At 59.9% G+C, this 56,609-nt stretch carries 60 protein-coding genes (2 of these 60 cut by a window edge); 10 read left to right on the plus strand and 50 right to left on the minus strand.

Features of this window, described 5'->3' with window-relative positions; all coding sequences use genetic code 11:
* From AC1DVF_RS09445 to AC1DVF_RS09455, 3 genes are all read right to left on the minus strand, one after another.
* Positions 1-392: the 5' portion of a PAAR domain-containing protein gene (locus tag AC1DVF_RS09445; RefSeq protein ID WP_093435374.1), read on the minus strand. It extends 103 nt beyond the left edge of the window; the window shows 392 of its 495 coding nt (coding positions 1-392); it begins with the start codon at positions 390-392; its stop codon lies off the left edge, out of view.
* Positions 389-1,051, minus strand: coding sequence for a hypothetical protein (locus AC1DVF_RS09450; protein WP_477782368.1), 663 nt, complete (start codon positions 1,049-1,051; stop codon positions 389-391). The genes AC1DVF_RS09445 and AC1DVF_RS09450 overlap by 4 nt, the downstream gene beginning before the upstream one ends.
* Before the next feature lie 159 nt (positions 1,052-1,210).
* Positions 1,211-1,690, minus strand: coding sequence for a GNAT family N-acetyltransferase (locus tag AC1DVF_RS09455; RefSeq protein WP_093435380.1), 480 nt, complete (start codon positions 1,688-1,690; stop codon positions 1,211-1,213).
* Between the two features lie 228 nt (positions 1,691-1,918).
* Between AC1DVF_RS09455 and AC1DVF_RS09460 the strand changes: the two genes are divergently transcribed.
* From AC1DVF_RS09460 to AC1DVF_RS09480, 5 genes are all read left to right on the plus strand, one after another.
* Entirely contained in the window at positions 1,919-2,572 is a 654-nt protein-coding gene (locus tag AC1DVF_RS09460; RefSeq protein ID WP_477782369.1) for an HD domain-containing protein, read from the plus strand.
* Between the two features lie 109 nt (positions 2,573-2,681).
* Entirely contained in the window at positions 2,682-3,878 is a 1,197-nt protein-coding gene (locus AC1DVF_RS09465) for an MFS transporter (protein WP_477782370.1), read from the plus strand.
* A gap of 82 nt (positions 3,879-3,960) precedes the next feature.
* Positions 3,961-4,302 (plus strand): hypothetical protein, encoded by a 342-nt coding sequence (locus AC1DVF_RS09470; RefSeq protein WP_008085503.1) that lies wholly within the window; start codon positions 3,961-3,963, stop codon positions 4,300-4,302.
* A 44-nt stretch (positions 4,303-4,346) separates the two neighbouring features.
* Positions 4,347-4,604, plus strand: a complete 258-nt coding sequence (locus AC1DVF_RS09475) for a hypothetical protein (protein WP_016986009.1) — start codon at positions 4,347-4,349, stop codon at positions 4,602-4,604.
* A gap of 63 nt (positions 4,605-4,667) precedes the next feature.
* Positions 4,668-5,048, plus strand: coding sequence for a Rho termination factor N-terminal domain-containing protein (locus AC1DVF_RS09480; protein ID WP_460129774.1), 381 nt, complete (start codon positions 4,668-4,670; stop codon positions 5,046-5,048).
* Positions 5,049-5,155: 107 nt separating this feature from the next.
* Here AC1DVF_RS09480 and AC1DVF_RS09485 read toward each other — a convergent pair whose 3' ends face one another.
* From AC1DVF_RS09485 to AC1DVF_RS09615, 27 genes are all read right to left on the minus strand, one after another.
* The gene (locus AC1DVF_RS09485) at positions 5,156-6,085 is read right to left on the minus strand and encodes a PfkB family carbohydrate kinase (RefSeq protein WP_460129777.1); all 930 of its coding nucleotides are present in this window, start codon (positions 6,083-6,085) and stop codon (positions 5,156-5,158) included.
* Positions 6,078-7,544 (minus strand): purine-cytosine permease family protein, encoded by a 1,467-nt coding sequence (locus AC1DVF_RS09490; RefSeq protein ID WP_093435390.1) that lies wholly within the window; start codon positions 7,542-7,544, stop codon positions 6,078-6,080. The genes AC1DVF_RS09485 and AC1DVF_RS09490 overlap by 8 nt, the downstream gene beginning before the upstream one ends.
* A 203-nt stretch (positions 7,545-7,747) precedes the next feature.
* Positions 7,748-8,746, minus strand: coding sequence for an ADP-ribosylglycohydrolase family protein (locus tag AC1DVF_RS09495; RefSeq protein WP_477782371.1), 999 nt, complete (start codon positions 8,744-8,746; stop codon positions 7,748-7,750).
* Entirely contained in the window at positions 8,743-9,456 is a 714-nt protein-coding gene (locus AC1DVF_RS09500) for a GntR family transcriptional regulator (RefSeq protein WP_477782372.1), read from the minus strand. The genes AC1DVF_RS09495 and AC1DVF_RS09500 overlap by 4 nt, the downstream gene beginning before the upstream one ends.
* Positions 9,457-9,715: 259 nt before the next feature.
* Complete coding sequence (araH, locus tag AC1DVF_RS09505; protein WP_026000669.1) at positions 9,716-10,684, minus strand: L-arabinose ABC transporter permease AraH; 969 nt, start codon at positions 10,682-10,684, stop codon at positions 9,716-9,718.
* A 12-nt stretch (positions 10,685-10,696) separates the two neighbouring features.
* Positions 10,697-12,244 carry an L-arabinose ABC transporter ATP-binding protein AraG gene (gene araG / locus AC1DVF_RS09510; RefSeq protein WP_477782373.1) on the minus strand — a complete coding sequence of 516 codons (1,548 nt, stop codon included), beginning with the start codon at positions 12,242-12,244 and terminating at the stop codon, positions 10,697-10,699.
* A 53-nt stretch (positions 12,245-12,297) separates the two neighbouring features.
* Positions 12,298-13,302, minus strand: a complete 1,005-nt coding sequence (locus AC1DVF_RS09515; protein ID WP_477782374.1) for a substrate-binding domain-containing protein — start codon at positions 13,300-13,302, stop codon at positions 12,298-12,300.
* Between the two features lie 135 nt (positions 13,303-13,437).
* Entirely contained in the window at positions 13,438-14,256 is an 819-nt protein-coding gene (locus tag AC1DVF_RS09520; RefSeq protein ID WP_186620478.1) for an SDR family oxidoreductase, read from the minus strand.
* Between the two features lie 270 nt (positions 14,257-14,526).
* A complete protein-coding gene (locus AC1DVF_RS09525) occupies positions 14,527-15,402 on the minus strand; it encodes an SMP-30/gluconolactonase/LRE family protein (protein WP_093435403.1) in 876 nt (291 codons plus the stop codon).
* A 131-nt stretch (positions 15,403-15,533) separates the two neighbouring features.
* Positions 15,534-16,250 carry a FadR/GntR family transcriptional regulator gene (locus AC1DVF_RS09530; RefSeq protein ID WP_093435405.1) on the minus strand — a complete coding sequence of 239 codons (717 nt, stop codon included), beginning with the start codon at positions 16,248-16,250 and terminating at the stop codon, positions 15,534-15,536.
* Between the two features lie 201 nt (positions 16,251-16,451).
* Positions 16,452-17,012, minus strand: a complete 561-nt coding sequence (locus tag AC1DVF_RS09535) for a DUF1285 domain-containing protein (RefSeq protein WP_477782375.1) — start codon at positions 17,010-17,012, stop codon at positions 16,452-16,454.
* Between the two features lie 15 nt (positions 17,013-17,027).
* Entirely contained in the window at positions 17,028-17,633 is a 606-nt protein-coding gene (locus tag AC1DVF_RS09540) for a DUF4823 domain-containing protein (RefSeq protein ID WP_093435410.1), read from the minus strand.
* Between the two features lie 171 nt (positions 17,634-17,804).
* Complete coding sequence (locus AC1DVF_RS09545; RefSeq protein WP_477782376.1) at positions 17,805-18,773, minus strand: GTP 3',8-cyclase MoaA; 969 nt, start codon at positions 18,771-18,773, stop codon at positions 17,805-17,807.
* A gap of 137 nt (positions 18,774-18,910) precedes the next feature.
* Positions 18,911-19,549 carry a TetR/AcrR family transcriptional regulator gene (locus AC1DVF_RS09550; protein WP_007908276.1) on the minus strand — a complete coding sequence of 213 codons (639 nt, stop codon included), beginning with the start codon at positions 19,547-19,549 and terminating at the stop codon, positions 18,911-18,913.
* Positions 19,550-19,900: 351 nt separating this feature from the next.
* A complete protein-coding gene (locus tag AC1DVF_RS09555; protein WP_460129788.1) occupies positions 19,901-20,692 on the minus strand; it encodes a TatD family hydrolase in 792 nt (263 codons plus the stop codon).
* 14 nt (positions 20,693-20,706) lie between these two features.
* Positions 20,707-21,063, minus strand: a complete 357-nt coding sequence (locus AC1DVF_RS09560; protein WP_093435417.1) for a PilZ domain-containing protein — start codon at positions 21,061-21,063, stop codon at positions 20,707-20,709.
* Positions 21,064-21,105: 42 nt separating this feature from the next.
* Positions 21,106-22,089 carry a DNA polymerase III subunit delta' gene (locus AC1DVF_RS09565; RefSeq protein ID WP_095048608.1) on the minus strand — a complete coding sequence of 328 codons (984 nt, stop codon included), beginning with the start codon at positions 22,087-22,089 and terminating at the stop codon, positions 21,106-21,108.
* Positions 22,082-22,714: a dTMP kinase gene (gene tmk, locus AC1DVF_RS09570; RefSeq protein WP_095048609.1), complete on the minus strand. Its 633-nt coding sequence runs from the start codon at positions 22,712-22,714 to the stop codon at positions 22,082-22,084. Before tmk ends, AC1DVF_RS09565 begins: the two co-directional genes overlap by 8 nt.
* Positions 22,715-22,733: 19 nt before the next feature.
* A complete protein-coding gene (gene mltG, locus AC1DVF_RS09575; protein ID WP_477782377.1) occupies positions 22,734-23,909 on the minus strand; it encodes an endolytic transglycosylase MltG in 1,176 nt (391 codons plus the stop codon).
* Between the two features lie 3 nt (positions 23,910-23,912).
* On the minus strand, positions 23,913-24,728 hold the full coding sequence (gene pabC / locus AC1DVF_RS09580; RefSeq protein ID WP_099756907.1) for an aminodeoxychorismate lyase: 816 nt from the start codon (positions 24,726-24,728) through the stop codon (positions 23,913-23,915).
* On the minus strand, positions 24,728-25,972 hold the full coding sequence (gene fabF, locus AC1DVF_RS09585; RefSeq protein ID WP_093435430.1) for a beta-ketoacyl-ACP synthase II: 1,245 nt from the start codon (positions 25,970-25,972) through the stop codon (positions 24,728-24,730). Before fabF ends, pabC begins: the two co-directional genes overlap by 1 nt.
* A gap of 108 nt (positions 25,973-26,080) precedes the next feature.
* Entirely contained in the window at positions 26,081-26,317 is a 237-nt protein-coding gene (acpP, locus tag AC1DVF_RS09590) for an acyl carrier protein (protein ID WP_003175607.1), read from the minus strand.
* 196 nt (positions 26,318-26,513) lie between these two features.
* Entirely contained in the window at positions 26,514-27,257 is a 744-nt protein-coding gene (fabG, locus tag AC1DVF_RS09595) for a 3-oxoacyl-ACP reductase FabG (protein WP_034155354.1), read from the minus strand.
* 16 nt (positions 27,258-27,273) lie between these two features.
* Complete coding sequence (fabD, locus tag AC1DVF_RS09600) at positions 27,274-28,212, minus strand: ACP S-malonyltransferase (RefSeq protein ID WP_477782378.1); 939 nt, start codon at positions 28,210-28,212, stop codon at positions 27,274-27,276.
* A gap of 122 nt (positions 28,213-28,334) precedes the next feature.
* On the minus strand, positions 28,335-29,345 hold the full coding sequence (gene plsX / locus AC1DVF_RS09605) for a phosphate acyltransferase PlsX (RefSeq protein ID WP_093435433.1): 1,011 nt from the start codon (positions 29,343-29,345) through the stop codon (positions 28,335-28,337).
* A 4-nt stretch (positions 29,346-29,349) separates the two neighbouring features.
* Positions 29,350-29,532 (minus strand): 50S ribosomal protein L32, encoded by a 183-nt coding sequence (gene rpmF, locus AC1DVF_RS09610; RefSeq protein WP_003179396.1) that lies wholly within the window; start codon positions 29,530-29,532, stop codon positions 29,350-29,352.
* A 13-nt stretch (positions 29,533-29,545) separates the two neighbouring features.
* Positions 29,546-30,073: a YceD family protein gene (locus tag AC1DVF_RS09615; RefSeq protein ID WP_038364482.1), complete on the minus strand. Its 528-nt coding sequence runs from the start codon at positions 30,071-30,073 to the stop codon at positions 29,546-29,548.
* Positions 30,074-30,178: 105 nt separating this feature from the next.
* Between AC1DVF_RS09615 and AC1DVF_RS09620 the strand changes: the two genes are divergently transcribed.
* Positions 30,179-30,757, plus strand: a complete 579-nt coding sequence (locus AC1DVF_RS09620) for a Maf family protein (protein WP_460129791.1) — start codon at positions 30,179-30,181, stop codon at positions 30,755-30,757.
* Positions 30,758-30,805: 48 nt separating this feature from the next.
* On the opposite strand, the gene AC1DVF_RS09625 is transcribed toward AC1DVF_RS09620, so the two are convergent.
* From AC1DVF_RS09625 to rluC, 3 genes are read right to left on the minus strand one after another with little or no spacing between them, the layout of a single operon-like run.
* The gene (locus AC1DVF_RS09625) at positions 30,806-31,795 is read right to left on the minus strand and encodes a S49 family peptidase (protein ID WP_095048615.1); all 990 of its coding nucleotides are present in this window, start codon (positions 31,793-31,795) and stop codon (positions 30,806-30,808) included.
* 24 nt (positions 31,796-31,819) lie between these two features.
* The gene (locus AC1DVF_RS09630; protein WP_099756910.1) at positions 31,820-32,482 is read right to left on the minus strand and encodes an HAD-IA family hydrolase; all 663 of its coding nucleotides are present in this window, start codon (positions 32,480-32,482) and stop codon (positions 31,820-31,822) included.
* Complete coding sequence (gene rluC / locus AC1DVF_RS09635; protein WP_034155359.1) at positions 32,469-33,428, minus strand: 23S rRNA pseudouridine(955/2504/2580) synthase RluC; 960 nt, start codon at positions 33,426-33,428, stop codon at positions 32,469-32,471. The genes AC1DVF_RS09630 and rluC overlap by 14 nt, the downstream gene beginning before the upstream one ends.
* A 699-nt stretch (positions 33,429-34,127) precedes the next feature.
* On the opposite strand from rluC, the gene rne reads away from it, so the two are divergent.
* Positions 34,128-37,367: a ribonuclease E gene (gene rne, locus AC1DVF_RS09640; protein ID WP_460091902.1), complete on the plus strand. Its 3,240-nt coding sequence runs from the start codon at positions 34,128-34,130 to the stop codon at positions 37,365-37,367.
* A gap of 267 nt (positions 37,368-37,634) precedes the next feature.
* On the opposite strand, the gene AC1DVF_RS09645 is transcribed toward rne, so the two are convergent.
* From AC1DVF_RS09645 to AC1DVF_RS09700, 12 genes are all read right to left on the minus strand, one after another.
* Positions 37,635-38,231 carry a nucleotidyltransferase family protein gene (locus AC1DVF_RS09645; protein WP_116256271.1) on the minus strand — a complete coding sequence of 199 codons (597 nt, stop codon included), beginning with the start codon at positions 38,229-38,231 and terminating at the stop codon, positions 37,635-37,637.
* On the minus strand, positions 38,228-39,208 hold the full coding sequence (locus AC1DVF_RS09650; RefSeq protein ID WP_477782379.1) for an XdhC family protein: 981 nt from the start codon (positions 39,206-39,208) through the stop codon (positions 38,228-38,230). The genes AC1DVF_RS09645 and AC1DVF_RS09650 overlap by 4 nt, the downstream gene beginning before the upstream one ends.
* Entirely contained in the window at positions 39,208-41,529 is a 2,322-nt protein-coding gene (locus AC1DVF_RS09655; RefSeq protein WP_477782380.1) for a xanthine dehydrogenase family protein molybdopterin-binding subunit, read from the minus strand. Before AC1DVF_RS09655 ends, AC1DVF_RS09650 begins: the two co-directional genes overlap by 1 nt.
* The gene (locus AC1DVF_RS09660) at positions 41,526-41,996 is read right to left on the minus strand and encodes a (2Fe-2S)-binding protein (RefSeq protein ID WP_186620455.1); all 471 of its coding nucleotides are present in this window, start codon (positions 41,994-41,996) and stop codon (positions 41,526-41,528) included. Before AC1DVF_RS09660 ends, AC1DVF_RS09655 begins: the two co-directional genes overlap by 4 nt.
* A gap of 245 nt (positions 41,997-42,241) precedes the next feature.
* Entirely contained in the window at positions 42,242-43,261 is a 1,020-nt protein-coding gene (gene murB, locus AC1DVF_RS09665) for a UDP-N-acetylmuramate dehydrogenase (protein WP_186620453.1), read from the minus strand.
* Positions 43,258-43,722, minus strand: a complete 465-nt coding sequence (locus AC1DVF_RS09670; protein ID WP_016986041.1) for a low molecular weight protein-tyrosine-phosphatase — start codon at positions 43,720-43,722, stop codon at positions 43,258-43,260. The genes murB and AC1DVF_RS09670 overlap by 4 nt, the downstream gene beginning before the upstream one ends.
* A complete protein-coding gene (gene kdsB, locus AC1DVF_RS09675) occupies positions 43,722-44,486 on the minus strand; it encodes a 3-deoxy-manno-octulosonate cytidylyltransferase (RefSeq protein WP_093435457.1) in 765 nt (254 codons plus the stop codon). Before kdsB ends, AC1DVF_RS09670 begins: the two co-directional genes overlap by 1 nt.
* The gene (locus AC1DVF_RS09680) at positions 44,483-44,668 is read right to left on the minus strand and encodes a Trm112 family protein (RefSeq protein ID WP_003174668.1); all 186 of its coding nucleotides are present in this window, start codon (positions 44,666-44,668) and stop codon (positions 44,483-44,485) included. The genes kdsB and AC1DVF_RS09680 overlap by 4 nt, the downstream gene beginning before the upstream one ends.
* Before the next feature lie 21 nt (positions 44,669-44,689).
* On the minus strand, positions 44,690-45,700 hold the full coding sequence (gene lpxK, locus AC1DVF_RS09685; RefSeq protein WP_477782381.1) for a tetraacyldisaccharide 4'-kinase: 1,011 nt from the start codon (positions 45,698-45,700) through the stop codon (positions 44,690-44,692).
* Positions 45,700-46,128, minus strand: coding sequence for an ExbD/TolR family protein (locus tag AC1DVF_RS09690; protein WP_257355889.1), 429 nt, complete (start codon positions 46,126-46,128; stop codon positions 45,700-45,702). Before AC1DVF_RS09690 ends, lpxK begins: the two co-directional genes overlap by 1 nt.
* The gene (locus tag AC1DVF_RS09695) at positions 46,125-46,760 is read right to left on the minus strand and encodes a MotA/TolQ/ExbB proton channel family protein (protein ID WP_042560451.1); all 636 of its coding nucleotides are present in this window, start codon (positions 46,758-46,760) and stop codon (positions 46,125-46,127) included. The genes AC1DVF_RS09690 and AC1DVF_RS09695 overlap by 4 nt, the downstream gene beginning before the upstream one ends.
* Positions 46,761-46,861: 101 nt before the next feature.
* The gene (locus tag AC1DVF_RS09700; RefSeq protein WP_477782382.1) at positions 46,862-49,096 is read right to left on the minus strand and encodes a DNA internalization-related competence protein ComEC/Rec2; all 2,235 of its coding nucleotides are present in this window, start codon (positions 49,094-49,096) and stop codon (positions 46,862-46,864) included.
* Between the two features lie 136 nt (positions 49,097-49,232).
* Between AC1DVF_RS09700 and AC1DVF_RS09705 the strand changes: the two genes are divergently transcribed.
* Positions 49,233-49,751, plus strand: coding sequence for a DUF2062 domain-containing protein (locus AC1DVF_RS09705; protein WP_477782383.1), 519 nt, complete (start codon positions 49,233-49,235; stop codon positions 49,749-49,751).
* Positions 49,752-49,898: 147 nt separating this feature from the next.
* Here the strand turns inward: AC1DVF_RS09705 and AC1DVF_RS09710 are convergent, their stop codons facing one another.
* The 4 genes from AC1DVF_RS09710 to AC1DVF_RS09725 all read right to left on the minus strand — a co-directional run bounded on the left by AC1DVF_RS09710 (position 49,899) and on the right by AC1DVF_RS09725 (position 53,067).
* Entirely contained in the window at positions 49,899-50,678 is a 780-nt protein-coding gene (locus AC1DVF_RS09710; RefSeq protein ID WP_008087860.1) for an ABC transporter permease, read from the minus strand.
* Positions 50,675-51,607, minus strand: a complete 933-nt coding sequence (locus tag AC1DVF_RS09715) for an ABC transporter ATP-binding protein (RefSeq protein ID WP_093435472.1) — start codon at positions 51,605-51,607, stop codon at positions 50,675-50,677. The genes AC1DVF_RS09710 and AC1DVF_RS09715 overlap by 4 nt, the downstream gene beginning before the upstream one ends.
* 133 nt (positions 51,608-51,740) lie before the next feature.
* Positions 51,741-52,364 carry a glutathione S-transferase family protein gene (locus AC1DVF_RS09720; RefSeq protein WP_093435475.1) on the minus strand — a complete coding sequence of 208 codons (624 nt, stop codon included), beginning with the start codon at positions 52,362-52,364 and terminating at the stop codon, positions 51,741-51,743.
* Between the two features lie 43 nt (positions 52,365-52,407).
* Positions 52,408-53,067 (minus strand): transglutaminase-like domain-containing protein, encoded by a 660-nt coding sequence (locus AC1DVF_RS09725; RefSeq protein ID WP_093435478.1) that lies wholly within the window; start codon positions 53,065-53,067, stop codon positions 52,408-52,410.
* Positions 53,068-53,315: 248 nt separating this feature from the next.
* Here AC1DVF_RS09725 and AC1DVF_RS09730 point away from each other — a divergent pair, with 248 nt between their 5' ends.
* Together AC1DVF_RS09730 and AC1DVF_RS09735 are read left to right on the plus strand one after the other, a co-directional pair.
* Positions 53,316-55,763: an acyl-CoA dehydrogenase gene (locus tag AC1DVF_RS09730; protein ID WP_477782384.1), complete on the plus strand. Its 2,448-nt coding sequence runs from the start codon at positions 53,316-53,318 to the stop codon at positions 55,761-55,763.
* Positions 55,764-55,837: 74 nt separating this feature from the next.
* The gene (locus AC1DVF_RS09735; RefSeq protein ID WP_093435483.1) at positions 55,838-56,245 is read left to right on the plus strand and encodes a PA2817 family protein; all 408 of its coding nucleotides are present in this window, start codon (positions 55,838-55,840) and stop codon (positions 56,243-56,245) included.
* A 108-nt stretch (positions 56,246-56,353) separates the two neighbouring features.
* Here AC1DVF_RS09735 and AC1DVF_RS09740 read toward each other — a convergent pair whose 3' ends face one another.
* Positions 56,354-56,609: the 3' portion of a LysR family transcriptional regulator gene (locus AC1DVF_RS09740; protein WP_477782385.1), read on the minus strand. It continues 743 nt past the right edge of the window; 256 of the gene's 999 nt are visible here — the last part of the coding sequence; its start codon lies off the right edge, out of view; the stop codon is at positions 56,354-56,356.

The following is a 56,609-nucleotide window of genomic DNA, read 5'->3' on the forward strand; positions in this document are numbered from 1 at the left end:
TGAATCACATAGGGATGATCGGGCACCGGCTCGCCAGTTGCTTCATTCACCACTTGCAACCTGTCCGTAAAATGCACCGGCATCGGCAACAGCCCACTAAACGCTGCCCCTCCGCCACTCTGGCCGATAATCACCGTCCCCGAGCCACCCACCACGACATTGCCGTGGCCTCCGGTACTGTCGAGCGTGGCGGCATTCAAGCCGTTGATAAAAACGGTGCCGGAAACGGCTCCGGTAATCGGACTGCCACACGCCGATTTATCGGTCATGCGCGCGGCGGCGAGGCCGTCGAAGAAGACGTTCGGCGAGCCGGAGGCAATCGGGTTGGTGCCATGCCCTGGCAATGGGCAGGCGGTCGGGTCGGTGACGCGTGCAGCGGGTTTACCACTCAATTCAAAGCTCCTTGCTTCAGGGGTTCCGGGTGCGGCTGATGAATATCGATGTCGGTCGCGGCGAAGCGCCAGCGGTTGTCGACGGGGTCGAACAGGGCGTGGCAATGTTCACGGCTGTCGGGGGGTGTAGCGAATTGCAGATGCTGCCAGGCTTCGTCTACCTGCCATGCCAGTTCGGCCGGCGAGGCGTCGTCGAGTTCGTTGAGCCAGGCGTTGTAGTTGCGCAGGTGATTACGCTCGTAAGTCGATTGCAGCAGTTCGGCCATTTGTGCGCCGAGGTCGAGATGATGCTGGGCCGTCCACTGGCCGATCTCGGAATAGACGTACCAGCCCATCGGCATCAACCCGCCGTCCTTGAGCAGCGAATGCCCGGCAGGGGCGACGAAACCACAGCAAATGTGCAGCATCAGCCAGCCTTGATGGGCGTCGATAAACGCCGTCGGATCGAAGGTGCGCAGCGGTATCACGCGGTACTCGGCGAGCCCGGCGCTGCGGGTCATCAACTCGGCATCAAGGCGTGACACGAACGCGCGAATCGCGCTGCCGCCCGTGCGGTTTGTCATGCAGAGAATGTCGACCGGTTGCCGCTTGGGGTTGTCGCTTGAGCCTGAGTTTTTCACCAGGCCATACAGACGCATTGTCGCCCGTAGTCCGCTCATCGCTGGTCACTCATTGACGCAGCGATGGCTCCACGGGCGTGGAGAAATTGTGCCAGAGGCATTGCAGGTGTCGTCCGTGAGCGCGCAAAAATGGCGCGTAGAATGCCGGACTAGAGCGTTGGCGACAATCGAATTAGCACCGCAATGCCATCATTGTGATCAGCCCTCGGCAAACTCACGCAGGACCTGGCCATCCATGCGGTAGCGCACCCACTCTTCCTGGGGTTGTGCGCCGAGGGATTTGTAGAATTCGATGGCCGGCGTGTTCCAGTCGAGCACGCTCCATTCGAAGCGGCCGCAGTCGTTATCGCAGGCGATTTTCGCCAAGTGACGCAACAAGGTTTTGCCAGCACCGCCGCCGCGTTGTTCGGGGGTGATGTAGAGGTCTTCGAGGTACAGGCAGTTGCTGCCGAGCCAGGTCGAATAGCTGAAGAAGAACACCGCGAAACCGATTGGCAAACCATCGCGTAGGCAGATCAGGCCGTGGGCGGTGGCGCCTTCGCTGAACAGGCTGCGTTCGATGTCGGCAACGCTGGCGATGACTTCGTGACGGGCCTTTTCGAAATCGGCGAGTTCAGTGATGAAGGCGAGGATTTGCGGGGCATCGCTGGGGGTCGCCGGGCGGATTTCGATCGTCATGGACGGGCCTTGTCGGAAAAAGGAAAACGCCATACTAAGGTGGTGAGCGGCGCTCGTCACATGGCAAAACACACACTACCCTGCGCAATGTTGCAAACACTGCAGTTCCCTGTGGGAGTGAGCCTGCTCGCGAAAGCATTCTGTCATTCAACAATGCAAGTGACTGTAAGGACGCCTTCGCGAGCAAGCTCGCTCCCACAGGGACTTCGACAATCTGAAAGGATGCTCATGAACCCAGCGTTTTTTACCCCCGTAGAGGCACTCGCAGTAGCCCTGTTGCCCCACGCCCTCGAGCCATCAGACGACGGCGCTCACGACCTCGCTCACCTGCAGCGGGTCTGGCATAACGTGCGTACGCTGCAAGCAGAAGAAGGCGGCGATCTTGAGGTGTTGTTGGCCGCCGTGCTCTTGCACGACTGCGTCGCCGTCGAGAAGAACTCGCCACTGCGTTCGCAGGCTTCGCGGCTGGCGGCAGATAAAGCTTCGTCAGTGCTTGCCGATCTGAACTGGTCCGAAGAAAAAATCGCCGCCGTCGCCCACGCCATCAAAGCCCACAGTTTCTCCGCCAACATCACCCCGCTCACCCTCGAAGCGAAAATCGTCCAGGACGCCGATCGGCTCGACTCACTCGGCATGCTCGGCGTCGCCCGCACTTTCTACATCGCGGGGCGCATGGGTTCGGCGCTCTACGACCCGCAGGATCCCGAAGCGAAACAACGCGATTACGATGACACGCGTTTTTGCCTCGATCATTTCCAGACCAAACTGCTGCACCTCGCCGACGGTTTCCAGACCACCGCCGGCCAGCGTCTTGCGCAGGTCCGTCATCTGCGCCTGAAGGGATTCATGGAGCAGTTCAAGGAAGAGATCGGCCTCGCTTGAGCATTACTCCGGCGTGCAGTGATCCTGACTTCGCCAAGCTCAGACCTAAGCCGCCTGCCTGACGTGTTAAACAGATGACGCTGAATTTTTCCGCTTAAGGATTCACTTCATGTCGCAAGTAACACCCAAGGTTTCAGGCAAGTTGTTCGGCCTGTTCTGCCTCGCCAGTTATCTGCTGTCGCTGTCTTACGGCTCGACGTTTTTATTGTCACTGTTGATCAGTTCTCGCGGCGGCAATGAGCACGATGCCGGCAGCGTGATTTCGGCGGCGATGCTCAGTACGTTTGTCGCAGTGCTGGTGTCCGGGCATCTGTCGGACTGGCTCGGTGCGGCGCGTTCGATTGCCCTGTTTGGTCTGTTGCTGGTAGCAGCGAGTCTGGGCTTTGCGCTGACGCCAGGGTTTGGTCATCTGTTATTGGTTTTCGGTTTGCTGCTGGGTTTGGGCTGGGGCGTTTTCTATACCTTGGGGCCGATCATCGTCGCCAGTCTGGTGACCCCGGCGCAGCGCGCCAAGTACTTCGCGCTGCTGTCGGGCAGCATGATGACCGGGATCGGAAGCGGCCCTTTACTCGGACGGGCAGCGAGTGCGCTGGGCTTGCCAGTGACCTCGGCGTTTTATCTGGCGGCGCTGGCAAGCCTGATCGGGGTGCTGCTGTTCTGGCAGCTGGGTGCTCGTTTGAAAAGCACGCAGACCCCGACAGCGGCAAAAATCAGCTGGCAAGCGACCACTCAAGTGCTCGGCTCGCGTGCGCTGTTTCCGATCATCATGGTTGGTCTCGGCGGTTGCGTATTCGTTGGATTGTCGAGCTTTCAGACCAGCTATGCCGCCGCCCGCTCGCTGGATTATTCGTTATTTTTTCTCGGCTTCATGAGCGCGGCAATCAGCAGTCGGATGTTGATCGCCGGATATGTCGTCAAGCGTGATCCTTTGCGCGCGTCGTGCCTGCTGTCGGGGCTGATGCTGGGTTCGATTGTGCTGTTCGCGTTCGGTGTGCACAGCGGATTCAGCTATCTGTTAGCGGCGCTGACGCTCGGCGTCGGTTATGGCCTGACCTATTCGGTGATCAACGGCCTGGCGGCCAACGAAGCACCGGCCGGTACTACATCGCAGGCCTTGTTGCTGTTCAGTCTTTCGTACTTCATCGGCGTGTTTGGTTTCCCGCTATTGGCCGGGAAAACCATCGTTGAGCACGGCATGAGCACACTGCTTTTGACGGTCTTGATCGTCGCGTTGGCCAACTGGCTGATTACCCTTGGCCGCTTGCTCTGGCGGCGGATCAGTCTGAAAGCCGCGCAGGCAACCTAGACCGTTCGTCGCTGATCAGGCACCAATCCGATCACTGGGCAGACCAACAACAGGTAAGGATTCCAATCACTGGAGAAGCCCTATGATCCCGTCAAGGTTGACCGCTTTCGTATTCAGCGCCCTGCTCTGTCCTGCGGTTTTCGCCGCATCCGCCACCGCTGCGGGCACCGGCCCTACCGATCCGACTCCGCCACGCGCCCCCGCCATCAACAGTGCTCCCGGTATGAATACCGATGGCTCGGGAGTGCCCTTGATCAATCAGCCTCCCGCCACCGGCACCGACCCGCGCACTCAGGGCAGCGACCCGGGCCGGCAGGGCGGCATGAACACCCCCGACGCCCCCGCCACGCCAGACAATGCGGGCCCCGGCATCGGCTCGAAAACCACCACCGGTGGCTCCGGTTCCGAAGGCTCCGGTCAGTAGTTCGCCGACGCGAGCGTCCTGTTCAATCCAATGAAGAGGTAACCATGAACGTCGATAAAAACCTGGAAAAAGAAGTCCTCACCCGCCTGCTGCACGCCCATCCGAGTGGACTGGGCAAGGAGGTGCTGGACAATTACCGGGGCGAGAAGGTCGTGGCCAGCGCCCTCGCCGCTTTGCAGGATCGTGGACTGATTCACCACGGGCATGTGACCTGCAACGAGGCTGGCGAACATTCGTTGAACCTGCCGATCAAGCTCAGTGCGGCTGGCGTTGAAGCGGCGCGCAAGCTGGATCTGCAGTAGCCCTGAGGTCGCTCGCTGCCGATGCGGCGAGCGGTCGAACCTGCACACAAGAGGAGAAGTCCCATGCCTCGTGGAAGCAAAGACAAATACAGCGCTGAACAGAAGCGCAAAGCCGAGCACATCGAAGATAGCTATGAGAAAAAAGGCCTGTCGAAGGATGCGGCTGAGGCGCGCGCCTGGGCGACGGTCAACAAGCAATCGGGCGGCGGCGAAAAGGCTGGCGGTTCGGGACGCAAGAAACCGCCGAGTGCAAAGTCTGAAGATCGCAAAGAGTCATCGCGGCGTGCGGTGGCCAGTCGTAAAGGGCATTCGCGTAACAGCAAGGCGTCGAAGGATAAGCAGACAGTCGATAGCTTGATGAAAGAGGCTCGAGCGAAGCAGATTCCCGGACGATCATCGATGCGTAAGCAGGAGCTGATTGAGGCGTTGCGCAAGGCCAGCTGACATTGAGTGAGATTGACGGCCCCTTCGCGAGCAGGCTCGCTCCCACACTGGATCGATGTCGTTCACACTTCCCCTGTGGGAGCGAGCCTGCTCGCGAAAGCGGTGGATCATGCGCCGCCGGAATCAATGATAAACGCATCCACCTCTGCCGCTCCCGGCGAAGTCGCCGGCCCCCAGCGCGTCACCGCAATAGCCGCTGCCGCGTTCGCCCGCCGCGCCGCTTCATGCGCTGACAACCCCTGCGCCAATCCGGCAATGAACACCCCGGCATGGGCATCACCGGCGCCATTGCTGTCTACCGCTTTAACCGCAAACCCGGGCACATGCCGACACTCATCGCGCTGATGAATCCAGCAACCCTGCGGCCCGTCACGCACCACCATCAGCACCTCTTTGGGCAGGTACTCAGCGAGGCGATCCAGCGCTGCGCCAATGTCCTCAGCCCCGGTAAAGCGCAACGCCTCAACACTGTTGCTGGTCCACACATCGATTCGCGGCAGCAACGCCTGCATCAGCGGCGAGTCCGGCGATTCCACCAACGGGCCCGGATCGAACACCACGTTGATCGACTCCGGTAACGCCAATGTCCAGTCGAGCAACGCCTGCGCTTTGCCTTCGTGCAACAGGCTGTAGCCACTGAGATAAACGTAATCGCCCGCCTCGACCGCAACGCTGTTCAGATCCTCCGCCGTCACCTCACCTTCAGCGCCGATGTAGGAAATGAAACTGCGCTCCGCCGACGCATCGGTCAGCGCCACACACAACCCGGTGTCGCGCTGCGCAGGCTGGCGAATGCCGATGTGAATCCCCTCGGCATTCATCGCCTCACGCGCGAGATCACCGAAACGCCCAGTGCCATGGCGGCCGAGATAAACCACCGGCAGGCGATTGCGCACGGCCGCCGCCATCACATTGAAACCGCCGCCCGCTTCGAAACCCGCCGACTGCGCCAGCACGTCGCCGCCAACCTGCGGCAGCTTATCCACGGCCATGACCAGGTCGATGATGACCTGGCCGGTGTGCAACATCTTAGGCATGAGCATTCTCGGTTTGCGCGGCGCGACGGTCTTTCGCCCCGCCGAGGACAAAGTAAATGCCACCGGCCACCACGAACGTCACGATCCAGCCGAGGCCGTTGTGGCCCAGCCACGAGTCGGACAAAAAGCCTTTGAACCAGACGTTTTCAGCGGTAGTGCCAATGGTGGTGAAACTGAAGCCAAGGACGATGGCAATCGCCCACGCGCCAAACGCACGCCACTCGATACCGCCGTGATACCAGTAGGCACTGCTCGGGCTGACGTCGAGCAGGTCTTTCGGGCTGTAGTAATGACGGTGAATCAGGTCAACGACGAAGATCCCGACCCACGCGGTGATCGGCACCGCCAGCAGGGAAATAAAGGTAATGAACGGGCCGTAGAAACTGTCGGCGATCAGCATGAAGTAGATTGAGCCGGCGAAGATCGCGACGATATCGACCACCACCGCGTAGACGCGTTTGACCTTCAGGCCAAGGGTCAGCGTGGTCAGACCGGCGGAGTACACCGACAGATTGTTCGACAGCAACAAGCCACCGAACGCCGTGATCAGGTACGGCACGGCCATCCACGTTGGCAGCATGTCGCGGATTGCAACAATCGGGTCAGTCGCCGAGGCGAGGTCGTTGTTGCCCACCGACAGCAGACCGCCAAGAGTGATCAGCAGCACCAGCGGAATGCCCGCACCGAACGCGGCAGACGCCACCAGTCGCACAGCCTTGACGCTGCGATGCTGATAGCGCGACATGTCGGCGCCAGCGTTGGCCCAACCAATGCCGGTACCGGCGGCCATGGTGCCGATACCGATGATCATTGCACTCATCGGCGCGGGCGTGGCATTGAACACCGCGCTCCAGTCGATGGTCGCGCAGAGGAAACCGCCGACCAGAAGATTCAGCGCGCCGAACACGTAGGTCGCCCACTTCTGGATCACCAGCAAGGTCGCGTGGCCGAGGCCGGACACTGACAAAGTCAGCAGGACGAAAATCGCGATAAAGATCAACGTCAGTATCGGCGCACTTTTCGCTTCCACTGGCGAGCCGAACAGGATCGAGCACAGCGACAACAGCACAAATGCAGCGGTGGTGGTGTTGACCGTTTCCCAACCCAGGCGCGACATCAGCGAGACCAGCGTCGGGCCGATATTGCCGCGCACGCCGAAGATCGCTCGCGACAAGGTCAGGCTCGGTGCGCGGCCACGTCGACCGGCAATCGAGATGATCCCGACCACCGCGAACGAACCGGCAGCGCCGATGATTGCGACGATGATCGCCTGCCAGATCGCCAGCCCGCGAAACGCCACCAGCGTGGCGCCCAGCGGCAGACCGAGGATGGAAATGTTGGCGGCGAACCAGACCCAGAACAGTTGCAGCGGATGGCCGTTGCACTCGGCTTCCGGCACCGGTTCGATGCCGCGGGTTTCCAGTTGCCCGGCGCTCTGCCCGGCGTTTGATGAACTCATGAAGATGCTCCTGTTTGCCTTTTTTGTGGTTGTGGCAATGATGCAAAACGACAAGACATCGCGGCCGTCCTCGGCCTGTCTGCGCGATCCATTGCGGGTTAAAAATTCGAAATTCGCGGTGCGGCTTTCGCGAGCAGGCTCGCTCCCACAGGGATCACGCCGTACCTGTGGGAGCGAGCTTGCTCGCGAAGGCGTCAGCCCAATCAGCGCAAGGCCAACAGCCCCTGCACCAACGGCTCCAGCTCCAGATGATTGACGGCCTTCACCGTGTCGATCATCGGCACTGGCCAGCTCTCAAGACCCAGGCAGGCCCCGAGCATGGCGCCGAGAATCGCCGCGATGGTGTCAGTGTCACCGCCAAGACTGGCGGCCATGCACAACGCATCAAACGCGCTCATCTCGCCGACGGCCACTTGCTGCGCCAGGGCAAAGGAGACCACCACCGATTCCTGCGACGCCACCGAAGTACCGATCACGTCATAGAGCAGATCCGCCAGCAAAGCCTTGTCGCTATCGACACTGATGGTGCGCGCCCAACTGATGCGCGAGGCAATGCGCCCACCGGCCACCCAGTGCCCGTGGGCTTCTGCTTGCAGAGCAATTTGCTGACCGAGGTTCAACGCCTCGCCCAGGTCCATGCCATTGATGCCGGCAGATACCACCGCTGCCACCGCCGCCGCACTGGAAATCCCCAACGTAGTGTTGTGGGTGACCTGACAGGCCTGTACCACCGCTGCGATAAACCGCTGAGGATCGGCAACATCCGCCGCGATCCCTACCGGCGTAATGCGCATGGCCGCGCCGTTGGTGGTGCCGTAGCGTCCGGCCTCTTCCGGCGAATGGCCGGCGAGGATCATTTCGATGGCGCGCTTGGTCGACGGCCCGAGCAAGTCCTGCGAGCCCTTGGCCTGCATCTCGGCTTCCCACTCGATCAAGCGTTGCGCGAGGATCGCCGGTTCGATGCGGCCTTTGCCTTCGACCAGCAACTCACCGACCAGAATGGCTTGTTCAGTGTCGTCGGTGATCGAGCCTTTGGGCATGTTTGCGGCGATCGGTTGCAGTGGCCCGGCATCCTGCAGATCAGTGATCTGGCCGAAGCGGGTCTTGATGGTTTCGCGGTTCAGCGATTGCGTCGGCATGCCCAGTGCATCACCGAGGGCCAGGCCATAGAAAGCACCAAGGGCACGGTTGAGCGCGGTCATTTCGATTCTCCAAATTGCAGGTGCAAACGGAAATGCACCGGATCGAGCAGGCTTTCGACCAGCTCCATGAAACGGTTCTGGCGATCGTAGGTGGTACGCAACGCCTTGAGGAAAACGGTGCCGACCGGGCGCCCGAGCAATTCGGCGTCTTCGGCATTCAACGGCTCGGCGCCGATCCATTGATCGCCGCGCTCACCGATGTAGCCGTAGGCGGCCAGGGTGATGGTCAGGGAATTATCGATCAGGCCGACACGCGGCAGGCTTTCCAGGCCGCCGGTGGCCGGCATCAAAGAGCGTTCGAGGGAGACCAGTGTGCCTTCGTTAGAGCGGCGGCGACGGTCGAGGGTGATGAATTGGTCAGTGCCGAACCGCGAGAGCAGATCGGGCCGGGTCACGGCTTCCAGACGCAGCACTTCGGTGTTGATCAGCGCGCCGCTGTCGGCCAGCGCCTGCGCCCAGCCGCTGCGCTGGTCGAGTGCGACACCGTCGAAAGTGACGATGGAGCCGACGCCGCTTTGCGTGGCGATGTAATTGCGCCGTTTCAGTTCGGCCAGCGCTTCGCGCAGCGTGCCTCGGCTGACTTTGAATTCTTGAGCCAACTGATGTTCGCCGGGCAACAGAAAGCCGTCCTCCATGAGGCCGCTTTCGATGCGTCGGACGAGTTCGTCGACCACCCGTTGTTTCTTGTCAAATCGTACCTGTCTAATCATGTACAAATTGATACCCGAAACGGGTGCGGGCGGGCAAGGAATATTTGGGGAGAGTGACGAAAGGCGGGAGAATCAAAAGCCCCTCACCCTAGCCCTCTCCCGGAGGGAGAGGGAACTGATCGAGGTGTTTATTCCAATTACATCGACCTGAAATATCCAGTCGAACTCAGGTTTGAAAAGCTAAGAGATCTGCTCCCTTTCCCCTCTCCCTCTGGGAGAGGGCTGGGCGGGCGGCGTTCCGATGAGGGTAGCCTTTGACTCAGCGTTGCTTCAGACGGTCAATCACTACGGCCAGCAGCAGGATCGAACCCCGAATCACATACTGATAAAACGTATCAATATTCTTCAAGTTCATCGCATTCTCAATAATCGCCAAAATCAACACCCCGGCAATCACATGCCGAATCATGCCGATCCCACCGCTCAACGACACCCCGCCCAACACGCAGGCCGAGATCACCGTCAGCTCAAATCCCTGACCAATCATCGGCTGCCCCGAGGTCATCCGCGACGCCAGAATCACCCCCGCCAACGCACCGATCACACCATGCACGGCAAAGATAATGATCTTGGTCCGGTCAACGTTCACACCCGCCAACAATGCCGCTTCCTGATTGCCACCGATGGCCATGGTGTTGCGCCCGTAGGTGGTGTAATTCAACAGCCAACCAAAAAACAGAAAGCAAACAATGGTGATCAGAATCGGCACCGGCACGCCAAACAACTGGCCATTGCCGAAAACGAAGAACGATTCCTGCGACACGCCCACTGCTTTGCCGTTGGCAAAAATGTAAGCCAGACCGCGAACAATCTGCATGGTCGCCAACGTCGTGATCAACGCATTGACGCGCAACTTGGCAATCACGATCCCGTTGATCAACCCGACAATCAGGCCCATCACCAGCGCCGCGCTGACACCGAGAAACACGCTATTGGTGTCACGCATCACCACCGCCGCAACCACCCCGGCGCAGGCAATCACCGAGCCCACCGACAGGTCGAAATGCCCCGACGCCAGGCAGTACAACATCGTGCACGCGGCAATCCCGGTGGTGGAAATCGCCAAGCCCAGGCCACGCATGTTCAGCGGCGAAAGAAAGTTGTCGATCAGCAGCGTGCAGGCAACGAATATGCCCACAGCCGCCAGCAACATGACCCAGTCATCAAGGAAGCGTCGCATGTCCAGCGGCTTGCGCTCTTTCGGCAGGGTTTCATTTTGGGTTGTCATCATAGTCACCTCTCAGTTCGCCACGCCGTCAGCGCGGTGGCGCGGCAAAGCCAGTTGCAGCAGGTTGGATTCATTGGCCTGATCGCGGCCGATTTCGCCGCGCAGGGCGCCTTCGCAGAGCACCAGAATGCGGTCGGAAATACCCATCACTTCCATCAGATCGCTGGACACCACGATCACCGAAATGCCGTCGGCGGCGAGGTTATGGATGATCTGGTAAATCTCGGCTTTGGCACCGATGTCGATGCCGCGCGTCGGTTCGTCGAGCAGCAGGACCTTCATCGGCATCGACAGCCAGCGACCGAGAATGGCCTTCTGCTGATTGCCGCCGGAGAGGAATTTGATCTGCTGGCCGGCGTGCGGGGTTTTCACTTTCAGCGCTTTGATCTGTTTGTCGGCGTTGCCCTTTTCCCACAGACCACGAATCAGGCAACCGAGGCCGGAATGAGCGCCGCGTGCGCTGATGTTGATGTTTTCGGCGACGCTGGCCAGCGGGATGATGCCTTCCTTCTTGCGATCTTCCGGGCAGAGCAGAATGCCCGCAGCAATCGCGTCGCGCGGTGAGCGCAGTTTCAGTTCGTGACCGCGCAATTCGAGGCGTCCGGCGGTGTTGCGTTCCAGCCCGCTGAGCAGGCGAAACAGCTCGGTGCGCCCTGCCCCGACCAATCCGAACAGGCCAAGGATTTCACCTTTGTGCGCTTCGAAACTGATCGGCTCGCGCAGACCCGGGCCGAGCAAACCATCAACCTTCAGCGCGACGGCACCGCGTGGTCGATGGCGATAATCGTAGATGTCCTGAATGTCGCGACCGACCATGCAGGTCACCAGTTGATCGTGGGTCAACTGGCTCATGTCGTCGAAGGTGCGCACGTAGCGACCGTCCTTGAACACCGTCACGGCGTCACAGATGCGGAACACTTCTTCCATGCGGTGGGAAACGTAGAGCACGACTTTGCCCTCGTCACGCAGGCGTCCGATGATCGCCATCAAGCGGTCGATCTCACGGGCCGAAAGGCTGCTGGTCGGCTCGTCGAAAGCGATGACGTGGGCGCCGCGCGACAGCGCCTTGGCGATTTCCACCAGTTGCCGCTGGCCGAGGGACAAGCGCCCGACCTTGGTCTGCGGATCGATTTCGTCGGCCAGGCCTTTGAGGCAGTTCAACGCTTGCTGGCGTAAAGCACCGCGATTGATCAAACCGAAACTGGCCGGCAGATGGCCGAGGAACAGGTTTTCGGCGACGGTCATTTCCGGCACCAGATGCAACTCCTGGTGAATCACCGCGACGCCGCTGCCGATGCTGTCAGCGGTCGACTTGAACGCCATGGTCTGCTCGCCGATCTGCAACTCGCCGCTGCTCGGGATGTAAGCACCGCCGAGGATTTTCAGCAGGGTCGATTTGCCGGCGCCGTTCTCGCCCATCAAGGCGTGAACCTGGCCGGGATGGGCGACAAAGCTGATAGCGTCCAGCGCTTTCACCCCGGGAAAGGTTTTGCCGATCCCGTTGAAGCGCAGGCTGCCGCTGGCACCGTGTTGTTCTTGTGTTTGTACTTGCGCGTGCATAAAGCCACCTCTTCACACCGAAAAACGGCCCGGCTGCCCGGGCCGTCACTGCGTCAGTTCCACAGGCCGATTTTTTCCAGCTCTTGCTTGAAGTTCTCGCGGGTGATCAGGGTGACGTCGTCCATCGCGGTGTACTTCGGCGGTTCTTTGCCGGTGGTGACCCACTCGTACATCATCTCGGCAGTCTTGTAGCCTTCGATGTGCGGGCTTGGCAGCATCGAGCCGAAGAAGCCGCTGTTAGGCTTTTTCAGTTCGCCGATGGCGTCGGTGCCGTTGATGCCGATGCCGATCACGTTGGTCGCGGCAAAACCGGCGGCTTCGGTGGCGCGCACGCCGCCGAGCACGGTGTTGTCGTTCATACCGCCGATGATCAGGTTTTTTGCGCCGCTCGGCAGTTTCACCAGCGCCGAGTTGGTGGCGTCCATGCTGCCCGGTACGTCGAGGGTTTTCAGCGCAGCAAACAGAATGTGATCCTTCGGCATCCCGGCGTCCTCGAGGGATTTCACCGAGCCGTCGGTGCGCTTCTTGCCGGTGTCGAGTTCGTTGTAGGTGTTGACCACCGCGTAGGTGTCTTTCCAGTCCCAGTTGCGTTTCTTCGCTTCGGCGACCATCGCGTTGCCCTGCTTCTGGCCGACTTCGAACGCGGCCATGCCGAGGTATGGCACGTCTTCCATGAACTTGCCATTGGCGTCGACGAAACGGTCATCGACGGCAATCACTTTCAGGTCGTTGAGTTTGGCCTTGGCCATGATTGCCGGGCCGAGCGAGACGTCCGGCGGGCAAATCACGAAGCCCTTGGCACCGTTGGCAGCAAGACTGTCGATCGCCGAGAGGGTTTTCTCACCGTCCGGCACGGCAATCTTGATCAGTTCAAAGCCCTTGTCCTTGGCGGCTTTCTCGGCGAAGGCCCATTCGGTCTGGAACCACGGTTCTTCCGCCTGCTTGACCAGAAAACCGATTTTCACGGTGTCGGCAGCGAGCAGCGCACTGCTCAGGCTGAACGCGGTGACCGCCAGGGCGGTACTGCACAGGGTACGAATCCCGAAACGACGTTTCATAAGCTGACTCCTTGTTATTTTTTTGAGCAATGTTTGAAAAGCGTTAAAGCGTGTTCCTGCAATGCCTGTTGAAAATAGTCATATCGTATGATGATTGGATTTCACACGGATTTATCCGCGTGAAAGCCACTGTGCTCAGTCGTGGTACATCACCGAGCGACCACCATCGATGGTGATGCATGAAGCATTGATGAACGGCGCTTCATCACTGGCCAGAAACACCGCCGTCATCGCCACTTCGAGCGGCTGACCGATGCGTTTCGGCGGGTGCAGATCGAAGGCGCGCTGACGCTCGGCGTGCGGGTCGGCGAATCCGTTCCAGTAGTCGACGTTCAACTGCGTCTCGATATAGCCCGGGGCGATAGCGTTGACGCGGATGCCCTTCGCGGCGTACTCGATGCCGAGCGCGCGGGTCAGGCCGAGCAAACCGTGTTTGGCCACCGGGTACGGAAAGCAACCGGGAATGATGTGGCTGGAATGGGTCGAGGCGATATTGATGATGCTGCCGACGCCCTGCTCGATCATCTGCGGCAGCACTGCCTTGCAACCAAACCAGGCGCCGTCCAGATCAATGGCGAAGCAGCGACGCCAGTCTTCTTCGGTCATGGCCAGCGGATCACGGAACACGTTGACCCCGGCGCAGTTGACCAGCACATCGATGCGCCCGTGCAGCTCAACGGCGCGTTTGGCCATGGCATGCAGGTCGGGCTGATGCGAGACATCCGCCTTCAGCGCTTGCACGTCGTAACCTTGCTCACGCCAGTGCACGGCCACCGTTTCGACTTTTTCCGCCTGAATATCACTGATCACCAGTTTCGCTTGCTGCGAGGCGAACGCCGCAACAATGGCTTCGCCGATGCCTTGCGCGGCGCCGGTCAGCAGCACGACCTTGTTTTTCAGACGCTCGCCCTTCGGCGGTGCGGGCACCGGCGGCAGGGAAAGAGGTTCAGCCATGGATCAGGACTCCTGTTTCGCAAGCACAAAAAAACCGGGCATCTGCCGATGTCCGGTCTGGAAGGCGGTTGGAACGAAACAGGCAAGCGCACGCGACAGCTTGGGGCCGTTGCGAGACGCGGACTCCACACGGGAGTGCGATAGACATTCGCTGCATCACTTCACCTGTTTTGTTTTTTTAAGTGTGAGTGCGTGTTACTGCTGGAGCCGACTATAAACCCGACTGCCGAATAATCTCAATATATAATTTTGCATCCCATATTTTGGGATTTAACTGGCAAACCGTGTACAGAGTTTTCCTGCGACATCCACGCGCATCGACAGCACCGCGCCATCCAGCGGATGGTTGTGCGGACTCTTGGCGCTGGTGATGTACAGGGTTTTCAGGTCTTCACCGCCGAACACACAACTGGTCGGGCGGCTGACTGGCAGATCGATCCTGCGGTCGACCTTGCCGTCAGGCGTCAGGCGCAGCAGGCAGCTGCCGTCCCAGCGGGCATTCCACACGTAGCCTTCGGCATCCATTGCTGAACCGTCCGGGCCACCGTTCTGATCAGGGCCGTACCAGGGAGTGGCCACATCAAGGTTGCCGTCGGCGTGAATAAAATAGCGATACAGCGTGTCCTCGAGACTGTCACCGAACAGGACTGTGGTGCCGTCGTCGCTCCACAGCAGCGTGTTGGGAATGCCCAGGCCGCGCAGCAATGGCGTGACCCGTTTATCCGGATCAATGCGGAACAGGCCACCGCAGCGCTGGGTGATCGGCAGATCTTCGCCCTGCTCGCCGATGTTGTTTTGCATGGTGCCGAGCCACAGTCGCCCCTGAGCATCGCAACGCGCTTCGTTGGGGCGATTGCCCGGTTGCGGGTCGGCGACGCAGAACAGCGTCAGGCGTGGTTCTAGGCCCGGGGAATCGAGGTCGAGGCGATAGACGCCGCTGCTCAGGGTCACCAGTGCATCGCCGCTGGCGCAGGGGATGAAGGCGGAAACGTGTTCGGGCATCTGCCAGATCTGCACGTTCTGGCCGATCAGGCGCAGGGCCTGTTTGCCGGCGATGTCCACCCAGTACAACGCCTGCGTCGGTGCGTCCCAGAACGGGCCTTCACCGAGTCGGGCGCGGTGTTGGGTCAGGGCGGTCCACGGCATATAACGGTCTCCATTGTTCTTGTGATTTTCTGTAGGAGTGAGCCTGCTCGCGATGGCGTAGTGTCAGTGACTTCAATGCGGCTGATATACCGCTATCGCGAGCAGGCTCACTCCTACAGGGGATCTGGGTGTTAGCCGGCTTTTTTGTCGGCCATGACTTTCGGGTAGAAGCGTTTGATCGCCAGGTCCGCATTGTCGATCAGGGTCATGCACGCCCACACGCCCCGCGCGGAATCCCGGGCGGCGATGGCGTCGGCCATGTCCTTGTGGATCGGCAAGGTGCGGCGCAGTTCATCCGGATCGGCAGCAGACACTTCGAACGACACCGCCAGCAATGCGCCGAGGGCCGGAACCATTTGTTCAATGAATTGATTGTGGCTGGCCGCGAGGATGCATTCGTGGAAGAACTGGTCGGCGCGGTTGTAATCGGTGCCGCTGTCGACCGCGCGCTCGAGGGCGTTGTAAGCCAGTTGCACCGCTTCGATCTGGTCCAGCGTCGCCCGCTCACACGCCCAGCGCACGGCCATCGGTTCGATGGTACGGCGCAGGTCGAGCAAGTCATCGACGAAATTTTCCGGCAGGCCGTTGCGCGACAGCCAACCGACCACTTGCGGATCGAACAGGTTCCAGCGCCGCACCGGCAGCACGCGGGTGCCGACTTTCGGCCCGACTTCGAGCATGCCTTTGGCGACGAGGGTTTTGATTGCTTCGCGAATGACCGTGCGACTGACGCCGAGCTGTTCACCCAGATCGGCCTCAACCTTGATGGTCTGCCCCGGCTTGACCTGGCCAGCGGCAATCCAGCTGCCAAGCCAGTCAACGGTCGACGAATGAAAGCTGCTGGACATGAACACCTCAAAGCGGATCGCGATAGGTGAACACGCTAATCATCATATGATTAACAGTCAATCAGGATTTTTCAGGCAACCCACAAAACCAAATGTGGGAGCGAGCCTGCTCGCGAAGGCGGTAGGTCAGTCAATACCCAGGCTGACTGATACACCGCTTTCGCGAGCAAGCTCGCTCCCACAGTTCGGGATTTGTATTGCTCAGGGTTCCAGGCCGATGCGGAAGAACTCGCCGCCGCTCCACACACCGAGCCAGCACTGGCCATCGATCTCGCGACTGACCGCCAGCTCTACCAGTTGATAGAACACATTGCGGTGGATCAGCGCTTCAAGGTTGGTGCGCACATGCACGTAAGGCGCCGGCTCCTGGGTCACGGGATCAATCTCAACCCGGATCGGATGCGCCGGCCCGGCCTCGGTGGTTTCATCAACGTTAGTGGTAAAGCGCAACAGCTGCGCCTCCCCTTCGCCTTCAACCTCGACCGCAATCGCCACAAACGGCGCATCGTCGACCTTGATCCCGACCTTCTCGACCGGGGTAATCAGGAAATAATCATCGCCGTCGCGGCGCATGATCGTGGAGAACAATTTGACCATCGGCTTGCGCCCGATCGGCGTGCCCAGGTAATACCAGGTGCCGTCGCGGGCGATGCGCATGTCGATGTCGCCGCAGAAGTCCGGATTCCACAAGTGCACCGGCGGCAAGCCTTTGGTTTTCGGGATCTGTCCCAACAGGTCATTGGCTTTTTGCGGGCCACTCATGGCGTTCTCCTTGAATTATTGGTCGCCGACTCCCAACAGGCTGCGCGCGTACTGGGCCAGCGGCGGGCCGATCAGGTCTTCGGGTTTATTGTCGTGGAACGTCAGTAAACCGCCACGACTCTTGATCCGTGCAGTATCAATCAAATACTGGGTGCTGGTCTCGATCAACATGATCTGAATCACACCGCCGTCGATGCCGAGGCGATCAACCGCTTCTTCATCGAGCCACTCATCGGAGTTGCCGATGCGATCGTCAGCCTTGGCGAAACGCGTGTACAGCAGATAGTGCGCACCAGCATCGCGAGCTTCGCCCATCGCCTGATCCAGGCCTTCCGGCGCGCGAGCACGGCGGACCATCGGGAAGTACTCGACGAAGCCTTTGAAGGCTTCTTCGGCCACCACGTTCGGGCGCGGGTAGGAACCGCCCGGCGGTGCGAACGCGCCTTGGGCAATGTAGATGAACGAGTCCGGCTGAATGCGGAAGTTGTTCACGCGACGGCTGTCGCTATGATCCAGCAAGCCCGCGTCGCTCATCTGGTAGCGAGTGCCTTCGGCCATATCGCTGACAGTCATACAGCCGCCAAGCGCCAAAACGGCCAGCAGCAAAACCAGGCTACGCATCCTATTCCTCCAGAGGCCGGTGACGGAAAACCGGCGAATGGCCGTAGGATGCAGCTTTTGCGCCAGCTCTGGTTCTTCGTTGATTGATAAATCGTATTCGCGAGCAAGCTCGCTCCCACCAGTGGAATGCATTCCAAGGTGGGAGCGAGCCTGCTCGCGAATAGGGGGATGTCAGCCGCCGATAATCTTCATGATCGTTGCGCCACCGGAGAACGCCACTTCCTGCTTGTCGCCCAACGCTTTGACCAGCAAACGCTGGAGCGCTGGCAAGGCCTGATGACGCGGCTTATCGAGCAAATCGCCGACATAGTGACGGTTGCTCGACGACAGGCAACCATGTAGCCAACCGGTCGACGACAGGCGCAAGCGCGAGCAGGTCCGGCAGAACGGCACGCTTTCGTTGGCGATCACGCCAAAGTTGCCCAGGCCAGGAATCGCATAGCGCACCGCCGTAGCGTCCACTGGCGCGTCGGTTTGCGCGTACTCGTAACGTTCGCCAATCAGCTGCAGCAATTGCTGCAGGCTGACGAACTGTTGCAGGAACGCATTGGAGTCCTTGGCCAGATGGCCCATGCGCATCAGCTCGATAAAGCGCAGCTCATATCCGCGTTCGAGGCAGTAATCCAGCAGCGGCATCACCTGGTCGAGGTTCTGCCCACGCAACGGCACCATGTTGACCTTGATCTTCATCCCCGCCGCTTTCGCCTGATCCATGCCGTCGAGCACGGTGGCCAGATCGCCGCCACGGGCGATGCTGCGGAAAGCACCGGCGTCGAGGGTATCGAGGGACACGTTGATCCGGCGCAGACCGGCATCCACCAGCAGCGGCAGTTTTTTTGCAAGGAGTTGACCGTTGGTGGTCAGGCTGATGTCTTCCAGGCCCATCTTGCCGACAGCGGTCATGAACGATTCGAGTTTGGGGCTGACCAGCGGCTCGCCACCGGTAATTCGCAGCCGCTCGATGCCGGCGGCCTCGATCAGATACGCCACGCCACGCGCCATGGCCTCAGCCGACAGCTCATCCTGCGCAGCCACCAGCCGCTTGCCGTTGGGCACGCAGTAGGTACACGCGTAATTGCAGGCTGAAGTCAGACTGATCCGCAAATTGCGAAAACGCCTGCCTTGACGGTCAACGATCATGATCACTCCGGCGATAGAAAATCGAGCCGCTAAAACTTGACTCACAAATCAAGTTTTAGCAAGCCCTATGCCTGAGTATATTCCTGCGTTACTGCGTCATGTAGCGAAATCATGGCGCAATAAGGCGGCTGAATGGCTCAGCTGCTTGGCGTTTCCGGGTCACGCTTGCGTTTGTTGCCCATGCGCACGCCAATGTCCATCAGGAATTGGAAGAAACCTTCCTGATCTTCCAGCACATTGCTCCAGAACGGCGAGTGATACAGCGCAACAGCGCCGTGCACCAGCGCCCAGGACGCGCAGTAGTGGAAGTATGGCGGCACGTCTTCGAGCTTGCCTTCGCTGATGCGGCCCTTGATCAACAGGGTCAGGCGTTCGAAGTTCGAGGCACGGATCTTGTGCAACTCCTCGACCATTTCCGGCACCTGATTGCCTTTGACGACCTTCTCTTCGAGACGGTCGAACAGGCGATAACGCTGCGGGTCGCGCATGCGGAATTCGAAGTAGGCGCGGGACAGCGCTTCCTTGTCCTTGTCGACATCGGCCGAATGCAGCAGCTCGTTCAAATCACGCTCGTAATCGAGCATGAGGCGCAGATAGATCTCGGCCTTGGATTTGAAGTGCTTGTAGATCGTGCCTTTGCCGATACCCACGGCATCAGCAATCATCTCGACGGTGACACTGTCTTCACCTTGGTCGAGGAACAGCTTGAGCGCGGTATCGAGAATTTCTTGCTCGCGGCGACGAAACTCACGGACCTTACGAGGTTCTTTGTGCATAAGAAAAGGTCTGAAGGGTCAAAATTCGAAGCCGCGTATTATGCCTAACTTGCGCAAAAATGCACGGATCATCCGACCATATCTGTGTTTCATGTTCATTTTGAGAACGTTTTGGGCGCAATGAGAACTCAACTGAAGCGAACGTATTCCAAATTTGTTTAAAAACCCCGACCGGCTAACTGGACTGCACGCCAGACTGATCAATACTTGAACTGTCGGGCGACATCTCCCCCAAGTGTCGTGCCGGTAAAGGTACCAAGGGACCGCGTGCCTTTGTTTTACTCCTAATGGTCTTAACCCGGATTCACCCCCCAGAACCCGGGTTTTTTTTGCCTGCGATTTGGCTAAGGCCTACAGGGCAGATTTAACACTGGCCAGCGGGAACAGACGCTTGAAGTTCTCGGTTGTCTGCTCGGCGAAACGCTCGAAGTTTTCCCCACGCAGCATCGCCAGAAACTCCGCCACTTCGCGCACGTACTGCGGCAGGTTCGGCTTGCCGCGATAAGGGATCGGTGCCAGATACGGTGAATCGGTTTCCACCAGCAAGCGATCCGCCGGGACCTTGCTCGCGACGTCGCGCAACGCATCAGCATTGCGGAACGTGACAATACCCGACAGGGAAATGTAATAACCCATGTCAAGTGCAGCCTTGGCCATGCCCCAGTCTTCGGTGAAGCAATGCAGCACACCGGCCTGAGGCAACGCCGCTTCGCGCAGCAATTCAAGGGTATCGGCACGCGCGCCACGGGTGTGGATGATCACCGGTTTGCCGGTCTGCTGCGCTGCTTGCAGGTGCAGACGAAATGACTCCTGCTGCAGTTCGGCGGCTTCCGGCTCATAGTGATAATCGAGGCCGGTCTCACCGATCGCCACGACTTTCGGGTGATTGAGTTCGTGCAACAGCCAGTCCAGCGCTGGCGCCGCACCGGGTTGTACATCGAGCGGATGCACGCCGACCGAACAATCGACATCGTCATAACGCTCAGCCAGGGCTTTGACGTCGGCGGCGTTATCGGCACTCACGCCGATGCACAAGAAGTGCCCTACTCCGCGCTCACGGGCCGCATCCAGTGCAGCATCCAGCGAGCCGTCATGGGCGGCGAGGTCGAGGCGATCAAGGTGACAATGGGAATCTACAAGCATAAAAAGACGGCTACTTACATCGTATGAGTGGGACGGTCGGATTTAAGCGCTCCGGCCAGATGGGTTTCGATGCGACTGCGCGCCGTGTTGTCGCCATCGTTGAACTGTACGCCAACACCGGCAGCGCGATTGCCTTGCGCCCCTTTGGGGGTGATCCACGCGACCTTGCCGGCCACCGGGATCTTCTCGGCCTCGTCCATCAGGTTGAGCAGCATGAACACCTCATCGCCCAAGCGGTAACTCTTGTTGGTCGGGATGAACAAGCCTCCGTTCTTGATAAACGGCATATAAGCGGCGTAGAGCACCGACTTGTCCTTGATGTTCAGGGACAAAATGCCGTTGCGCGGCCCGGGGCTGACGGATTCATTCATGTTGACCTCCACTGCTGACGTTCAGAGTCTAGGTACACATTCTTATCTTTGACCAGGCAATCCCGCCCATTGCACCAACAACGCTTCCAGCAGCAAGGCCGGATTGAGGTTGGCTTTGCTCATGACTTTCTGCCGCTGGGCGAGAATCCAGTCCTGAATCTCGAGGACTTTGCCTTGCGCACTTTTCTGCGCCAGGTATTGCACGACTTTGCGCATGTCGGTCAGACCGAGCCCTGCTTCATCCTGAGTCAATTGATAACGCAGGATCAGGCTCGACCAATCRCAGAACCAGTCAAACAGACGCAGCATCGGAATGCTTTTCCACTCCTCAGCCAGTTGCGTCGGCGATTGCTGCTGCTTGAGCAACTTCTTCACGCCTTCGACCACTTGCGCGCGCTGCTCGCGCACGCCCTGAGACTGCAGACTGACCGCCATCAACGGTGAGCCGGCGGCCAGCGTCAGCAGTTCGACACGTTCGTCTTCGGAGCAGTCCGGCAGCGCCTGAGCCAGCCATTGCAGGCTCATCGCCTCGCCCGGCAGCGGACAGGCCTGCTGCACGCAACGGCTCTTGATCGTTGGCAGCAAGCGGCTGGTCTGGTGGCTGACCAACAGCAGAACGGTATCGCCGGAAGGCTCTTCAAGGCTCTTGAGCAAGGCGTTGGCGGCATTGATGTTCATCGACTCGACCGGCTCGATCAGCACCACTTTGCGCCCGCCCAGTTGCGCGGTCTGCACCACGAAGCTGACCAGATCGCGGACCTGATCGACCTTGATCGCCTTATCGGCTTCTTCCGGTTCGAGAATGTAATTATCGGGGTGACTGCCGGCCTTGAGCAGCAGGCAGGATTTGCACTCGCCGCAGGCTTCCGGCGTCGGCCGCTGGCACAACAGGCTGGCCATCAAGCGTTCGGCCAGCGCACGTTTGCCGATGCCGGCCGGGCCATGCAGCAGATAGGCGTGGGCGTGCTGTTTACGCCCGGCCAGTTGCTGCCAGAGGCTGTCCTGCCATGGATAGGCCTCAGCCACGGGCCAGCTCCAGCAAATTCGGAATCAGGGTATCCAGCGATTGTTGAACCTTGGCCAGTGGCTGACCGGCATCGATGCGCACATAGCGCGCGGGATCGGCTTCGGCGCGCTTCAGAAACGCATTGCGTACAGCCTCGAAAAACGCCCGGCCTTCCAGTTCGAAACGATCCAGACGGCCACGGGCACTGGCGCGGGCCAGGCCGATTTCTACCGGCAGATCGAAAATCAGCGTCAGATCCGGACGCAGGTCGCCCTGCACGAAAGTTTCCAGTGTGGCGATGCGCTCCAGCGACAAACCGCGACCGCCGCCCTGATAGGCGTAAGTCGAGTCGGTGAAACGATCACACAGCACTACCGCCCCCCGGGCCAGCGCCGGTCGAATCACTTCAGCCAGGTGCTGAGCGCGCGCGGCGAATACCAGCAACAACTCGGCGTCCGGGTTCATGACCTCGTCGGCCGGCGCCAGCAGCACGTCGCGAATCCGCTCTGCCAATGGCGTGCCACCCGGCTCGCGGGTCAGCACCACTTCGATACCGGCGGCGCGCAGGCGCTCGGCAAGGTATTCGCGGTTAGTGCTTTTGCCGGCGCCTTCCGGGCCTTCCAGGGTAATAAACAAGCCAGTCACAGGCAGTCCTTAATCAAAGTCATTGCGTGTTTTGTGGGGCGGCGGCTTCTGGAGCCGGCGCAGGCTCCTGAGGCGTAACTTGCGGCAACGCTTCCGGGGCGGTATCCGGAGAGGCGGCAGGAATCGCCTCCTCGGCAGCCGGAGCGGCTTCAGGGGTTATCGCCGGCGCCGGGCTGGAACGGTAATCGGCACGGCGCTTGAGCTGGTACTCACGCACCGCGTTATTGTGCGCATCCAGATCGTCAGAGAACACATGGCTGCCATCGCCACGTGCAACGAAGTACAGGCTGGTGCCGTCCACAGGATTCAGTGCCGCGTGAATCGCTTCACGCCCGACCATCGCAATCGGAGTCGGTGGCAGGCCGGGAATTACGTAGGTGTTGTAAGGCGTCGGCTCTTTCAAATGCGCCCGAGTCAGCTTGCCGGTGTAGCGATCGCCCAGACCATAGATGACGGTCGGGTCAGTTTGCAGTTGCATGCCCAGGGCCATGCGACGCACGAAGACACCGGCAATCTGCCCACGCTCCTGCGGTACACCGGTTTCCTTTTCGACCAGCGACGCCATGATCAGCGCTTGATAGGGTTCGGTATACGGCACATCGGCAGAACGACTTTCCCACTCTTTCGCCAGCACTTCGTCGAGGCGATCAAACGCTTTCTTGAGCAACTCGGCATCGGACATGCCGCGCACAAAGCGGTAAGTGTCCGGGAAGAAACGGCCCTCCGGGAACAGCCCTTTATGACCAATCTTCGCCATGACGTCGCTGTCGCTCAAACCGTTGAGGGTTTGCTCGACCTTGTCGTCTTTGGCCAACGCCGCGCGCACTTGATGGAAATTCCAGCCCTCGACCAGCGTCAGGCTGTACTGGACCACTTCACCGCGCTTCCACAAGTCGATCAGACCGTTGACGGTCATGCCCGGCTGCATACGGTATTCGCCGCTATGGATCGGTGTACCGGCGAGATTGAAGCGCCAATAGACTCGCAACCAGAATGCGTCCTTGATGACGCCATCGGTTTCGAGGGAAAGGAACGTACGGGTCGGAGTGGAGCCTTTCGGCACATCCAGCAGTTCTTCCTGCGTGATGTTCAGAGGCTGTTCCAGCGCGGAGTGAATCTTCCAGGCGCTGGCGCCCATCAACAGCCCTGCCAGAACCAGTCCGGTTTCCAGCATCAGCAAAAGTTTACGTCTCACAAATCAGGCATCCAGTAGGGCGCGGGCAATGGTTTGCAGTTTACGGGTGAGCGGGCCAACCGGCCAGCTCAGTGCAGCGTAGGCGCGTACCGGCCAGACGCCATACACGCTGTTGCAGACAAACACTTCATCGGCCCATTGCAGCTGTTCGAGGCTGATGTCGGCGATCTGCGTGGGAATGGCCAGTGACTCGGCCTGAAACAATATTTCGGCGCGCATCACACCGGCAACGCCGCAGCGTTTCAAATCCGGCGTGATCAATACACCGTCGCGCACCAGAAACACATTACTGAACACCCCTTCGATCACTCGACCGGCCTGATCAAGCATCAAGCCTTCGGCGTGCTCGCTGTCCTGCCATTCGGCACGGGCGATGACTTGTTCCAGTCGATTGAGGTGTTTGAGTCCAGCCAGTAAAGGCTGTATGGAGAGTCGCGTGTTACACGGAAACAGACGAATGCCTTGTTCAGCATGCACAGCGGGATAAGCTGCCGGAGGATTGCCTTGCAGAATACGTCGGCCAGGCGCCGCCGGATCAGGTGCGTAACCGCGCAGACCGTCGCCACGGGTGAGGATCAGCTTGAGTACACCCTCGCCCATCGCTGCCGCATAACTCAGCAGCTCGTGGCGAACCCGTTCGATATCGGCGGCGATGGCCAGACGCGAACAACCATCGGCCAGACGCGTCAGGTGCCGATCCAGCAGGATCGGCTGTCCATCACGCACGGCGATGGTCTCGAACAGACCGTCGCCGTAAGCCAGGCCGCGATCTTTCAGCGACAGAGCGTCAGCCGGTTGACCGTCGACCCAGCTGTCCATCAGCCCGCGAACCGACGGAACGCCAAGGTGCCGTTGGTGCCGCCAAAACCGAAGGAGTTGGACAGCACGACATCGATGTCCATGTTGCGCGCAGTGTGCGGCACGAAATCGAGATCGCAGCCTTCATCCGGCTCATCGAGGTTGATGGTCGGCGGTGCCACTTGGCTGTTGATCGCAAGAACGCTGAAGATCGCTTCAACCGCGCCCGCCGCACCTAACAGGTGACCGGTCATCGATTTGGTCGAGCTCACTGCCAGTTTGTAGGCGTGATCACCGAACACGGTCTTGATCGCATTGGCTTCGGCGAGGTCGCCGGCCGAAGTCGAAGTACCGTGAGCGTTGATGTATTGCACTTGATCGGCGTTGATCTTCGCATCACGCAGCGCGTTGGTGATGCAGCGTGCTGCACCGGCGCCGTCGGCAGGTGGCGAGGTCATGTGGAACGCGTCGCCACTGGTGCCAAAGCCGATGAGTTCGGCATAGATGGTCGCGCCGCGCGCCTTGGCGTGTTCCAGCTCTTCGAGAACCAGTGCACCGGCACCGTCGGACAGGACGAAACCATCACGGCCCTTGTCCCATGGACGGCTGGCGCGGGTCGGTTCGTCATTGCGGGTCGACAGTGCACGGGACGCGCCGAAGCCACCCATGCCCAGACCGCATGCGGCCATTTCGGCACCGCCGGCAATCATCACGTCGGCTTCGTCGTACATGATGTTGCGCGCCGCCATGCCGATGCAGTGCGTACCGGTGGTACATGCAGTGGCGATGGCGTAGTTAGGTCCCTGTGCCCCCAGATGGATGGACAGGAAACCGGAAATCATATTGATGATCGAGCCAGGTACGAAGAATGGCGAGATTCGACGCGGGCCCGTCTCATGCAGGGTACGGCTGGTTTCTTCGATGTTGGTCAGACCGCCGATCCCCGAACCCATGGCCACGCCAATGCGTTCACGGTTGGCGTCGGTGACTTCCAGACCAGCGTTGCGTACAGCCTGAAAGCCGGCAGCGAGACCGTACTGAATGAACAGGTCGAGCTTGCGCGCTTCCTTGACCGACAGGTATTCCTCGACATTGAAGCCCTTTACCGAGCCGCCAAAGCGGGTGGAATAGGCAGAAAGGTCGGTGTGTTCGATCAGACCAATGCCACTGCGGCCAGCCAGAATGCCCTGCCAACTGCTCGGCACATCCGTGCCCAGTGGCGACAACATACCCATACCGGTGACTACGACGCGTCTACGCGACACAGCACTCTCCTTTTTCAAATGACGATTTTGCATCAGGCCTAAAGAAAAAACCGCACGCCATGATGGCAGTGCGGTTTTTCCATGACAGCAAACAACGATTACAAACTATTACGCCTGGTGGCTAGTAACGTAGTCGATTGCAGCTTGTACAGTAGTGATCTTTTCAGCTTCTTCGTCAGGGATTTCGGTCTCGAATTCCTCTTCCAGAGCCATCACCAGCTCAACGGTGTCAAGGGAGTCGGCACCCAGGTCTTCTACGAAGGAAGCAGTGTTGACCACTTCTTCTTCTTTAACACCCAGTTGCTCGGCAACGATTTTCTTGACGCGCTCTTCGATGGTGCTCATACCTTGTTTTCACTCCTAATGGACAAATTCAGGCAGCTGGCCAGTGGGTAAGTGTATAGAAAGACTTTTCAGTTTTTCAACTGAAAGCTTCACTCCTCAAACCCTGCAGCCCTCTGCCTATAAATAGATTGCAGCTTTATAACGGATTTTAGACAGCTCGTATGACATTTTTTTGAAGCAATCCGTCACATTTTACTTACATGTACATCCCACCGTTCACCGGGATTGTAGCCCCAGTGACGTATGCCGCACCGTCGGATGCAAGAAAAGCGACCACAGACGCGATCTCTTGAGCTTGCCCCAGACGACCCAGCGGAATCTGCGTCTGCAAGGCTTCACGCTGTGCTTCAGGCAGTTCGCGCGTCATATCGGTGTCGATAAACCCTGGGGTTACCGAGTTGACCGTAATCGAACGCGAACCGACTTCACGCGCCATCGCACGGCTGAAACCTTCCAGACCGGCCTTGGCGGCTGCATAGTTTACTTGGCCAGCGTTGCCCATGGCACCCACCACCGAGCCAATACTGATAATTCGACCCCAACGCGCCTTGGTCATGCCGCGCAGAACGCCCTTGGACAGGCGATACAGACTGTTCAGGTTGGTATCGATCACGTCGTACCACTCGTCGTCTTTCATGCGCATCATCAGGTTATCGCGGGTGATGCCGGCATTATTGACCAGGATTGCCACCGGCGCACCGAACTGTTCCTGAATACCCGCCAGCACTGCACTGACCGATTCATCGCTGGTGACATTGAGTTCGAAGCCAGCGCCCTGAATACCGTTTTCCTTCAGGGTCGCAGCGATACGCTCGGCACCCGAAGCGGAAGTCGCGGTGCCAATGACGATGGCGCCCTGACGACCCAGTTCCAGCGCGATAGCCTGGCCGATGCCGCGGCTTGCACCGGTGACCAGTGCAACTTTACCTTGCAGACTCATGCAAGTTTCTCCTGATTCAGGCTTGCGCCGCACGAGCGGCAGCGAAAGCGTCTGGGGTATTGAGGTTGGAAGTCGCCACGCCTTCGGCGCAACGCTTGTTCAGGCCGGCCAGGACTTTGCCCGGGCCGCATTCGACCAGATTGGTCGCGCCTTTGGCGGCCAGGGTCTGTACCGACTCGACCCAGCGCACTGGCTTGTACAGTTGTTCGAGCAGATCACGCTTGAGGGTTTCCAGATCAGCCGGCACTTGCGCGCTGACGTTCTGTACCACCGGGATCTGCGGCGCCTGCCAGTCGATGGCGGCGATGGATTCGGCAAAGCGCTCGGCGGCCGGACGCATCAGCTCGCAGTGCGACGGCACGCTCACCGGCAGCGGCATGACACGCTTGGCGCCACGCGCCTTGCAGCCTTCGATGGCGCGCTCGACGGCAGCCTTGGCTCCGGCAATGACCACCTGGCCCGGCGAGTTGAAGTTGACCGCGCTGACCACTTCACCTTGCGCCGCTTCGGCGCAGGCAGCCAGCACATCGGCATCTTCCAGACCGAGGATGGCAGCCATGCCGCCCTGCCCGGCCGGAACAGCTTCCTGCATCAACTGACCGCGACGCTCGACGAGCTTCACCGCATCAGCCAGTGTCAGGCTGCCGGCAGCAACCAGCGCGCTGTATTCACCCAGACTGTGACCGGCAACAAAAGCCGGACGCGCACCACCTTCAGCCAGCCACAGACGCCACAGGGCGATCGAAGCGGTCAGAATGGCCGGTTGGGTTTTATCGGTTTGATTGAGCAGCTCTTCCGGGCCCTGCTGGGTCAGCGCCCACAGGTCATAGCCCAGAGCCTCAGAGGCTTCTTTGAAAGTTTCGAGGATCAACGGATATTCCGCGCCCAACTCGGCCAGCATGCCGAGGGACTGCGAACCTTGTCCTGGAAAGACGAATGCGAGGGAAGCAGACATGTAACAAGCCCCTAATGATCTTGTCGTCGGAAAATGGCGCCCCACTGGGGACGCAAGAAACTGACAGTTGGATGGCCCTTTGAACCGGGCGGTCACATTTAAGCATTGTCCGACGAAAACGCCTAAGACAACAAATCCTCCAGACGGCCATGGAGACGCTCGGGAAGATTTTCCTGAATCTCGATCAGCGCACGGGAAATAGCACTCTGAAAGCCCTGAACACCGGCCGAACCGTGGCTTTTCACCACGATACCCTGCAAGCCGAGAAAGCTTGCGCCGTTATGTCGCGCCGGCGCCAGATCCGCCTGCAAACGTTTCATCAGCGGCAACGCCAACGCCCCCACGGCACGGGAGGCCAGATTCTTTTTGAACAGCGCCTCGATACGCGCAGCAATCATCGTCGCCAGACCTTCGCTGGACTTGAGCAGGATGTTGCCAACGAAACCATCGCACACCACAACATCCGCCTCGCCGCGATACAAACCATCGCCTTCGATAAAGCCGATGTAATTGATGCCACGGGCAGCCTGCAACAGCGTCGCAGCCAGCTTGACCTGCTGATTGCCCTTAATGTCTTCGGTGCCGATGTTCAGCAGCGCGACGCGCGGGCGATGGATGCCCAGCGTTTGCGCCGCAACAGAACCCATCACCGCAAACTGCAGCAAATGCTCGGCGCTGCAATCGACGTTGGCGCCCAGATCAAGCAACTGGCAATAACCCTTCTGCGTCGGGATAGCCGCCACCATTGCCGGCCGATCAATACCGGGCAGCGTCTTCAGCACGAATCGTGACAGCGCCATCAACGCACCGGTATTGCCGGCGCTGACACAGGCCTGAGCCTTGCCGTCACGCACCAGCTCAAGGGCGACACGCATCGACGAGTCCGGCTTGCCACGCAACGCCTGGGTCGGTTTTTCGTCCATGGTGATGACTTCGCTGGCCGCAACAATCGTCAGGCGCGCGCGATCGGCAGCCGATTGGCCGTGGATCAATTCTTCAAGAAGGGAGGGTTGACCGACGAGGGTCAGGTGCAGCGAGGGCGTAGCAGACAGGCAAGCAAGGCTGGCCTGAACAATGCTGCGGGGACCGAAGTCCCCGCCCATTGCGTCAATCGCGATGACTTGAGCGGACAAGTGATTACTCGTCAGCGCCCTTGTCGATCACTTTACGGCCACGGTATACGCCTTCTGGCGATACGTGGTGACGCAGGTGAACTTCACCAGTGGTTTTTTCTACAGACAGGGTGCTAGCCTCGAGAGCGTCGTGCGAACGGCGCATGTCACGGGCAGAGCGGGATTTTTTGTTCTGCTGAACAGCCATAATTGATTAACTCCTAAACGTTTGGGTCACGCTTTAACTGCGCCAATACACTGAACGGGTTGGACCGCGTTACCTCGTCCTCGCTCGGTTCGGGCTCATCTGCTCCCGCCGGCTGCTGGCATTCTTCCGGATGATGAGCAGGCACAATAGGCAAGGCAAGCAAAAGCTCTTCCTCGACCAGTGACTGCAGATCCAATGGATCTTCGCCCAGTTCCAGCACGTCATAACCTTTCGGTAACGACTGGGTATTCGCACCCTCCTTCACTACAGCGTAACTGCATTCGCTGTGGATCGGCAGGGTGACCAGCTCAAGACAACGCTGGCAAACCATTTTGACCTCGGTGTCGATAAAGCTGTGGATCACCACAGATTTACGTTCATCTCGTTCAAAAACGAATTTCGCCTGCACCGTACCGACATCGTCGGAAAGCGGGTCGCAGAGTCTCTTCAAATCGGCCAGCAGCAGTTCACCTTGAAGGGTGGTGCCACGGTCAGCCAATTTGCGCGGGTCAACGTGAGGTGGAATCGGGTCATTCAACATAGGCGCAGCATTATAGGGATGCACCCACCCATGTCAAAGGAAATTGTGCCCTGTCCGTCACTTGCGTGCCTCCGCTAGAATTCGCACCTGCCTCAGGAGACGCGAATGCTGCCTTTATTACTTGCTTCAAGCTCGACCTATCGTCGGGAATTGCTCGCCCGCCTGCACCTACCGTTCGTCTGCAGCTCGCCGGATATCGATGAAAGTCACCGCCCGGGCGAATCGGCGATCGAACTGGTCAAGCGCCTCGCCGAACAAAAAGCCCGGGCATTGGCTGACAGCTATTCCGCCCATCTGATTATCGGCTCGGACCAGGTTGCCGTGCTCGGCGAGCAGATCATCGGCAAGCCGCACACCTTTGAGAAGGCGCGCGAGCAACTGATGGCCGCCAGCGGTGCCAGCGTAACGTTCCTCACCGGCCTGGCTCTGCTTAACAGCCAGACCGGCCAATGCCAGGTCGACTGTGTGCCGTTCACCGTGCACATGCGCCAACTCGATCAGGCGCGCATTGAGCGCTACCTGCGACTGGAGCAGCCCTACGATTGCGCGGGCAGCTTCAAGGCTGAAGGACTCGGCGTGAGCCTGTTTCAATCCACCGAAGGCCCTGACGCCACCAGCCTGATCGGCCTGCCGCTGATTCGCCTGATCGACATGCTACTGGTTGAAGGCGTGCAAATCCCCTGACCCACAAAAAACCGGCCATCAAGGCCGGTTTCTTTATGCCGCGACTTTTTAACGCAACGACGGCCCGTGGAAACCCATCCACATCGCCAACTGCTCAGCCACACTGGCGCCGAGCTTCTTCGAGAAGCGATCGAACGGCGACTCCTGAACGGTGAAGTCGACCAGCTCCTTCTCGCCAATCACATCACGCGCCACCGAACTGGCATTGCCCAGACCATCGATCAAGCCCAGCGGCAGCGCTTGCTCACCCGACCAGACCAGCCCGGAGAACAGCTCCGGATGCTCTTTGTCTTTCAGACGATCGCCACGCCCCTGCTTGACGCTGTTGATGAACTGCTTGTGCGTGGTGTCCAACACCGTTTGCCAGAAGGCCGTTTCATCAGACTTCTGCGGCTGGAACGGGTCAAGGAACGACTTGTGCTCGCCCGAGGTGTACGTGCGACGCTCGACACCCAGCTTCTCCATGGTGCCGACAAAGCCGTAACCGGCCGCCGTCACACCAATCGAGCCAACCAGACTCGCCTTGTCGGCATAGATCTGATCCGCCGCACTGGCAATGTAATAAGCACCGGAGGCGCCCAGATCGGAAATCACCGCGTAAAGCTTGATCTCCGGATGCAGACCGCGCAGACGCTTGATCTCGTCATACACATAACCCGATTGCACCGGACTGCCGCCAGGACTGTTGATGCGCAGGATCACGCCTTTGACCTTCTTGTCCTCGAACGCCGCCCGCAGGCTGCCAACAATGTTGTCGGCACTGGCCGGCTCTTTGTCGGCGATCATGCCGGTGACGTCGATCAACGCGGTGTAGTTCGGCCCGCGCGTGGCGCTCTTTTCCATGTCCATCAGCGGCGTGAACAGGATCAGCGCCACAAACAGATAAACAAACGTCAGCAGCTTGAAGAAAATCCCCCAACGCCGCGAACGACGCTGTTCCTGAACACCAGCCAGCAGAGTCTTTTCCAACAGCTTCCAGCTTTTTTCGTCACCGCCGTCGGCACTTGCCTTGGCCGGTGCTTTCCATTCGTCGGTCATGCCATCCACCCCAGCAAAAACGTATTAAGCCTGCTTCCCCAGCCAGGCATGCAATTCGGAAAAACGGTCGATCGACAGACGTGGCTCGAATTGTTGCAGCGATTCGATCGATTGCGCGCCATAACTGACCGCCACCGAATCCATCCCCGCATTACGCGCCATCAACAGATCAAAGGACGAATCGCCGACCATCAATGCCTGCTCCGGGCGTACACCACAATGAGCAAGGATCTGCTCCAGCATCAGAGGGTGCGGCTTGCTCGCAGTTTCATCGGCGGCGCGGGTGATATCGAAATAATCTTCCCAGCCATTGGCCTTGAGCACCCGATCCAGTCCGCGACGATTCTTGCCGGTCGCCACCGCGAGGTGATAACCCTGCTCGCGAAAGGACGCCATCGACTCGACTACGCCCTCGAACAACGGCGAAGGCACAGCTTCTGCGGCGATGTAGTGATCGGCGTAATACTCGCGAAACGCGGTCATTTCGGCATCACTGATCTCGGGATACAGCGTGCGAATCGCCTCGGGCAAGCCCAGACCGATGATGCCTTTGACGGCAAAGTCGTCGCGCAACTCGAAACCGGAGCGCCCGGACGCCGAATGCATGGCTTCGACGATCCGGTGAATGGAGTCAGCCAGCGTGCCGTCCCAATCGAAAATCAGCAGTTTGTAATCAGATGGGCGCACTCAATCGCTCCACGGTCTTGGCCCACATTTCATCGACCGGTGCCTGCAAGGTCAGCTTGCCGCCATCGGGCAGCGGCACGGTCAGCATGTAGGCGTGCAGGAACAGGCGCTTACCGCCCAGATCACGGATTTCCTTGGTGAAATCCTCATCGCCATACTTGCTGTCGCCAGCAATGCAATGACCGGCATGCAAGGTGTGCACGCGAATCTGGTGGGTGCGACCGGTAACCGGTTTAGCCTCGACCATGGTGGCAAAATCACCGAAACGGCGCAGCACCTTGAACATTGTCAGGGCTTCTTTGCCCTCGTCATTGACTTCGACCATGCGCTCGCCGGAACGCAGATTGCTCTTGAGCAATGGCGCGCTGACTTTCTTGATCGAGGTCGCCCAGTTGCCGCGCACCAGCGCCATGTAGCGCTTGTCGACGCCATCGCCGCGCAATTGCTCGTGCAAGTGACGGAGCATGCTGCGTTTTTTGGCGATCATCAGCAGGCCGGAGGTGTCACGGTCGAGACGGTGTACCAGCTCCAGCTCCTTGGCATCGGGACGCAACTGACGAAAGGCTTCGATCACACCGAAATTCAAGCCACTGCCACCGTGAACCGCAATGCCGGCGGGCTTATTGATCACGATCAGGGCTTTGTCTTCGAAGACAATCGAGGCTTCCAGGCGCTGCAACAGACCCTGTGCCAGCGGCACCGGTTCATCGCGCTCAGGCACGCGAACCGGCGGCACGCGCACGATATCACCGGCCTGCAGCTTGTATTCGGGCTTGATCCGACCTTTGTTCACACGCACTTCGCCTTTACGCAAAATGCGGTAAATCAAGGTCTTGGGCACGCCTTTGAGCCGGGCGAGGAGAAAGTTGTCGATTCGTTGGCCGGCATACTCCGGCGAGACTTCAAGCAATTGAACGCCTGGAGTCGAAGGGGCAGTAGTTGTCATGCCGCGGATGATAACAATTTTTATGGAATTGAAGCACTTAATCATTGCTGCTATAGTCGCGAACGCCGCCAAAAGCGGCCTGGACAGAGGAACCACGGTCAAAAACCGGCCCTGACCAACGCAATTCACCAGGACGCGAGGCCGTCCTACGGGGCTTTCGCTACGTAACGGTGGAGTTTGCAGTTGTAACAAGCGCAGGTGACATGAGGCCTGAATTACACCGTCGAGCAGAGTTTTTACTCGCCTGACAGGCACACATTCAAGGCCAGTTCACAAAGTGCAGTCAGCTGCAGATGACCCCGAGCGAATGCTTCGGAAACAACGCCTGAATTAGCCATGATGCGTGACCTCCCCTTTCGGAGCTCACGGTAAATGCCAACCCGCTGCGGATTCTGCGCGCGGCAGCACCCGAATTATCAGGGATACGTGTAGGGTGGAGATGCACAACCGCTGGACTGTGTAGCAATAGGCTTTATCAAGACGCTTCATCTCGTCCACAGCCGCTGGTTGATTCCTCCTCCTGACTGAGTGCTTAAGTAGCCACAGCAAGCAGGACGCGTACGTCGCTATATCGGCCCAATTGGCCGCATATCGCTGGACACGGGAATGGCCAACCACTCCCGACGCACCTGACACCGACCGTGAGAAGTCGTGTGTGCCGAACGCCGTTTCCGGCAGCCCGGAAACCGACGGTACTACATGAAAAGAATGCTGATTAACGCAACTCAACCCGAAGAGTTGCGTGTTGCACTGGTAGATGGCCAACGCCTCTACGACCTGGACATCGAATCCGGTGCACGCGAGCAGAAGAAGGCCAACATCTATAAAGGCCGCATCACTCGCATCGAACCAAGCCTTGAGGCTGCCTTTGTCGATTTCGGCTCCGAGCGCCACGGCTTCCTGCCACTCAAAGAAATCTCCCGCGAATACTTCAAGAAAGCCCCTGAAGGCCGCGTCAATATCAAGGACGTCCTGAGCGAAGGCCAGGAAGTCATCGTTCAGGTCGAAAAAGAAGAACGTGGCAACAAGGGCGCAGCCCTGACCACCTTCATCAGCCTGGCCGGTCGTTACCTCGTGCTGATGCCGAACAACCCGCGTGCCGGCGGTATCTCCCGTCGCATCGAAGGCGAAGAGCGCAACGAACTGCGTGAAGCGCTGAACGGTCTGGTCGCACCAGCCGACATGGGTCTGATCGTGCGCACTGCCGGCCTTGGCCGCAGCAGCGAAGAAATGCAGTGGGACCTCGACTACCTGCTGCAACTGTGGACCGCCATCAAAGAAGCCTCGCTGGATCGCTCCGCGCCATTCCTGATCTACCAGGAAAGCAACGTGATCATCCGCGCCATCCGCGATTACCTGCGCCAGGACATCGGCGAAGTGCTGATCGACAGCGTTGAAGCCCAGGACGAAGCCCTGACCTTCATCCGCCAGGTGATGCCGCAGTACGCCAGCAAGATCAAGCTGTACGAAGACAGCGTACCGCTGTTCAACCGTTTCCAGATCGAAAGCCAGATCGAGACCGCTTTCCAGCGCGTCGTTGAACTGCCTTCCGGTGGTTCCATCGTTATCGATCCGACCGAAGCCCTGGTGTCGATCGACATCAACTCGGCGCGCGCCACCAAAGGCAGCGACATCGAAGAAACCGCTCTGCAGACCAACCTTGAAGCTGCCGAAGAAATCGCCCGTCAGTTGCGCCTGCGCGACATCGGCGGCCTGATCGTCATCGACTTCATTGACATGACCCCTGCCAAGAACCAGCGCGCCGTGGAAGAAAAAGTCCGCGAATGCCTGGAAGCCGACCGCGCTCGCGTGCAGATCGGCCGCATCTCGCGCTTCGGCCTGCTGGAAATGTCCCGTCAGCGCCTGCGTCCATCGCTGGGCGAAAGCAGCGGCATCGTTTGCCCGCGTTGCAACGGCACCGGCATCATCCGTGACGTTGAATCGCTGTCGCTGGCGATCCTGCGCCTGATCGAAGAAGAAGCCCTGAAAGACCGCACCGCCGAAGTGCGCGCCCAGGTGCCGATCCCGGTCGCTGCGTTCCTGCTCAACGAAAAACGCAACTCGATCACCAAGATCGAACTGCGCACCCGTGCCCGCATCATCATTCTGCCGAACGACCACCTCGAAACCCCGCATTTCGAAGTTCAGCGTCTGCGTGACGACAGCCCGGAAGCCGCGACCAACCAGTCCAGCTACGAAATCGCTGCTGCCGCTGCCGAAGTCGAAGAAGTCCAGCCAGCCGCTGCGACCCGCACCCTGGTTCGCCAGGAAGCCGCGGTCAAGACTGCTCCGGCCCGTGCCAACGCTCCGGTTCCGACCGAAGTCGCCGCCCCGGCCGCTGCTGCACCAGCTCCAGTCGCTGCACCAGAGCCAAGCCTGTTCAAAGGTCTGGTGAAATCGCTGGTCAGCCTGTTCGCCACCAAAGAAGAGCCAGCCGCTCCGGTTGTGGTTGAAAAACCAGCCGCCGAACGTCCGGCCCGCAACGAAGAGCGTCGCAACGGTCGTCAGCAGAGCCGCAACCGTAATGGTCGCCGCGATGAAGAACGCAAGCCACGCGAAGAACGTGCTCCACGTGAAGAACGTGCGCCACGCGAGCCGCGCGAAGAGCGCGCGCCACGTGAAGCCCGTGAAGTCCGCGAACCACGTGAAGCTCGTACCGAAGCGCCAGTTGCCCGCGAAGAACGTGCACCACGCGCTCCGCGTGAAGAACGTGCACCACGTGCGCCGCGCGAAGACCGCAAGCCACGCGGCGAGCGTGAAGAGCGTGTGCGTGAACTGCGCGAGCCACTGGACGCCGTTCCAGCCGCTGTAGCTGACGTTGCCGTTACCGCTGAAGAACGCCCGACCCGTCAGCCACGTGAAGAACGCGCACCGCGTCCGCCACGTGAAGAGCGTCAACCGCGTGCCGAACAGGCCGCTGCTGCCGTCGCTGAAGAAGAAGTGAACACCAACGAAGAGCAACTGCCGGAAGACGGTTCGGAGAACGCCGAAGGCGATCGCCCACGTCGTCGTTCGCGCGGTCAGCGTCGTCGCAGCAACCGTCGTGAGCGTCAGCGTGATGCCAACGGCAACGTGATCGAAGGTTCGGAAGAATCCGAAGCCGGCGAAAACGCTGAAGCGCCAAGCACTGCCGATCTGGCTGCTGGCCTGGCTGTGACCGCCGCTGTTGCCAGCACCGTGATCAGTGCACCGGCTGAAGCTCAAGCCCACGAGCAAGCTGAACGCGCCACCGCGGCTGTTCAGGAAACCGCTCCAGTGGAAGCGCCGGTTGTTGAAGCGACTACTCCAGTAGAAGTGGTTGCTGCTCCGGAAGTCGAAGTGGCTCCAGTTCAAGAGACCCTGCCTCAGGTAGAGCCAGCGCCAGTTGTGGCTGCGGAGCCGGTGGTTGAAACCGTCGCAGAAACCGTAACCGAAACCGTGCGTGAAGTTCGCGAAGAGCAGACTGCCTTCAACTGGGTTGCCGAACCGACTGTTGCTGAAACCCCAGCGCCAGTGGTGGAAGCACCGGTTGTTGAAGCGCCAGTGTTTGAAACCCCGGTGTTTGAAGAACGTAAGGCTGCCGAACCAGCACCTGTCGTTGAAGCAGCGGTTGTCGAAGCACCCGTGGTGACCGAAGCGCCAGCCCCGGTGGTTGAAGCTCCAGCACCGGTCAGCGCTCTGACGCCAAGCGGCCGCGCGCCAAACGACCCACGTGAAGTGCGTCGTCGCAAGCGTGAAGAAGAGCGTCTGCAGAAGGAAGCCGAATTGGCTGCCGCTGCTGCGCCAGTCGCTGCCGAGCCAGCCGTGGTTGCTGAAGTGGTCGAGGCAGCGCCTGCCCCGGTGACTGAAGAAGCTGTGGTTGAGTCGGTGATTGCTGAAGCACCACGCTCCGTTCAGGACGCGGTCGAGCAGCACCAAGAGGCCGAGGAAAAAGAACACGAGCCTAAACCACTCGTGTAATTTCCAAAGCCAATAAAAAGCCCCGCCCGATTATTCAGGCGGGGCTTTTTTATGCCTCGATTTTTTGTGCTGGACTCTAGATCACCCCCCTCACCCCAGCCCTCTCCCCAGGGGGCGAGGGGGAAAGGGAGCCGATCTCCGTGTGTTTCAAGGCCGGAGTTCGACTCGAAGTTTCAGGTCGGTGTACCTCGAAAGAACACCTCGGTCAGTCCCCTCTCCCTCTGGGAGAGCGTTAGGGTGAGGGGCTCTCAGGAATTTACGCAGCTCTCAAGACGAAGTAAAAACCAAAGCCTCCGGCACATCGATATCCCACAACACCCCAGGATCATCCACCGTCACCTCAACCACCCTGCCCTGTTTGAACAATGGTCTGGCCCCTCGATCGCCACTCAACGCCTGCAACCCCGCACTAAACGACCGCCCAAACCCCACAGGATGACCAAACTCTCCTTCCTGCACCGGCACGCTCACTGCATCATCGGCAATGGCCGCGACCACCCGCTCAATACTCGACGGCAAGATAAACGGCATATCACCCAGCACAATCAACCAGCCATCTGCCTCAGGGCATGCCGCGACGCCAGCGGCAATGCTGTCACCCATCCCGGTCGATTCAATCGAGACCACGTCACAGCCATAGGCCTGCGCCATGCGCATCGCTTGCGGCCGCGCTTCAGTCGTCACCAGCACACGCTTGTCGAGACTGACCGGCAGATTCAACAGCACCTGCTCAATCACCGAACGCACCGCACCATCACGTCCGGTGCAGTCCGCCAGCAACTTGTCCTTATCAGCACCTGCCACCTGGCGAAAACGACTGCCCTCACCCGCCGCCAGCACAATCACTGCAATGGATCGACTCATGCGTCCTCCAAAGTTTTCTTCTGCTTCAACTCGACGCCGTTCTTGATCGCGACGATTTCCGCCAACAGGGACAAAGCAATTTCCGCTGGCGAATGACTGCCGATGTGCAAACCGATCGGCCCGTGCAGCCGATCGATCGCCTGCACCGACAAGCCTAGCTGAGCCAGATTCTCCCGACGCTTCCGGCTGTTAACCCGAGAGCCGAGAGCGCCGACATAGAAGGCCGGAGAATCCAGCGCCGTGAGCAGCGCCATGTCGTCCAGACGCGGATCATGGGTCAACGCGACAATCGCCGTACGTTCGTCGGTCTGGATACTCAACACCGCCTCATCCGGCATGCCCGAGACGAAACGCCCGTGATGCTCTTCCCAGCCGTAGACGAATTCGCTGCGCGGATCGCAGATCAGTACTTCGAAATCCAGCAGGCGCGCCATATCCGCCACGTAGCGCGACAACTGCCCGGCGCCGATCAACAATAGACGCCAACGCGGGCCGTAGATTGCGCGCAGGGTTTTGCTATCGAACGCCAGCGAGTCGGACTTGCTGGCCGGCGACAGAAGCACTTCACCGGTTTCAATGTTCAACTCACGGGCAACGATCTCGTGTGCTTCGCACCGCGCGAGCAACTCGGCAACCCACGCGGGATCGCCGATCCGTTCTTCAGTCAGGCGCAACGTGCCGCCACAAGGCAAGCCAAAGCGCGCCGCCTCCTCGCGTGTAACGCCATAGGTAATCAACTGCACCGGCGGCCCATCGGTGGCGATGCGGCCGTCGTGCAGGCGGGCGATCAAATCATCCTCGACGCACCCGCCCGACACCGAACCGATCACCACGCCATCCTCACGCAAGGCGAGCATGGCACCGGGCGCCCGGGGCGCCGTGCCCCAGGTCTGCACCACGCTGAACAGCACCACCCGCTGTCCGGCGCGGCGCCATTCGAGGACGCTGCGCAGGACATTGAGGTCGACGCTGTCCATTACGCCTCTGCCTTCTGCCAGCCCTGCAACTGGTAACGCACCGGCAGATTACGGATGCGCTTGCCAGTAGCGGCAAAGATCGCGTTACACAAGGCCGGAGCAATCGGCGGCACGCCCGGTTCGCCGACACCGCCCAACGGCACGTCGCCCGGCGGCGTCACCAGATGCACGGCAACTTCCTTCGGCGCCAGCGACATGCGCGCCACTTCGTACATGTGGAAGTTGTCCTGCTGGACCTTGCCGTCCTTGAAACTGATTTCACCCAGTACCGCGTTACCCAAGCCCATCACGCAAGCGCCTTCGAATTGCGAGCGGATGCGCTCAGGATTGATCTGCGGCCCGCAGTCCACAGCGATGTCAGCCTTATGCACGATCAGCGTACCGTCGTCCTTGACCTCGACTTCGATCACGGCCGCCACATACGTGACGAAGCTGTAATGCACCGCCAGACCAAGACCCCGGCCCTTGGGCAGTTTGCGCCCCCAACCGGCTGCTTTCGCGGCGGTTTCCAGCACGGTGCGCATGCGCCCGGTATCGATCGGATACCGCTCGGGCGATTCGCCGTAGTTCCACTCTTCGCTCAAGGTGCGCGGGTCGATCTGCCGATCAGCGCCGAGCAGTTTGATCTGGTATTTGAGCGGATCCTCGCCGGCCTTGTGCGCCAGCTCATCGACGAAACTCTGGATGGCAAAACCATGAGGAATGTTCGACACCGAGCGATACCAGCCAACCCGTGTGTGCACGGTCGCCTCGGGGTTTTCCAGGCGTACGTTGGGAATCGCGTAGGCCATGTTGGTGAAACCCATGCCCAGTTCGAAAGCCGCTTCATGGTTCATCCCCGGCGCGAACAGCGCGGTGATGCTCGGCGCCACGGTGCGATGCAACCAGCCGGATGGCATGCCGTCCTTGCCCACGCCAGCCTTCAGATACTCGGCGGACACGGTGTGGAAATACGAGTTGTGGATGTCATCTTCACGCGTCCACTGCACCCGTACGGCTTTGCCGGGGAACTCTTTGGCGAGAATCGCCGCTTCGACGACGAAATCCGGTTTCGACTTGCGACCAAAACCACCGCCAAGCAAGGTGACATTGAACGTGACATTGTCGAACGGCAGTCCAAGACGCTCGGCAATGCGCTCACGAGTGACTTGCGGCGCCTGACTCGGTGCCCACGCTTCGCAAACGCCGTCCTTGTAGCGAGCGATGGCAACCATTGGCTCCATCGGTGCCTGGGCCAGATGCGGCAGGTAGTAGGATGCTTCAAGCGTACTCGCAGCACCACTCAGGGCCTTGTCTATATCGCCGGTGTTGCGCACCACTTTGCCGGGTTTCAGCGAGGCGGCTTCAAGCTCTTTGCGATAGGCGATCGAGTCATAACTGGCGTTCGGGCCGTCATCCCATTCGATTTTCAACGCTTCACGGCCCTTGATCGCGGCCCAGGTATTGCTGGCGACCACGGCCACACCACCCAGTGGCTGAAACTCGGAAGGCAGCGGACGGCTTTCGATCTGCAGCACTTTGAGCACACCGGGGACTTTCAGCGCAGCGCTGTCATCCAGCGATTTGACCTTGCCGCCGTACACCGCCGGACGGGCGATAGTTGCGTACAACATGCCGTCGAAATGCACATCGGCGCCGTACACCGCACGACCGTTGACGATGTCTGCGCCATCGATGGCTTTCGTACCTTCCTTGCCGATGTAGCGAAACTCCGACGGCTGCTTGAGGCGCAGGCTGTCACGCGTCGGTACCGGCAACGCACTGGCTGCGGCGGCCAGTTCGCCATAGCCCAGCTCACGGCCAGACGGTTTGTGAATGACTTTGTGCAGTTGCGCGTGGCATTCACCGACCGGCACTTTCCACTGCGCAGCGGCGGCCTGTTCAAGCATGGTTCGCGCCGCCGCACCGCAACGCCGCATTGGTTCATACCAATGGCGCATGCTGCGCGAACCGTCGGTGTCCTGGTTGCCGAAGCGCACTTCATCACCCGGCGCCTGCTGCACTTTGACGCGCGCCCAATCGGCTTCCAGTTCATCAGCAACAACCATGGTCAGACTGGTGCGCACGCCCTGGCCCATCTCGGAACGGTTACACACCACAGTGACCGTGCCGTCAGCGGCAATGCTGACGTAGACCTTCGGATCGTCGATCCAGCCATTGGGCATGCCATCGGCGCCGAATTGCTTCGGTTTGTCTTCAGCCAACGCATCCTGCCAACCCCAACTGGCGGCCAACACCAGCGCGCCGGTGGCGCCGACGCCTTTGAGGAAACCGCGACGGCTGAGATTGCTCAGGGCGAAATCATTCGGAAGGCGACTCATGCCTTGGCCTCCTTCAAGTGAGTGGAAGCCTGGCGGATCGCGGTCTTGATCCGGTTGTAGGTGCCGCAGCGGCAAATGTTACCGACCATGGCTTCTTCGATCTGCTCGTCGCTCGGGTTCGGGTTGGTCTTGAGCAACGCGGTAGCCGACATGATCTGCCCGCCCTGACAGAATCCGCATTGCGCTACAGCGGTGTCGAGCCAGACTTGCTGTACCACCTGCCCCACAGGGTCGGCGTGCAGGTTGTCGATGGTGGTGACGTTCTGGCCGACCACCGAACCGATCGGCGTGATGCAACTGCGCGCCGGCAAGCCGTCGATATGAATGGTGCAGGCGCCGCACAACCCCATGCCGCAGCCGAACTTGGTGCCGTTATAACCGGCGACATCACGAATCGCCCACAACAGCGGCATGTCTTCGGTGACATCGAGAGGATGGTCTTGACCGTTGAGTTTCAGGGTAATCATGGGCACGCCCGCATATTTGTAGTGGTTATGGGGTCGAGCAATCTGCCGCCGTTGAATCGGCGGTGGTTCACGCAGATCGACTCAGGCTAATCAGGCTCTCTTGTGCCGACGCGAACGTCTGCACCGGGCCTTTGGTGGAGCAAATGACGGTTATCGTTAGCTCGCTAAGTTAACCCAGCGTTAACAAAAAAGCCCTGCACTTTTTATCAGTGCAGGGCTTTGGATGGCGCTTTGAAAGCGTAGCCTCAATAGCGATTAGGCTCCATCTCCAGGTCGACATTGAAACGTTCGGCAATGTCTTTCTGGATGCGTTGCGCCAGATCGAGCAGTTGCAGCCCGGTTGCCGCGCCGTAGTTGACCAGCACCAGCGCTTGAAATTTATGCACGCCGGCATCGGCTTCACGGAAACCTTTCCAGCCGGCACGCTCGATCAGCCAGCCTGCCGCGAGCTTCATTTGTCCGTTCGGCTGCGCGTAGGCGACCACATCCGGATGCTGTTCCTTGATCTTCGCGACGATGGCCGCCGACACCAGCGGATTCTTGAAGAAGCTGCCGGCATTTCCGAGCACCGCCGGATCCGGCAGTTTTTCGCTGCGGATACTGCAAATCGCACGGCTGACGTCGGTAGGCGTCGGCTGCTCGATGCCCTGCTCGGTCAGGCGCTGACGCACCGGGCCGTATTCCAGATGCAAATGCGCAATGCGGTCGAGTGCAAAGCGCACGCGCAGAATCAGCCAACGCCCCGGCTGCTGCTTGAACAAGCTGTCGCGGTAGGCGAAGTTGCATTCTTCGAGGGTGAAATCGCGCAGCTCGCCGGTCTGGCGATCCAGCGCGGTGAGGCCGGCAAACACATCCTTGATCTCGACGCCGTAGGCACCGATGTTCTGCATCGGCGCAGCGCCAACCGTACCGGGAATAAGGCTGAGGTTTTCCAGCCCGGAGAATCCTTGCGCCAACGTGTGCTGCACAAACGGATGCCACGGCTCGCCCGCTTCCGCCTCGATCACCACACGGTTGCCGTCATCGCTGATCACGCGGATCCCGCGTGTCGCCATGCGCAGCACCAGCGCGGCAATGTCGGCGGTCAGCAGCAAGTTGCTGCCGCCGCCAATCACCAGCAACGGCATATCGTGCGCGGTGGCGTAGGCCAGCGCTTCACGGACATCGGCATCGCTGTGGGCTTCGGCGAACAGTTGCGCGCGCACATCCACGCCAAAACTGTTGAACGGTTTCAGGGAAACCTGCGGTTGCACCTGCAAACTCATAACCGGCCCTTCACTTCGATCAACAATTGGTCACAGGCTGCTTCGATCAGATCCAGCACTTGCTCGAAACCCTGATCGCCGTCGTAATACGGATCCGGCACTTCATCTACCACCCCGGCATAACGGCGCAAAAACAGGTCCAGCTCGGCTTTGCCGGTGGACGGCTGCAACGCCTTGAGGTTGCGCAGGTTGCTGTTGTCCATGGCCAGGATCAGGTCGTAACTGGCGAAATCGGCACGGCTGACCTGCTGCGCGCGTTGGGCCGACAGGTCATAGCCACGCACTTTGGCGGCGGCCTGGCTGCGCTTGTCCGGCGGGTTGCCGACGTGCCAGTCACCGGTGCCGGCGGAGGCCACTTCGACCTGATCCGCCAGCCCTGCTTCACGCAGTTTGTGGCGCAGTACGCCTTCGGCCGTGGGCGAACGGCAAATGTTGCCCAGGCACACAAACAGAACGCGCATCAGGCCTCCAGCAGGCGACGAACGCGCTCGAGGTCTTCGGCCGTGTCAACGCCAGTCGGCGGTGCGATCAGCGCGTCGGCGACATGAATCCGCACACCGTGCCACAGGGCACGCAGTTGCTCGAGGGATTCAGTGTTTTCCAGCCAGCATGGGCCCCAGCTCACAAAGTCCTGGAGGAAACCGGCGCGGTAGGCATAAATGCCTATGTGACGACGGTACGGCACGCCTTCGGGCAATTGCTCGCGACTCTTGGCAAACGCATCGCGCGCCCATGGCAAAGTCGCGCGGCTGAAGGTCAGCGCCAAACCGTTGAGATCACTGACGACTTTGACCACGTTCGGATTGAACAGGGTTTCCACGTCCTCGATCGGCTCGGCCAGCGTGGCCATGCGCGCTTCGGTGTGGGCAGCCAGATTGGCGGCGACCTGATCGATCACGCTCGGCGGAATCAGCGGCTCGTCACCCTGCACGTTGACCACGATCGCGTCGGGTTCAAGACCCAGTTTCGCCGCGACTTCGGCCAGACGATCGGTGCCGGAATTGTGGTCTTCACGGGTCAGCACCACTTCGGCACCAAAAGCCTTGCAGGCCTCGACGATGCGCGCATCGTCAGTCGCGACGACCACACGGCTGGCGCTGCTTTTGCTCGCCTGTTCCCAGACGTGCTGGATCATCGGCTTGCCGGCGATGTCGAGCAGCGGTTTGCCGGGCAGGCGGGTCGAGGCGAAACGCGACGGGATGACAACGGTGAAGGCAGTGGTCATTTATCCAGACGCTCGTCGGTGGTCAGGGTGCGGGCTTCGCTTTCGAGCATGACCGGGATGCCATCGCGGATCGGGTACGCCAGACCGGCGCCCTTGCTGATCAGTTCGGTCTTGTCGGCGCTGAGCTTGAGCGGGCCTTTGCAGATCGGGCACGCGAGGATATCGAGCAATTTGGTGTCCATGAACATTCCCTGAGTAAAGAGTTAAGGCAAAAGACGATCCGGCAACAGGCGCATCAGCTGCGTTTCGAACCAGGCCACAAAGGCCGGCGACGGCAGCGCATCGACCGCCAGATACCACCAGTCGTCAGCCGCAAAGGCACGGCACTTCACCGCGTCCTTTTCGGTCATCACCAACGGCAATGACGGTGTGAAATTCAACGCCTGCACGCTGTATTCGGCGTGGTCGGCAAACGCATGGGGGACTGCTCGCCAGTCTAGCGCTTCGAGGGTATTGAAGAAACGTTGCGGATTGCCGATCCCGGCGACCGCGTGCACGGCCTGGCCGGGCGAAAAATGATCGAGCGACTTGCGCTCGCCGCTGCGCAGATTGACCAGCGCGGTCGGTTGCAGACGGAAAGCGAAACCGTCATCGCGATCCTCGGTGGCACCATTGAACAGCACGCCGTCGACACTTTGCAGGCGCTCGATCGGCTCACGCAACGGCCCTGCCGGCAAGCAGCGTTTGTTGCCCAAACCACGGGAGGCGTCGATCAGCACCAGCTCCAGATCCCGCGCCAGACGATAATGCTGCATACCGTCATCAGAGAGGATCAGGTCCAGCGGTTCACTGGCGAGCAAGGCTTTGACCGCTGCGCTGCGATCGGGGTCGATCATCAGCGGCACGCCGGTGCGCTGGACGATCAGCAACGGTTCGTCACCGGCAATGTCAGCGGTTTGCTCGGCCGCAACGCGCCACGGCAGTTGCGGCGGTTTGGCGCCGTAACCACGACTGACCACGCCGACGCGCAAACCGCTGCGTCGGCAATGTTCGATCAACCAGAGAATCATCGGCGTCTTGCCGGTGCCACCGACGGTGATGTTGCCGACCACGATTAACGGCACCGATGGCTGGTAGATCTGACCTTCACCGGCAAGAAAGCGCTGGCGCTTACCCACCACCACGCGGCGATAGAGCATTTCCAGCGGCCGCAGCAGCGTCAGGGCCGGGTGCCCCTGATACCACGCGGCGAGCAAGCGATCGGACAGGCTCATCAGGATTTGGGCGCCGCCTCGACCGTGGTCATGCGCAGATGGCTGAAACCGAGCTTGCCGGCCGCATCCATGGCGGTGATCACGGATTGATGCTGAGTCTTGCCATCGGCACTGATCGACAACGGCATGTTGGTGTCGCCGTTGGATTCTTTCTGCATGGCTTCCATCAGGGTCGCCAGGTCGTTCTTCGGCAGAATCTTGTTGTTCACCGAAAACACGCCTTCGGCGCTGATGGCCACGTCGATCTGCTTGACTTGCTGGTCTTCGGCCGGGGAGCCGCTGACCGCTTCCGGCAGGTCAACACGCAACTGGGTTTCGCGAGTGAACGTGGTGGTCACGACGAAAAACAGCAGCAGAATGAACACCACGTCGATCAGCGACGCGAGGTTGATGTCGATGGTTTCCCGAGGCTTGCGACGGAATTTCACGCGCGGCCCTCGGCCAGGTCGACGTCACGATCGCCCTGCACCACTTCAACCAGCTTGATCGCTTCCTGCTCCATGCCCACCACCAATTCATCGATGCGGCGTTGCAGGAAACGGTGGAAGAACACCGCCGGAATACCGACCATCAGGCCCGCAGCGGTGGTGATCAGCGCCTTGGAGATACCGCCTGCCAGCACCGAGGCATTGGTGGTCATGCCGGAGCCGGTGAACGCGCTGAAGATATCGATCATGCCCAGCACGGTGCCAAGCAGACCCAGTAATGGCGCCATGGCTGCGATAGTGCCGAGAGCATTGATGTAGCGCTCGAGTTCATGAATGACCCGGGCGGCGGCCTCTTCGATGCACTCTTTCATGATCTCGCGACCATGTTTGGAGTTGGCCAGGCCCGCCGCGAGGATTTCCCCCAGCGGCGAATTGGCGCGCAATTCCTTGAGTTTTTCTTTATTGAGCTGCTTGTCCTTGATCCAGACCCAGACCTGGCCCAGCAGATGCTCGGGGGTAACGCGACTGGCGCGCAGGGTCCACAGGCGCTCGGCGACGATCGCCATGGCCGCGATGGAGCTCAGAATGATCGGCAACATCATCCAGCCGCCGGATTTGACCAATTCCCACACAGTGACAGTCCCCTCGAAAAAGTGCGCCACTTTACCATACCGATCCACGATTAAGACCCGCCACCCCGACGACCGTGACGCCCCATTTACCTACGTCCCGATCAGCGGGCCAGTGCGGGCGGATCACGCCAGAAACGCCGCTGATGACGCATCGTGCGTGGCGCCCTGAAGGTGCCCAGTTGCAGATGAATGGCGCCCTGCTCGGCGCTGTCGTAAATATTCAGGCCCAGTTTGCGATAACGCGCCAGCACGGTCGGGTGTGGATGGCCAAATGAGTTGCCATGACCTCGAGAGATCAGCACGGACTCGGGTTTCAAGACGTTGAGCAGCGCCATTGACGATGAACTGCGGCTGCCATGATGGGGCGATTGCAGCCATTGCGTCGGCACGGCCAGTGGACCGTCGAGCAGCACGCGCTCGGCATGGCTGTCGATGTCGCCGGTCAACAGCAGGCGCTCGCCATTGGCCTCGATCTGCAATACACAGGAACGCTGATTGCTGTCGTCAGCGTCCGCCCACTGCCAGAGTTGAAAACGCACGCCTTCCCATTGCCATTGCTGGCCACTTGCACAGGCTTCGGCGTTCAATTGCGCGGGCAGCCCCGCCGGGTCACCGCTGATTACCTGATCGACGGTCAAACCCCGGCTGATCGCCAAAGCGCCGCCGGCGTGATCGGCGTCGGCATGGCTGAGCAGCATCAAATCGAGTTTTTCCACGCTCAGTTTGCGCAATGAAGGCAGCACCACACGCTCGCCGAGGTCGAACTCACCAAAGCGCGGCCCCGCATCGTAGAGCAACGCGTGATGGCGGGTCCGGATCAGGATGGCCAAGCCTTGGCCGACATCGAGCTGCCAGATATCAGCCAATCCTTCATCTATCTGATCGCGTGGCGGCACGACCAGCAGCAACAACAACGGCCAGCCCAGTGGACGCAGCGGCACGCCGCGCGGCAACAGTAATAACCCGGCGCCGAGGCTGCCAATGGCCCAGACCCAAGCGGGTATCGAGGGTGCGATCCACGCCGGCCAATGCCCGGCAATCGTCGCCAGCGCGTGAAACAACCCATCGATCAAACCGCCGGCAAGCCACAGCAGGCCGGCGCCGACAAAAGGAACAGGCAGCAACACGGTTCCAAGCAGCGCCGGCGGTAACACCGCAAGACTGACCCAAGGCACCGCAAGCAAATTGGCCAGCGGCCCGCTGAGGCTGATCGGCAGGTTCAGCGCCAGCAACACCGGACATAAGCCGATCGCTATCAACCACTGCGCCCGCGTCCAGGTCTGCCACCAGCGCCACGCGCCCAAGCGGCCGCCAAAGGTAAAGATCAGCACCGCTACCGCCGCAAACGAGAGCCACAGACCCGGACGCAAACTGGCGAGCGGGTCCAGCAACAGCACAGCGTTGAACGCCAGCAACAACGGCCACCCTGCGCCAAGATGACGAAAGCGCAGGCGCCACAACAGCACCAGTCCGACCATCACGCAGGCGCGCTGCACCGGCACGTCGAACCCGGCAAGCAGGCCATAACCGAGTGCTGCCGCGAACCCCATACCACAGGCCCACGGCAGCCACGGCCAGCGCAGCGGCCACAGGCCATATCGCGCCATGCCGGCGACCAGCCCATACATCAGCGCCGCCAGCAAACCGATGTGCTGACCGGAAATCACCAGCAAGTGCACGGTGCCGGTGTCCTGCAGAGTCTGCCAGTCCTCGCGACTGAGCCCCGAGCCGTCACCCAGCACTAACGCCGCCAATGCGCCGTTTCGCCCCTGCGCATCCACACTCAGCAAACGCTGGCGAATACTGTCACGCCAGGCCCAACGCGCTTCGCTCAAGCGCTGGCCGTCCTTGATCGTGCCGGTGGCGCCAATACGTTGCGCCAGCAGCCAGGCCTCGTAGTCAAAGGCCTCGGGATTGCGCAATCCACCGGGACGCTTGAGCTTGACCGCCAAACGCCAACGCTCGCCGCTGTTGACCGGCAGCCCGGCGTACCAGGCAAGCCGCATCAGCGATGGCAGTTTTTCATGACGCGAGTGCGCCTCGGCCAATTCGAAGCGCACCACGCCGTCGCTGTTCTGCGGCAAACCGACGACCCACCCTTCAACCCACCGGGTTTCGCCATCCAGCCCGGCCGGCAAACGATCATTCAACGCCCATTGCGCACCGACGCTGGCCCACGTGAAGCCAAACAGCAAAAACGCCAGCGGATAGCTGCGGAACGGCAGCAGCATCAAAGCCACGACCGGCAACAACAGCATCAACCAGACCGGCGGTAATGCCGGCATAAAAACCGCGACCAGCAGACCGACTGCGAGCGCCATCATACCTGTGCGCATAAGCCCGTCCTTGAGAGTCCCGCACTTAGGCATAGCGGTTGTCGGTTACACGCGTCGTCAACAATTGTCACAAAGTCTGAATGGGCGCTTCGTAGAATCCAGACATACTTGCCGCCTTAACCGACCGAGAAGCCTTATGCCCCGGCGCTTATTCAAACGTTATATGCCCGACCCGACGAGCATCAGGGAACACAAATCCTTACGCTTTCTCGGCAAGTTGCTGCATGACCCGAACCTCTGGCACCTCAATCGTCACTCGGTCGCCCGGGCGATGGCGGTTGGCCTGTTCGCCGCGTTCCTGCCGATCCCGGCGCAGATGCTGGTGGCCGCCGCCCTCGCCGTCACGGTGCGCGGCAACATGCCGATTGCGGTCAGCCTGGTCTGGCTGACCAATCCGATCACCATGCCGGCGGTGTTCTTCTGCACCTATCAGGCCGGGGCGTTTTTGATGGATGTGCCCRCCCGACATCTACCGGACGAGCTGACCTGGGAGTGGATCAGCGGCGAGTTGTCGACGTTGTGGCAGCCGTTTCTGCTCGGCTCGGTGGTAGTCGGACTGGTACTCGGCGCCCTCGCCTACTGCATTGTGATGATGTATTGGCGCTGGTGGGTGGCGCGGCAATGGGCGCGGCGCAAGAAGAGTCGCATGCGCTGAACGCAAAACGGCCTCCGCAATGGGAGGCCGTTCTGATTTGTGGCGTCTGCATTCGCGAGCAAGCTCGCTCCCACAGAAGATCTTCAGCACAACATAGATCCAATGTGGGAGCGAGCCTGCTCGCGAAGAAGTCGACGCGGTTCTGGATCAGGTACGCATCCCGCGCCCACTCACCAGCAACCGCGCACATCCGAGATACAGCACAACGGTCGCCACCAGCATGAAGGTGATCGCAATGCCGATCTTGATATCCGACACACCCAGAATGCCGTAACGGAAGGCGTTGACCATGTGCAGCACCGGGTTGGCCAACGACACGGTCTGCCAGAACGGCGGCAGCAAGGTGATCGAGTAAAACACCCCACCCAGGTACGTCAGCGGTGTCAGCACAAAGGTCGGGATGATAGAAATATCATCGAAGTTGCGCGCGAACACCGCGTTGATGAAGCCCAGCAGCGAGAAAATCGTCGCCGTCAGTACCACCACCAAAATGGTCACGCCGAGGTGATGTACCTGCAAATGGGTGAAGAACAGCGACAGAATGGTCACGATCACGCCAACCATCAGACCACGCAACACGCCGCCAATGGTGAAACCGATCAGAATAGTGTGCGGCGACACCGGCGACACCATCAGCTCTTCGATGGAACGCTGGAACTTGCTGCCGAAGAAACTCGAGACCACGTTGCCGTAGGAGTTGGTGATCACCGACATCATGATCAGCCCCGGCACGATGTACTCCATGTAAGTGAAGCCACCCATATCGCCGATCTGCCGACCGATCAGGTTACCGAAGATCACGAAATACAGAACCATGGTGATCGCTGGCGGCAGCAGCGTCTGCGGCCAGATCCGCGTGAAGCGTTTGACCTCGCGGTAAACAATGGTCTGCAGGGCGACGAGGTTGGGACGGAATTCGGAACTCATACCGCCACCTTCGACAGATTCTTCTCCACCAGGGACACGAACAGCTCCTCGAGGCGATTGGTTTTGTTACGCAGGCTCAGCACTTCGATGTTCTGCTGCGCCAACTGGGTGAACAACGCCGTGATGCCCATGGATTTGTCGACCTGAACTTCCAGGGTGTGGCTGTCGATCAATCGCGCCGGATAACCGAGCAATTGCGGCGCGGCGTTCAAGTCGTTTTTCAGGTCCAGCAGGAAGGTCTCCACGTGCAACTGGCCCAGCAACTGTTTCATGCTGGTGTTCTCGACGATGGTGCCGTGGTCGATGATGCCGATGTTGCGGCACAACTGCTCAGCCTCTTCCAGATAGTGCGTGGTGAGGATGATGGTGATGCCTTTCTGGTTCAGTTCGGTGAGGAACGTCCACATTGATCGACGCAGCTCAATGTCGACGCCTGCGGTCGGTTCATCGAGGATCAGCAGACGCGGTTCGTGCACCAGCGCTCGGGCGATCATCAAACGCCGCTTCATGCCCCCGGACAGCGAACGCGACGGCACATCGCGCTTGTCCCACAGGCCCAGTTGGGTGAGGTACTGCTCGGCGCGTTCCTTGGCGATCTTCGCCGGAATGCCGTAGTAACCGGCCTGGGTCACGACGATGTCGAAGGTCTTTTCGAACTGATTGAAGTTGAATTCCTGGGGCACCACGCCAATCGAGCGCTTGAGCTGCGCAGGATTTTTGTCCAGGTCATGGCCGAAGATATTCACCGTGCCGCTGGTCTTGTTCACCAGGGTCGAGAGAATGCCGATGGTCGTGGATTTGCCGGCACCGTTAGGGCCGAGCAAGGCGAAAAAATCACCTTCGGCGACGTCCAGATCGATACCACTCAAGGCCTGGAACCCGTTGCCGTAGGTTTTGGTTAGCTGCCGGATGGACAGAGCGGAACTCATATCGGATTTACGCACCAAGAAGGGAAGAAAGGGATAAATAAGGGCGGGCGGCGAGGGAAACAACCGCAGCACCAGAGCGCAATGGTGCTTGCCGCCGCCGCACAAGTACAGTCAAGTGTGTCGATAGTAAGTATTAAGTCAACGCGGTCATAACCGCTTTCTGGTAAGCCGGACGCTGCTTCAAGCGCTCATACCAGGCTTGCAGATGCGCTTGTGGTGCGCGTTCGATGGGCATCTCGAACCAGGCATAAATGAAACTGCCGAGCGGGATATCGCCCATGCCGATGTCTTGTCCAGAGAGATATGGCTGACTGGCCAAGGCATGATCGGCCATGCTCAGCAACTCATTGCATTCCTTGATCGCGGCGTTGATCGCAGCCCAGTCCTGCTTGTCCGCCGGCGTGCGCAAGACGCCCCAGAACACCGTGCGGAAGGGACCGGCAAAACTTGAAGTGGTCCAGTCCATCCATTTGTCAGCGATGGCTCGCGCTTGCGGATCCGCCGGATACCAGTGACTGTCGGGCGCATGTCTGGCCAGCAGATAGCGGACGATGGCGTTGGACTCCCACAGCACGAAACCGTCGTCTTCGATCACCGGCACCCGACCGTTCGGGTTCATCGCCCGGTACTCGGGAGTGTCGACTACTCCAAATGCGCCGCCGGCATCGATTGCCTCGTAGGCCAGGCCAAGCTCTTCAGCCGCCCACAATGGCTTCCTGACATTCGATGAGTTTTTCCGTCCCCAGATCTTCAGCATGACCGCCTCTTTTCAAATGAGTGGGCAGGCAGCATACGCCGGATCAGGTACGGCTCAAATCACTCTGCATATCGCCCAGCCGTTGCGGCTGCTGATCAGTGAACAGATGCGGATAGCACTTTTGCAAATGTTCGAAGAAGAACGTTTCCGGGACATCGGCGAATTGGCCGTGATCGACCAGATACTCCATGAGCTGCGCGCCGTCGCGATTGAACGGGTGGAAAACGCTGTCATTGATACCGTCGAACTCCAGCGGCGCAACGTTGAACAATTCGCATAGCTTCTGATTGAACGCCGGTGTGGCTTTGACCCAGCGTCCATTGAGGAACAATTCGGTGTACCCGTGCATGGCGAACATGTCGCTTTTCAGCAACTCAAGCAGACGTGGCGTCGATAAGTGATTTTTTACGTCGGCCAGACCGATACGCGCCGGGATCCCGCAATGCCGCGCACAACCGGCAAGCAGCGTGGCTTTGGGCACGCAATAACTCTCCCCCGTCGTCAGCGCATAGCTGCCGCGCAAGGTCTGCGGATCGCGACTGAAGGTGTAGGGGTTGTAGCGCACCGCCTCACGCACCGCGTAATAAAGATTGATCGCCCGCTCGAGCGGATCGCGGCTGGCACCCCGATGTTGTTCGGCGAACTCCACCACTGCCGGGTGGTCACTATCGATGAAGCGGCCGGGACTCAGATACTCGCGCATGACGACAATCTCCTGGGTGAGCCCCGAGTCTAGCGACAGCGTCAGCACAGAGATAACGACGTTTCGGCCAAACTTGGACGCAAAGACGCGGGATCAGCGAACGATTTCCCACACGTGTTGCCCACCGAACCTACGAAAACCATCCGGGGTTTCCCACGATTTCAATCACCTTGGTCTGACCACCCGGTTTTACAGATGCCGTCTAAGCTCTGGAGGGTCGATTTGCCTTGGTTCACGGAGGACTGAATATGCTGTTGTTGTGGATACTGGTTTTGATCGTTGGTGTGGCGTATCTCGCCCACCGGCGTATTTCACCTCTGCCTGCGTTGGGCATCGTGGCCGTCTACCTGCTGGCGATGGGTATTTTCAGTCATGCGCCGGGCTGGTTGTTGCTGGTGTTCTGGGTGCTGCTGGCGGTGGTCGCTGCCTCGCTGCTGCTGCCTGACCTGCGTCGCAAGCATTTCACTGCGCCGTTGTTCAACTGGTTCCAGAAAACCCTGCCACCCATGTCGCAGACCGAACGCGACGCGATCGATGCCGGTACCGTGTGGTGGGATGGCGAGCTGTTCAGCGGACGTCCGGACTGGGACAAATTGCTGTCCTACCCCAAGGTGCAACTGAGCGAAGAGGAACAGGCGTTCATTGACGGCCCGACCGAGGAACTCTGCGCGATGGTCACTGACTGGCAGATCGGCCAGTCGATGGACCTGCCACCCGAAGCCTGGGCGCATATCAAGGAACACGGTTTCTTCGCCCTGATCATCCCGAAAGAATTCGGTGGCAAAGGCTTCTCGGCTTACGCCCACTCACAGGTGGCGATGAAACTCGCTACCCGTAGCGGTGACCTCGCCTCCACCGTGATGGTGCCCAACTCCCTCGGCCCGGCCGAACTGCTGCTGCATTACGGCACCGACGAACAACGCAATCACTACCTGCCACGGCTGGCCCGTGGCGATGACATCCCGTGCTTCGCCCTCACCGGCCCGCTCGCCGGGTCCGATGCCGGTGCGATGCCCGACACCGGGATCATCTGCAAAGGCCAATGGGAAGGTCAGGAAGTCATCGGCCTGCGCTTGAACTGGGAAAAACGCTACATCACCCTCGGTCCGGTCGCGACCCTCCTCGGCCTCGCTTTCAAGGCCTACGACCCGGAGCATCTGCTGGGCGACAAGGAGGACCTTGGCATCAGCCTCGCGTTGATTCCGACCGATACCGCTGGGGTGGAAATTGGTCGTCGTCACCTGCCACTCGGCGCGGCGTTCATGAACGGCCCGAACTCGGGCAAAGACGTGTTTATCCCGCTGGACTTCCTCATCGGCGGTCAGGAGATGCTCGGCAAGGGCTGGATGATGCTGATGAACTGCCTGTCGGTCGGCCGTTCGATCTCGTTGCCGGCAGTCGGCACTGGCGCGGCCAAATTCACCAGCCTGGTCACCGGTCAGTACGCGCAGATTCGTGAGCAATTCAATGTACCGCTGTCGGCTTTCGAAGGTATTCAGGAAGCCATGGCGCGCATCGGCGGCAACGCCTGGATGATGGACGCGGCGCGGATGCTCACTGCCAACGCAGTCGATCTGGGCGAGAAACCGTCGGTGCTCTCGGCGATTCTCAAGTATCACCTCACCGAACGCGGCCGCGAGTGCATCAGCCACGCCATGGATGTGCATGGTGGCAAGGCGATCATCATGGGCCCGAACAACTACCTCGGGCGTAGCTGGAACGGCGCGCCGATCTTCATCACCGTGGAAGGTGCAAACATCCTGTCGCGCAACCTGATGATCTTCGGTCAGGGCGCGATTCGTTGCCATCCATTCGTGCTGAAGGAGATGGCCCTCGCCGGTCGTGAGGACAAGGATCAGGCGCTGAAAGAGTTCGATGGTTTGCTGCTCAAACACATCGGTTTCGCCGTAAGCAATGCGGCCAGTACGCTGGTGTTGAACCTCGGTTTCGGCCACTTCGAACACGCGCCGGGCGACAAGATCAGCCAAGGCTACTTCCGCGCACTCAACCGTCAGGCAGCGGCGTTCGCCATGCTCGCCGACTTCAGCATGATGTTGCTGGGCGGCGAACTGAAACGTCGCGAGCGTCTGTCGGCACGTCTGGGTGATGTGTTGAGCAACCTGTATCTGGCCTCCGCCGCGCTCAAGCGTTATCACGATCTGGATTCGCCAGCGTACATGGAGCCACTGTTCCGTTGGGCGATGGAAGAAAGCCTCGGCCAATCGGAACGGGCGCTGGATGAATTGCTGCGCAACTTCCCGAACAAGGTATTCGGTTGCCTGCTGCGAGCCATCGTGTTCCCGTTCGGTCGTCGTCACAAAGGCCCGTCGGACAAACTCGGTGCCGAAGTGGCAGGCGTGATTGGTCGCGCCAAAGGTGATCCGGCGCTGGAAGAACTGCTTGCCGGTTGCTATCGCCCGCAGTCGGCAGACGATGCCGTCGGCGCGCTGCAACACGCCAGCGATCTGCTCAATGCTGCGCAGCCGTTGCACAAAAAACTGCACACCTCGCTGAAAAGCGGTCAGGTCAAACCGGTCGCAGGTGAGCACGCCATCGATGCGGCGCTGGAAGCCGGGGTGTTGCAACCGGGAGAAGCACAGAGCCTGCGCGATGCCGAAGCCGCACGACGCAAGGTGATCGACGTCGATGACTTCGACAAAGAGGAACTGAAACTGGCAGAGGGCAAAGTCCGCTGATCCTGACAACCATGTCCAAGAGGGCGCGGGAGCTTTATACTCCCGCGCCCGTTTTGCTCTTGAGGACTTATCTCGTGTCCAACGTCGTTGCCGATCATCTTGTTTTGCTCGACCACCTGCGCAGTATCCTGGTCGCCGTAGGTGAGGCCGATCAGGTTCCCGAAGAAAGCCATGCCTTGTTCCTGGAGCGCTTCGACGAACTGCTGGCATCGCTGCCAATCGATCCGATCGAAAGCCAGTACCTGGGCCAGGACATCCTGACTCAAGTGATTAGCCGTTATCCACAAATCGCCCACCTGATCCCGCGCGATCTGTTGTGGTTCTTCGCCGGCGACTGCCTGCATTACTTGTCCGATGAAGAGATCGACCTGTATCAGGCACTGGAAGAACGTCGCTACGAAGCTGAACAGAACGATGAACCGTTCGACTGGAACCAGGAAAAACAACTGCTGGCGATGTCCGCTCAGGACAGCAAGCACTGATATAACAGTGGGTTGAAGATCAAAAGATCGCAGCCTTCGGCAGCTCCTACAGTGGACTCACGCAATCCTCTGTAGGAGCTGCCGAAGGCTGCGATCTTTTGCTTTGCGCTACAACAACCCTTCACTTTCGGGCAATTCATACGCCATCGCCGCGTTGCTCTCCCCCACTGATTTACCCGGTTTGCTCAAGGTCGGCTCTTTCTGCAGGCACTCCACCAGATAGTCGATGAACACCCGCAACTTGGGTGGCAGATAGCGCGTCGGCGAATGCAGCAGCCACAATCCGCCGTGATAGGACGCGAGGAACGTCCAGTCCGGCAACACCTGCACCACCAACTTTTGCTCAAGCGCGTAACGGGCGGTG

It is taken from the genome of Pseudomonas sp. P4_D7 (assembly GCF_056401755.1).

Bases quoted from the DNA above. Each gene is read 5' to 3' on its own strand.
- AC1DVF_RS09460 (WP_477782369.1), top strand. From the start codon at position 1,919: ATGAACCCAGCGTTTTTTACCCCCGTAGAGGCACTCGCAGTAGCCCTG.
- AC1DVF_RS09725 (WP_093435478.1), bottom strand. From the start codon at position 53,067: ATGCGCGAGTATCTGAGTCCCGGCCGCTTCATCGATAGTGACCACCCG.
- AC1DVF_RS09625 (WP_095048615.1), bottom strand. From the start codon at position 31,795: ATGACCGACGAATGGAAAGCACCGGCCAAGGCAAGTGCCGACGGCGGT.
- fabD (WP_477782378.1), bottom strand. From the start codon at position 28,212: ATGTCTGCTTCCCTCGCATTCGTCTTTCCAGGACAAGGTTCGCAGTCC.
- AC1DVF_RS09670 (WP_016986041.1), bottom strand. From the start codon at position 43,722: ATGCGCGTTCTGTTTGTGTGCCTGGGCAACATTTGCCGTTCGCCCACG.
- AC1DVF_RS09480 (WP_460129774.1), top strand. From the start codon at position 4,668: ATGCCTCGTGGAAGCAAAGACAAATACAGCGCTGAACAGAAGCGCAAA.
- AC1DVF_RS09495 (WP_477782371.1), bottom strand. From the start codon at position 8,746: ATGACCGCGCTCAACCGTGCCCTTGGTGCTTTCTATGGCCTGGCCCTC.
- AC1DVF_RS09650 (WP_477782379.1), bottom strand. From the start codon at position 39,208: ATGGACAGCGTCGACCTCAATGTCCTGCGCAGCGTCCTCGAATGGCGC.
- AC1DVF_RS09545 (WP_477782376.1), bottom strand. From the start codon at position 18,773: ATGATCGTTGACCGTCAAGGCAGGCGTTTTCGCAATTTGCGGATCAGT.
- AC1DVF_RS09540 (WP_093435410.1), bottom strand. From the start codon at position 17,633: ATGCGTAGCCTGGTTTTGCTGCTGGCCGTTTTGGCGCTTGGCGGCTGT.
- AC1DVF_RS09490 (WP_093435390.1), bottom strand. From the start codon at position 7,544: ATGAGTTCATCAAACGCCGGGCAGAGCGCCGGGCAACTGGAAACCCGC.
- araG (WP_477782373.1), bottom strand. From the start codon at position 12,244: ATGCACGCGCAAGTACAAACACAAGAACAACACGGTGCCAGCGGCAGC.
- rpmF (WP_003179396.1), bottom strand. From the start codon at position 29,532: ATGGCTGTTCAGCAGAACAAAAAATCCCGCTCTGCCCGTGACATGCGC.
- AC1DVF_RS09720 (WP_093435475.1), bottom strand. From the start codon at position 52,364: ATGCTGAAGATCTGGGGACGGAAAAACTCATCGAATGTCAGGAAGCCA.
- rne (WP_460091902.1), top strand. From the start codon at position 34,128: ATGAAAAGAATGCTGATTAACGCAACTCAACCCGAAGAGTTGCGTGTT.
- AC1DVF_RS09655 (WP_477782380.1), bottom strand. From the start codon at position 41,529: ATGAGTCGCCTTCCGAATGATTTCGCCCTGAGCAATCTCAGCCGTCGC.
- AC1DVF_RS09715 (WP_093435472.1), bottom strand. From the start codon at position 51,607: ATGAGTTCCGCTCTGTCCATCCGGCAGCTAACCAAAACCTACGGCAAC.
- acpP (WP_003175607.1), bottom strand. From the start codon at position 26,317: ATGAGCACCATCGAAGAGCGCGTCAAGAAAATCGTTGCCGAGCAACTG.
- AC1DVF_RS09550 (WP_007908276.1), bottom strand. From the start codon at position 19,549: ATGCACAAAGAACCTCGTAAGGTCCGTGAGTTTCGTCGCCGCGAGCAA.
- AC1DVF_RS09465 (WP_477782370.1), top strand. From the start codon at position 2,682: ATGTCGCAAGTAACACCCAAGGTTTCAGGCAAGTTGTTCGGCCTGTTC.
- AC1DVF_RS09500 (WP_477782372.1), bottom strand. From the start codon at position 9,456: ATGATTAGACAGGTACGATTTGACAAGAAACAACGGGTGGTCGACGAA.
- AC1DVF_RS09730 (WP_477782384.1), top strand. From the start codon at position 53,316: ATGCTGTTGTTGTGGATACTGGTTTTGATCGTTGGTGTGGCGTATCTC.
- pabC (WP_099756907.1), bottom strand. From the start codon at position 24,728: ATGGACAGCTGGGTCGACGGTCAACCGGCTGACGCTCTGTCGCTGAAA.
- AC1DVF_RS09530 (WP_093435405.1), bottom strand. From the start codon at position 16,250: ATGTCCAGCAGCTTTCATTCGTCGACCGTTGACTGGCTTGGCAGCTGG.
- AC1DVF_RS09615 (WP_038364482.1), bottom strand. From the start codon at position 30,073: ATGTTGAATGACCCGATTCCACCTCACGTTGACCCGCGCAAATTGGCT.
- AC1DVF_RS09450 (WP_477782368.1), bottom strand. From the start codon at position 1,051: ATGAGCGGACTACGGGCGACAATGCGTCTGTATGGCCTGGTGAAAAAC.
- AC1DVF_RS09710 (WP_008087860.1), bottom strand. From the start codon at position 50,678: ATGAGTTCCGAATTCCGTCCCAACCTCGTCGCCCTGCAGACCATTGTT.
- murB (WP_186620453.1), bottom strand. From the start codon at position 43,261: ATGAGTTTGCAGGTGCAACCGCAGGTTTCCCTGAAACCGTTCAACAGT.
- lpxK (WP_477782381.1), bottom strand. From the start codon at position 45,700: ATGAGCCTGTCCGATCGCTTGCTCGCCGCGTGGTATCAGGGGCACCCG.
- AC1DVF_RS09535 (WP_477782375.1), bottom strand. From the start codon at position 17,012: ATGAGTGGCCCGCAAAAAGCCAATGACCTGTTGGGACAGATCCCGAAA.
- AC1DVF_RS09455 (WP_093435380.1), bottom strand. From the start codon at position 1,690: ATGACGATCGAAATCCGCCCGGCGACCCCCAGCGATGCCCCGCAAATC.
- rluC (WP_034155359.1), bottom strand. From the start codon at position 33,428: ATGACAACTACTGCCCCTTCGACTCCAGGCGTTCAATTGCTTGAAGTC.
- AC1DVF_RS09485 (WP_460129777.1), bottom strand. From the start codon at position 6,085: ATGCCTAAGATGTTGCACACCGGCCAGGTCATCATCGACCTGGTCATG.
- AC1DVF_RS09645 (WP_116256271.1), bottom strand. From the start codon at position 38,231: ATGAGTCGATCCATTGCAGTGATTGTGCTGGCGGCGGGTGAGGGCAGT.
- AC1DVF_RS09620 (WP_460129791.1), top strand. From the start codon at position 30,179: ATGCTGCCTTTATTACTTGCTTCAAGCTCGACCTATCGTCGGGAATTG.
- AC1DVF_RS09680 (WP_003174668.1), bottom strand. From the start codon at position 44,668: ATGGACACCAAATTGCTCGATATCCTCGCGTGCCCGATCTGCAAAGGC.
- AC1DVF_RS09555 (WP_460129788.1), bottom strand. From the start codon at position 20,692: ATGCTTGTAGATTCCCATTGTCACCTTGATCGCCTCGACCTCGCCGCC.
- AC1DVF_RS09475 (WP_016986009.1), top strand. From the start codon at position 4,347: ATGAACGTCGATAAAAACCTGGAAAAAGAAGTCCTCACCCGCCTGCTG.
- AC1DVF_RS09525 (WP_093435403.1), bottom strand. From the start codon at position 15,402: ATGCCGTGGACCGCCCTGACCCAACACCGCGCCCGACTCGGTGAAGGC.
- AC1DVF_RS09470 (WP_008085503.1), top strand. From the start codon at position 3,961: ATGATCCCGTCAAGGTTGACCGCTTTCGTATTCAGCGCCCTGCTCTGT.
- AC1DVF_RS09520 (WP_186620478.1), bottom strand. From the start codon at position 14,256: ATGGCTGAACCTCTTTCCCTGCCGCCGGTGCCCGCACCGCCGAAGGGC.
- AC1DVF_RS09660 (WP_186620455.1), bottom strand. From the start codon at position 41,996: ATGATTACCCTGAAACTCAACGGTCAAGACCATCCTCTCGATGTCACC.
- kdsB (WP_093435457.1), bottom strand. From the start codon at position 44,486: ATGACCACTGCCTTCACCGTTGTCATCCCGTCGCGTTTCGCCTCGACC.
- AC1DVF_RS09700 (WP_477782382.1), bottom strand. From the start codon at position 49,096: ATGCGCACAGGTATGATGGCGCTCGCAGTCGGTCTGCTGGTCGCGGTT.
- araH (WP_026000669.1), bottom strand. From the start codon at position 10,684: ATGACAACCCAAAATGAAACCCTGCCGAAAGAGCGCAAGCCGCTGGAC.
- fabG (WP_034155354.1), bottom strand. From the start codon at position 27,257: ATGAGTCTGCAAGGTAAAGTTGCACTGGTCACCGGTGCAAGCCGCGGC.
- AC1DVF_RS09560 (WP_093435417.1), bottom strand. From the start codon at position 21,063: ATGAATGAATCCGTCAGCCCCGGGCCGCGCAACGGCATTTTGTCCCTG.
- AC1DVF_RS09515 (WP_477782374.1), bottom strand. From the start codon at position 13,302: ATGAAACGTCGTTTCGGGATTCGTACCCTGTGCAGTACCGCCCTGGCG.